This window comes from Pseudomonas sp. FSL L8-0168 (assembly GCF_037976155.1).
Taxonomy (GTDB): Bacteria; Pseudomonadota; Gammaproteobacteria; order Pseudomonadales; family Pseudomonadaceae; genus Aquipseudomonas; species Aquipseudomonas paracarnis.
Genome location: NZ_CP150262.1, coordinates 3,921,067 through 3,976,034 on the forward strand (window position 1 = coordinate 3,921,067; position 54,968 = coordinate 3,976,034).

Consider the following 54,968-nt stretch of genomic DNA (forward strand, 5'->3'; position numbering starts at 1 on the left):
GTGTACGGCAGGAAGAACAACAACACGCCAATGTCGAGGATGAAGGCTTCCAACAGGCTGATCTTCATCAAGGCGGCAATCAACGGCACTGCCAAGAGGATCAGGCCGCCTTCAAACAGCAGCGCATGCAGCACACGGGTCCAACCACCGTTGGCCAGTTGCAGGCGATTTTTAAGGCGGTCGAACAGGCTGTTGAACACCACGTTCCAGCTCAGTGCCAACAGGCTGATGCCCAGGGTCACTGCGCCCATCTCCAGCGCTGGCCGGCCGGTGATCCACACCAACAGCGGCGTGCAAATCAATAAGGCCAACCCCTCGAAACCAAGGGCTTGAAAAACGCGTTCAGTAAGGGATTTGGTAGGGGTCATGGCCCGGCTCCGTGAGTGACGATGGTTGCCATGATCAGGCTTTGTCTCGATACTTCATAACCAATAACCATCGATCAAGGCGATAGTCATGGCCTCCCATGAAGTGCTTCAGGCGTTTGTCCAGGCTGCCACCCAAGGCTCGTTTTCCGCGGCGGCGCGCAAGCTGGGCAAAAGCCAGTCCACCGTGAGCGCGGCAGTGGCCAGCCTTGAGATTGACCTGAACGTGGTGCTGTTTGACCGCAGCAGCCGCAAGCCGACCCTCACACCGGCGGGGCAAGTGTTGCTGCAACGGGCTGAGCAAGTGCTGGAAGCCAGTAGCCGCCTGGAGCTGGCAGCCAGTCAGTTATCGCAAGGCCTGGAGCCGAAGTTGAGTCTCGCCATGTCCGATACTTATCAGTCTGATCGATTCGAGGTCGCTCTCAGCGCCTTCGAACAACGCTACCCAGACCTTGAGCTGGAATGCCTGATCGCGGAATGCGAAGACTTGATCGCACTGGTGCAAAGTGGCCGGGCGCAGATCGCGTTTATCGAGAAACAAGAAGCCTACCCGCCGGACCTGACGTTCTCCCCCGTGGAAGAGCGCACGGAGATCGCGCTGTTCGTCTCGCCCAGACACCCATTGGCAACCCTGGACAAGGTTCACTCGCACACCTTGCAACAACACCGGGAGTTGCGCTTGGCGAGCATCATCAGCCCCAATGAAAACCGCGGCACGCAACGTGTGTGGTCGGCGCCGAGTTACCTGATGCTGATGGAAATGGCACAGCTGGGTTTTGGTTGGGCACCGATACCGCGCTGGCTGGTGGAGCGTTTTGGCGGCAACCAGTTGGTTGAACTCAAGGTGCGCAGTTGGCCGCGTTCGGTGGCGGTGGATGCGCTGTGGTCCCGGCACCAGCCGCCGGGGCCTGCGGGGAGCTGGTTGCTGGGCAAGATGCTGGAGTGAACGCAGTGCAATGTAGAGGGGGCCGTTAGAGAGACGTTGGCTGTCAGGCCATCATCGCAGGCAAGCCAGCGCCCACATTGGATCGCGGGGCGTCATAACATCGTGTTGGCTATTTGAGTTCGGCGAGGCGTCGCGTGATGAAGCGTTTTTCTGGCGCCTGTTGCGTCAGCGACAGCGCTTTTTCGTACGCGCTGCGAGCTTCGTCAAACCGCCCCAACTGCCGGCAAAATTCCCCACGCGCCGAATGCGCCAAGTGATAGTCCTGCAACTCACCGCGCTGCAAAAGGTTGTCTACCAGCGCCAGCCCCGCCAAAGGCCCCTGCTCCATCGCCACCGCTACCGCACGGTTCAACTCGATCACCGGCGACGGCACAGCCCTGAGCAATACATCATAGAGCCCGACAATCTGCCGCCAATCGGTTTCCCCTGCGCTGGGCGCCTCGGCGTGCACGGCGGCAATCGCAGCCTGCAAGCAATACGGCCCGAAGCGTGGCGTCATCAGCGCCTGCTCCACCAATGCGCAGCCTTCAGCGATCAAGGCCCTGTCCCAAAGCGTACGATCCTGAGCGTCCAACAGCACCAGTTCGCCGCTGGCAGAAGTGCGGGCAGGCCGACGCGACTCGTGCAGCAACATTAACGCCAGCAAGCCCATGACTTCCGGCTCGGGCAGCAACTCCAGCAGCAAACGCCCCAGGCGAATGGCCTCCAAGGTCAGGTCCTCGCGGGTGAGGTCGGCACCCGCTGAGGCCGAATAGCCCTCGTTGAACACCAGGTAAATCACCCGCAGCACACTGTCCAATCGTTCGGGCAATTCGGCGCGGGACGGCACTTGATAGGGAATTCTCGCCTCACGGATCTTGCCCTTGGCGCGCACGATGCGTTGGGCAATGGTGGTGGGCGTGGCTAGAAAAGCGTGAGCGATGGCCTCGGTGCTCAGGTCGCAGATCTCGCGCAAGGTCAGCGCAACCTGGGCATCGGCTGCCAACGCTGGGTGGCAGCAAGTGAACATCAGGCGCAGGCGGTCGTCTTCCACGTCTTCATCACTCCAAGGCGCGGCCTCCAACGCCTCGGCCTGCTCTTCCAATAACGGGGTAAAACGCGACTGCCGACGCAGGCGGTCGATGGCTTTGAAGCGACCGGTGGACACCAGCCACGCCCGTGGATTATCCGGCACGCCATCCTCGGGCCAGCGCTGCAGGGCGACGAAAAATGCTTCGTGCAGCGCCTCCTCGGCCAGGTCGAAATCCCCTAGCACACGAATCAACGTCGCGAGCACGCGGCGTGATTCGCGGCGGTAAATAGCGTCGATCTGCTGGGTCAATCGACCATGTCCTCGGTCACCAACTTCACCAGGCGGTCCAGGCTCTGGCCCCAGCCGTCATGAAAGCCCATGGCTTCGTGGGCCTGCTTGTCCTCGGCACTCCAGTGCATGGCGCGGGCGGTGTAGAGCGTCTTGCCGCCGACATCTTCAAAGGTGACTTCGGCGCTCATGAACGGCTTGCCCGAAGGCACCCAACCCGGCATGAACGCGTCGGTAAACACCAGGCGGTTGGGCGCGTCGATCTCCAGGAACACGCCTTGGGTCGGGTACTCGCTGCCATCCGGGGCGCGCATCAAGGTGCGGAACAAGCCGCCGACCCACAGGTTCATCTCGCATTCAGGGGTGGTCATGCCGTGGGGGCCCCACCATTGTTGCAGCAGGGTTGGCTCGGTCCAGGCGCGAAACACCCGGCGGCGCGGCGCATCGATCAAGCGGCTGATGGACAGTTCAAATTCGGCGGGTTGAATGTTCACGGGGCAACCTCCTCAAGTCTTTTGATTATTGTGTTGAGAGATTCAATTGGCGCACGGGGCGCACTTCCACACTGCCGACCCGGGCTGCCGGAATGCCGCCAGCCACCTGGAGCGCTTCATTGAGGTCCTTGGCGTCGATCAGGTAGAACCCGGCGAGCTGCTCCTTGGTTTCGGCAAAAGGCCCGTCGGTGATCGACAGCTTGCCGTTGCGCATGCGCACGGTGGTGGCGGTGGTCACTGACTCCAGCGGCTCGGCGGCCAGCATGCGCCCGCTGGCCTGGATGGACTCGGCGTAGGCCAGACATTCCGAGTCGTGGGGGCTGTCGGGCGAGGTGTGCAACGCCTGTTCGTCGCTGTAGATCAAGCACAGGTATTTCATGGCGTTCTCCGTTTTCGGACTACTGACTATAGTTCGCAGTGCTCAAGGTTTCAGGTCGAACAACGCCGTGCCGCTTTGCATATCAAACGGTGCCGACCAGTGCTCGTGCACCACCTTCCATTGGCCATCGATACGCTGGTAGCCGGCAGTCACGCGCATCCAGCAGGCCTTTACCTCGCCGTCCGGCCCGGCGCCGCCGCAGTGGGCCAGCCAGTGGGCGAATGCGCTGTCTGGCGCATCGACGACATGCAATTCATGAAACTCGAAGATGCCGGGGCCGGGGCAGTGCTCCATGCACGCCTCCCAATGCGCGCGGTAGGCCGCCTTGCCCTTGAATTGCAGAGCGGTTACGGCGTCGAACGAGACGATATCGTCGGCGTAAAAGCTGACAATTTTGTCGATATCGCGACTGACGACGGCGTCTTTCCATTGCTCGATCAGGCGCTTGATTGCAGTGCTCATGGCGATGACTCCTTGGGGTGGAAAATCACGGAAGACACCCTTAGTCGAATGGCCCGAAGGGAAATCGACATCCCCCTGAAAAATAATTTCCCGTAGCCCAAACCCGATAAACTGCCACTTCTCTTGCAGCCGTTCGGACAGCCCCATGCCAACCCGCCTCGTTGCCTATGAGGCGCTGAATGCTGTGCAACAACAGCAAGTCGGCGCCATCGAAGTTCACCCTGAACAACTGCCGTTTTGCGGTGATATGTATTGCGCCCTCAATACCCTGCTCGCCAACCCGAGCCCTGGGGTCAAGGGCTTTGCGCTGTTGGTCGACGACCTTCCTGTGGCGTTCTTGCTGCTCAAGCGACCACCGTGCCTGCCTCATTGGGCCGATGAACACAGCGCCACACTCCACGCGCTACAGGTAGACCAGCATCAACAGGGGCGTGGATACGGCAAGATGTGTTTGCAGGCGTTGCCCGCCGTGGCGCGCGAGGCCTGGCCGCAGATCAAGGGGTTGGAGTTGTCGGTGGATGCCCACAACCTGGCGGCAATGGGGTTGTATCTGGGGGCAGGATGGGTGGATCGCGGTGAGGCGTACAAGGGTCGCGTAGGGTATGAGCGCCGGTTGAGCTTCAGGTTTAATCCATAGCGGCAATGTCACGTAAACATGACTTTTAAGCGTGCATGTCGTGTTTACGTGACATCGGGTGCAGTGTCAGCCCCGCTCCCCGATCGGCAGCCAGATTTCCACCGTCCCCGTGCCCTTCCTGGCATCGAAGTCCGCGCTATAGCGCTCGAAATCCGCGCCCATGACTTTGTAGCCCGAGTGCGGCAGCCATTCGAACATGATGCGCTCGTAGGTTTGCTCAAGCGCCTGCACCGGCCCGTAGTGGGGGAACACGGCATAGTTGAGTGGCGGAATTTCGATCACCTCGAAATTGCTTGGCACGTCTTTCTTGGCCGGGACTTCAACACCTGCCAGGTAATCGAATTCGCCGTGATGCGGGTTATGGCACACCCCGTAGGTCACACCGCCGACGCGCTTCTTGATGTCCTTGATGCAGGTATCGAACAACTCCCACAGCCGTGGGATATCGCCCACGGTGGCCTTCGAATATCGCCCTTGTACCCCGGCGATCACCAGGGCCTTACCGGCTTCCAGGCGTGACTCCAACGGTTGTTTTGTCTGCTGATCCATACGAACAGTCTCCTTCTTATGAGGGAACAAACCCGCATCGAGTATAGGGGCATATCCGCGTTGTACTCCATGTAGAAAAATTTCCTACGCATCTGGACAACTGGCCATCATCGCCCTTATTGTCTGCCCCGCAGGCCACCGCAGTGGCCGACGTCGCTCGGACGGTTCCGGGCGCTTACGTACCTCGAGGCAACAATGGCAGACCAAGGTTCGCCGCGCCGCTTTGCGCGCATAGATCGACTCCCCCCTTACGTTTTCAATATCACTGCCGAGCTGAAGATGGCTGCGCGTCGGCGCGGCGAAGACATCATCGACTTGAGCATGGGTAACCCTGACGGCGCCACGCCTCCTCATATCGTGGAGAAAATGGTCACCGTCGCCCAGCGTGAAGACACCCACGGCTACTCCACCTCCAAAGGCATTCCGCGCCTGCGCCGGGCGATTTCGCGCTGGTACAAGGACCGTTACGCGGTGGATATCGACCCTGAGTCCGAAGCCATCGTGACCATCGGTTCCAAGGAAGGCCTGGCGCACTTGATGCTGGCCACCCTGGACCAGGGCGATACCGTGCTGGTGCCCAACCCCAGCTATCCAATTCATATCTACGGCGCAGTGATTGCAGGTGCCCAGGTACGTTCGGTGCCGCTGATACCGGGCGTGGATTTCTTCGCTGAGCTGGAGCGCGCGATTCGCGGCTCGATCCCCAAGCCGAAGATGATGATCCTCGGCTTCCCGTCCAACCCGACCGCGCAGTGTGTGGAACTGGACTTCTTCGAACGGGTGATCGCCCTGGCCAAGCAGTACGACGTGCTGGTGGTGCACGACCTGGCCTACGCCGACATCGTCTACGACGGCTGGAAAGCCCCCTCGATCATGCAAGTGCCCGGCGCCAAGGACATTGCGGTGGAGTTTTTCACCCTGTCCAAGAGCTACAACATGGCCGGCTGGCGCATCGGCTTCATGGTAGGCAACCCGGAACTGGTCAACGCCCTGGCACGCATCAAGAGCTACCACGACTACGGCACCTTCACCCCGCTGCAAGTGGCGGCGATTGCAGCGCTGGAAGGCGACCAACAGTGCGTGAAGGACATCGCTGAACAGTACCGCCAGCGTCGCAATGTGCTGGTCAAAGGCCTGCATGAGCTGGGCTGGATGGTGGAGAACCCGAAGGCGTCGATGTACGTCTGGGCCAAGATTCCCGAGCAGTATGCCGCCATGGGCTCGCTGGAGTTTGCCAAGAAACTGTTATTGGAAGCGAAGGTGTGTGTGTCGCCGGGGATCGGTTTTGGTGAGTATGGCGATGATCATGTGCGCTTTGCGCTGATCGAAAACCAGGACCGGATTCGCCAGGCCGTGCGCGGGATTCGCGGGATGTTCAGGGCGGATGGGTTGGTGACTAAAGCCTGACCTGATTTACCTGAAGAAACCCAATCAATGTGGGAGCTGGCTTGCCTGCGATGCAGACACCTCGGTGTTTCAGATGTACCGAGGTGATGCTATCGCAGGCAAGCCAGCTCCCACATTTTGATCGAGTTGCCGCCACTGCTTTTGTGGTGTGGCTTACACCACCAACGACAGCAACATGATGAAGATCAGCGCCACGATCGACAGAATGGTCTCCATCGCCGTCCAGGTCTTGAACGTCTCGGCCACGGTCATGTTGAAGTACTGCTTGACCAGCCAGAACCCCGCATCGTTGACGTGAGACAGGATCAACGAACCCGCGCCCGTCGCCAGTACCAGCAACTCGCGGTTAACCCCTGGGATCATGCCCACCACCGGCACCACAATGCCCGCGCCGGTAATGGTCGCAACCGTCGCCGAACCGGTGGCAATCCGAATCACCGCCGCCACCAGCCACGCCAGCAGGATCGGGTTGATCTGCGCGTTCACCGCCATATGGCCGATCACGTCGCCCACGCCGCTGGTCACCAGCATCTGCTTGAAGCCACCACCGGCACCGATGATCAGGATGATCGCGGCGGTCGGCGCAAGGCTGGCGTCGAGCAGCTTGAGGATCTGCTTGGAGTGGATGCCCTGACGATGGCCAAAGGTGTACAGCGACAACAGCAAAGCCAGCAACAGTGCGGTGATCGGGTGGCCGATCATGTCCATCCAGTTACGCACCACGTTGCCTTCAGCGAACGCGATGTCGGCAAAGGTTTTGAGTAGCATCAGGAACACCGGCAGCAGCACGGTGACCAGGGTGATGCTGAAGCTTGGCAGCGACTTGTTATCGGTCTCGCGGGCCAGTTGGTCCACCAGTTCCTGGGACGGGTTGCCCGGGATGTACTTGGCGATGAACGTACCGAAAATCGGGCCGGCGATGATGGCGGTCGGCAGCGCAACGATCAGACCGTACAGGATGGTCTTGCCGATATCGGCACCGAACACGCCGATGGCCAGCAGCGGGCCCGGGTGCGGTGGCACCAGACCGTGCACCGCCGACAAACCGGCCAGCAGCGGGATACCGATCTTGATCAACGACACGCCGGTACGCCGGGCGACAATAAACACCAGCGGGATCAGCAATACAAAGCCGATCTCGAAGAACAGCGGGATGCCCACCAGGAACGCGGCGAACATCATGGCCCACTGGACCTTCTCTTTGCCGAAGGCGCGGATCAGGGTCTGGGCGATCTGATCGGCACCGCCGGACTCGGCCATCATCTTGCCGAGCATCGTGCCCAGCGCGAGGATGATGCCGACAAAGCCGAGCACCCCGCCGAAGCCGTCCTGGAACGCCTTGATGATCTTGTCCACGGGCATACCCGAGGTCAGGCCGAGGAAACCGGCCGCGATGATCAGTGCAATGAACGGGTGCACCTTGAACTTGGTGATCAGTACGATCAACCCGATGATAGTGACTACTGCATCTAGCAGCAGGTAAGACTCGTGGGACATGCCAAACATGGGGGGTCTCTCCTGTTTGTTGTTGTTATTAAAGCGGGTGTTGAACTTCCTGCCGGGGATAGCGCTATCTTTTCCGGCAAAAAATTAATGAGTAGGTTCAAAGCCGTGCTTGCGCCACCAGGTATTGGTCTGCTCGGCCAGCTCCTCGACGCTGTCTTCACTGGCGTTCAAGGCCAGGGTCAGCGGCTCGCCCTTGGGCGATTCAAGGGTGGCGAACTGGCTATCGATCAGGCTTGCCGGCATGAAATGGCCGGGGCGGTGAGACACGCGGTCGGCGGCGACTTCGCGGGTCAGTTCCAGGAAGACAAAACCCAGGCCCGGCGCGGCTTCGCGCAAGTGGTCACGGTATTTTTTCTTCAGGGCCGAACAGGTCAGTACAGGATGCTCGCCCGCTTTCAACGCGCGGCGCAGTTCATCGCACAGGATGTCGAGCCAGCCGGCGCGGTCGTCGTCGTTGAGGGGGTGGCCGGCGCTCATCTTTTCGATGTTCGCGGCGGGGTGAAAGCTGTCGCCTTCAATGGCAGTGGCGCCGTTAAGGACGCACAGGGCTTGGCTGACGCTGGACTTGCCACAGCCGGAAACACCCATGATGACCAGGGCGGTAACAGGTTGACTCATGAAACACCTCAGGACGCAGATAGCGCTACCTTTGCATAGCGTAAGGCTAGTGCAAAAACAGGCTTTTCCCGCGCCGACTTGTCATTTTTATGGAGTGACGCGTGCATCCGTTCCAACAGATTGACTTCAAGAGCTGGACAGGATCAGGCAACCCTTTATCCAAGAATTTGCAGCCCTTTGGAGACAGCGCTACCTTAGTGCCTCGATTTTTGTTTGGCAAGCTGCCTGATGACCTCTAAGAACGATAAAAATACCCGCACGACGGGTCGCCCCACCTTGAACGAAGTCGCCCGCCTGGCTGGCGTCAGTCCGATTACCGCCTCCCGTGCTTTGCGCGGTATCAGCACGGTCGCCACGGAGCTGGTAGAAAAGGTGCAACAGGCCGCCGCCGAACTGAGCTACGTGGTCAACCCCGCCGCCCGCGCCCTGGCCTCGGCGCAGAGCCATTCGGTGGTGGTGCTGGTGCCGTCACTGTCCAACCTGCTGTTTATCGAAACCCTGGAAGCTATTCATCAGGTACTGCGGCCCAAGGGCTTTGAAGTACTGATCGGCAACTCCCATTATTCGCGCGATGAAGAAGAAGACCTGCTGCGCAACTACATGGCCTATCAGCCGCGAGGGTTGCTGCTGACCGGGTTTGACCGCACCGAAAGCGCGCGACGAATGGTCGAGGCCAGCAATGTGCCCTGTGTGTACATGATGGATCTGGACCCTAATGCCGGGGTGAACTGCGTGGGCTTCTCGCAACTGGCCGCTGGCGAGACCGCGGCGGCGCACTTGCTGTCCCGGGGGCGCAAGCGCCTGGCCTATATCGGCGCGCAGTTGGATCAGCGCACGTTGTTGCGCGGCGAAGGTTTCCGCCGCGCCTTGCAGCAGGCGGGCATGTACGACCCGGCGCTGGAGCTTTTGACACCACGCCCCTCCTCCGTGGGCCTGGGCGGCGAACTGTTCCTGCAATTGCTGGCAGCGCATCCGGATGTGGATGCGATCTTCTTCGGCAACGACGACCTGGCCCAGGGCGCCCTGCTCGAAGCCCTGCGCCATGGCATCAAGGTGCCTGAACGTGTGGCGGTGCTGGGCTTCAACGACCTGCCCGCTTCCTCATTCATGGTGCCGCGCCTGAGTAGCATCAGCACGCCACGGGAAGCCATCGGACGTCGGGCGGCGGAGCATTTGCTGACGATCATGGCGGGCAACAAGGTGGCCAAGCCAGTGGTGGATATGGGGTTTGAGTTGCAGGTGCGCGAGAGCACCTGAACGTCGAGCTGAACGCACACAATGTGGGAGCAGGCAAGCCAGCTCCCACCTTTTTCTACCGTGCCCACTTGATAGGTAGGACAGCCGTAGGAAGCGGCTTACATTGCAGTAAGCGCCTTGCTCCGCTGCCTACGCTTACGTCAGAATCCGCCGGCTTGTGCGCCTCGGTGGCGGTCTCTAAGGTTTGCCGGTCGCTGAATTTCTCGGTGATCGGGTTTAGTAGCCCGAGTTTGGTCACTCTAAGTGCATAAGCCTGCCCGCGTTAATGGCGGCTGTGCGTAGGGCACTTTCGGGTGCGCCGGCTTTGAGTGTCCACCGGTCTACTAACCTGCGTACAGCTGCCACCCTCGTTTAGTAGCGATACGGCGGCAGCCCATTCCAGGATGCTCTGATGATCAAAAAAATCGATCCGCCGCTAACCACCCTCTTCACGCTCATCCCCGATGTTTCCACTGAAACCCTGCTGGCCAACAGCTACGAAACCGTCTGCTCCGTCAGCACCTTACTGCTCGACCTGTCCGATGACCTCACCGGCAAACACCGTGATGTGGCCCTGGCCATTCATCAATTGAGCGAGCTGAGCGTATTGCTGGTGGGCAAGGCCATGGACCAGCACACACCACGCTGCTGAGGCAATCCACGATCCCTGTGGGAGCTGGCTTGCCTGCGATAGCGGCGTATCAGGCAGTACCTTCATTGACTGACACAGCGCTATCGCAGGCAAGCCAGCTCCCACATTTTCGACCGTGCCCGCTTCACACCCTCGCCGCTGTGCCCGGCGCCTGCTAGATTGGTCATTCTCCAAATGCCAGGGAAGCACCATGGGCCATTCACTGAAAATTTTGGGTCGCACCTCCTCCATCAACGTGCGCAAAGTACTCTGGACCTGCCAGGAACTGGGCATCGACTACGTGCGTGAGGACTGGGGCATCGGCTTCAAGCCCACCCAGTCCCCCGAGTTCCTCGCCTTGAACCCCAACGCGCAGGTGCCGGTGCTGATCGACGACCATGGCGTGCTGTGGGAGTCCAATACCATCTGTCGCTACCTTGTCGGCCTTTATCAGCGCCATGACTTGCTACCCGTTGAGCCTGCCTTGCGTGCACGGGTTGAACAGTGGATGGACTGGCAGGCCACCGAACTCAATCCTTCATGGGGCTATGTGTTCAACGCACTGGTGCGTAAGAACCCGGACTATCAGGACCCGCAACGCATCCAGGCGGGCGTGCAGGCCTGGAATGACAAGATGGCCTTGCTGGAACAACAGTTGACCCAGACCGGCGCCTACGTCGCGGGCGAAGAGTTCACCCTCGCTGACATTTTGATAGGTCTTTCGGTGCATCGGTGGCAGATGACACCCATGGAGCGGCCACCCTACCCCGCCATCGAGGCGTATTACCAACGCCTCAGCCAGCATGCCGGCTTCAAGACCTTCGCCCTCGACGGCCATGACTAAGCGAGCTATTGGGCCTCAGGCATGGTCATCACCATTGGTCTGAAAACCACTACCACCTGTCATATTTGACAGTAGACCTGTTTTTCATCTTCACCTATTCATAAGCCAGAGCAAGGCAATGCCTCGCTCATCCCTGAATATGGAGAAGCAGCCATGAGCGAGAAGATCGGTGAGTACGACAAAATTTCCGGCGTAATCGATGGGTGGGATACCACCTTTGTCACGTCCTTTGTCGCCCATTTGAACGGAGAGTCAGGTTTCAATTCGACAGTAGGAATCATGTCCGGATCTGGCTTGATAAAAATGAGCATCGACCAAAATATCAAGGCAGGTGAGACCTACGACATCGATGCAACGGGGAGTGATAAAAAAGTAAGGCTTGAGTTTGACGACACGCGACAAGGCGAGTCCGGCAACTATATGGCAACCAGTGGCAAATTCACCGTATTGAAACTGCAAGGCAATATGCTGTCAGCGTCCCTCCACTTTGAGGCGCAAACCGCGCAAGCCCCTCAAAAGAAGATGAGCTTCACCCAAGGCGTTTATGAGGTTGAGGACTTCAAGCACGTCTAGAACATCCACGCAGCGGGAGGGCCCCACTCCCGCCAGAAGCTGCCTGCCGATAGCAACCTTCGGCAGGACAGCCTTCGCGCCCTCGCGCGATAAACCTCTGAAACAGAGGCGCCGCGCGCAATTAATCGGCGAATGTACGGGCTACCGTCCGCAACTTAACAAACACCGCTTTCCGTTAGCCAGCTAAGATTCCAGGTGACCGCATATGGAATTTCCTCATGTCCACACTCCCCGCCTCAGCTACGGACACCCTCGCCCCCCACCGAGCCGCCCACATCAGCGCCCGCATCGACCGCCTGCCCGCCGTCGCCACTATTTGGCGCCTGGTGGCGTTGCTCTCCATCGGCGGCTTTTTCGAGCTGTATGACTTGTTCCAAACCGCCTATATCAGCCCTGGCCTGATCAGCGACGGGATTTTTCATACCGGCAGCGAAGGTGTTTTCGGCTTCTCGGACCAGGCCGCTTTCGCCTCGGCCACATTCCTGGGCCTGTTCCTCGGCGCCAGCCTGCTCAGCCCCATCGCCGACCGCTTCGGGCGACGCGCGATCTTCACCTTTGCGCTGGTCTGGTACACGGTGGCAACGGTGCTGATGGGCATTCAGACCTCGGCCGTGGGCATTATCTGCATGCGCTTTCTGGTGGGCATTGGCCTTGGCATCGAACTGGTGACCATCGATGCCTATCTGTCGGAACTGGTACCTAAGCGCATGCGCAGTTCGGCGTTTGCCTTTGCATTTTTTATCCAGTTTCTGTCGGTACCGGCTGTGGCCTTGATGTCGTGGTGGCTGGTGCCACAGGCGCCGTTCGGTATCGCGGGCTGGCGCTGGGTGGTGCTCTCAAGTGCAGTGTTTGCGCTGTTTATCTGGCAACTGCGCAAGCGCCTGCCGGAGTCACCGCGCTGGCTTGCACAAAAGGGACGCTTCGAAGAGGCCGACACGATCCTGAACAACCTGGAGGCACGCTGCCAAAAGGATCATGGCAAGCCGCTGGACGAACCGGACCCCGAAGCCATCAGCGTGCAGGGCAATGGCCGTTTCGCCGATATCTGGCAGCCGCCCTACCGGCGCCGCGCCTTGATGCTGATCGTGTTCCATGTATTCCAGGCCATCGGCTTCTTCGGCTTTGGCAACTGGCTGCCGGCCTTGCTCTCGGGCCAGGGTGTCAGCGTGACCCACAGCCTGCTCTACGCCTTTATCATCACCCTCGCCTACCCGCTGGGCCCGCTGTTGTTCGTCAAGGTGGCCAACCGCTTTGAGAACAAATGGCAAATTGTCGGCTCGGCCATGGGTGCAGTGATCTTCGGCAGCCTGTTTGCCCTGCAAACCACAGCGTTAGGGCTGATTTTCTGCGGGGTGATGATCACCTTCTGCAATGCCTGGCTGAGCTTCGGTTATCACTCCTATCAGAGCGAATTGTTCCCCACCAATATCCGTGCGCGAGCGGTCGGGTTCTGTTATTCATTCAGCCGTTTGTCCACGGTGTTCAGTAGCCTGTTGATCGGCTTTATCCTCGAGCACCTTGGCACGCCGGGGGTGTTGGCGTTTATCGCCAGCAGCATGTTGATCGTGATGATTACCATCAGTTGGTTCGGGCCGCGTACGCGCAACCTGGCGCTGGAGAACATCGCTCACTGACGGCAACGGTTGGCCGCACAAGGAGAAGGCTTGCCGCGCCGACGACTCCCGCCCCAGTAAACACTGGGGTACGGCACCCGGCACAGTATTTGCTCCAGCTGTCGCACCGTCTGTTTTCATAGGTGACCGATCATGCTGGTTAACAACACTCAAGCGGCGTCGAACGTGCAACAGATCACGCGACCCGACATGGACCCCGCCAACGCCGCCGCCAGTGCGCTGTACAGCGGCGCTTTGCAGGCTGCGCAACACAGCGTCACAGTGCCGGCCGCGCAGAGGGAATTGGACAAGGCCAGCGATCGCATCGACGAAGCCTTCGCCAAGACCCGCGTGCAGTTACAGGCCACGACTAACGGGGCACGTACCGAGTTCACCGAATACATGAGCAGATCCCCGGCCGAACGTATTCGTGAACAGCTGCTCAAGGAACAAGGGCTGACCGAAGAGCAAGTGCAGGCGCTGCCCCAGGAAAAACAAGACGCCATCGCCAAACAAGTGGCCGAGCGCTTGAAAGAGCAGCAACAGCAGCAGGTTGCGGCGAAGGCCACTGCTTCGCCAGCCGAGACAGTGAAAGAAACCCTGGCCGCGATCTGAACCTGTGGGAGCTGGCTTGCCTGCGATAGCATCACCTCGGTTCATCTGATACACCGAGGTGTCTGTATCGCAGGCAAGCCAGCTCCCACACTGATCGGTCTAGCGGTCTGGCTCATGGAAGGTCAAGGGGCTTGAAGACAGCCTGCTGCACGTCGACTTTTTTCGGGATCAGGCCGTTGGCAAAAAACAGGTCGGCGGTGCGTTGCTGGTTGGCAATGTCGATGGCCGCCAAGGGGCGGATCGGCTCAGGCGAGCGATGTTCGAAGTAGCTTTTGACCACCGCCGGTTGCAGGCCCAGGGTGCCGGCCATCAGCGTGATGCTCGCGGCAGGCTCATCAAGCGACAGGCGCTGCGCCTTGCCAAGCGTCTGGATAATCGTGGCGATGGCCTCTGGGTGCTGCTTGGCAAACGGGTGGTTGACCACGAAGAAACTGCCCGCAGGGTTCAACCCTTGCCCGTCCCGCAGCACGCGTGCCGAGCCGTCGATCACGGCGGCCGAGTAGTACGGGTCCCACACTACCCATGCGTCCACCTTGCCTTGTTCGAACGCGGCGCGGCCGTCGGAAGGCGACAGGTACACCACATTCACATCCTTCCACTGCAACCCGGCGTGCAGCAGGCTTTTGAGGAACAGGTTGTGTGCACTGGAGCCCTTGAGCAATGCCACGCGCTTGCCCTTGAGTTCGGCCACGTTCTGCACGGTGCTGGCCTTGGGCACCAGCACTGCTTCGGCCTTGCCCTCGTTGGGCTCGACGGCAAAATACTGCAAGTCGATCCCGGCCGCCTGGGCGAAGATCGGCGGGATATCGCCAATATTGCCGATGTCCAGGCTCCCGGCGTTGAGCGCTTCGATCAGCGGCGGGCCACCGAGGAATTCGGTCCACTGCACCTGTGTACCGGGCAGTGCGGCTTCGAAGAGCTTGTGCTCACGGGCGAGCACCATGCTGACCGAGCTTTTCTGGTAGCCGATGCGCAGCGTGGAAGGTTCGGCCGCCGAGGTGGGTTGCGCCAGTACCGCCAATGCCAGCAGCGAACTGCCCAGCAGGTGTTTGATTGCTTTCATAAGTTGCCTCTTGGTGGTTCGATCAGATTCAAAGTGAGCACAGGAAGTGTGGGAGCTGGCTTGCCTGCGATGGCGGCCTGTCATGGCCAGAGGTGTTGGCTGGCTCACCGCTATCGCAGGCAAGCCAGCTCCCACATTTGATCGGGGTGGGATTCAAGTCCGGTAACAGCGCGGGCCATGTAGTCACTGACCGAGCGCTGGGAAATCCCCAGTTCGGCGGCGATCTGGGGGTACGTCAGGCCGTTGACGCGGGACAGCAGGAACGTCGCCTTGACCTTGGCCGGCAAGCGGTCGAGCGTCTGCTCGACGGCCTGCAGCGCTTCGAGCACTCGGGCCCTGCCCTCCGCGCAGGCCGCATCGTTATCCAGCGCAGCGAGGTAGGCACGCTCCAGGTCACGTCGACGCCACACCTGGTACACCAGGCGCTGGGCAATGGTGGTAAGCAATGCGCGGGGCTGTCGTATCGGCGCTACCTGAGGTGCACTCAAGAGCTGGACAAACGCGTCGACGGCGATGTCTTCGGCGTGGGCACGGGAGTTGAGGTAGCGGTGCAAGCGGCTGCACAGCCAAGGGTAATGAATGCGAAACAGGGAGCCCACATAGTCGCTGTGAGCACGATCGGCGCCGGACATAGGGGCTCCTTCTGAGTAGGTTGCGCGGTATGTCCGGTGTTCCGGTGAAGCAATCCTATCAAGGCTCCTTATGCTTTAATAATACTTAAAACGCATTCTTATATAACCTTATTGAAGTACCGAATAGCCGATGCTGGCGGCTTTGCGCTGGTAATCCAACACCACCTGATAGTCATCTTCGCTGGCAGGAAGCACAGCTCGCACACCGAGGGTTTGCGCCACCTGCGGCAGGTCCTGCAACGCCAGGTTCATCGCCTCACGAATCTGCGCCACCTGCCCATCGCTCAAGCCCAGCGCGCCTATGTAAGGCAAAGTCGGGCTCGGCGCGCTGCGGGTGATGACGCGCAGGCCCGCGACCTCTTCGGGAGCGAATCGGGCGAGGTAGTCGTAGGTGACGCTATCGATGGCGGCGAGGTCGGCGCGGCCTTCACGCAGCCAGCGCAAGCTCTCGCGGTGGGCGCCGCTGATGCCGACGCTGGCGAAGAACCGCCCGTCGCGCTGCAACGGCGCCAGACAGTGACGCAGCAGGTTCATGCCGCTGTTGGAGTCGTGGCCGTTGATCACGCCGCGGCTCTGGTAGAACTGCGTCAGGCGGGTACGCGGGTTGTCCGCGCGGGTCAACAGCAGGCTGCAATGTTCGCCGTGGCTGCTGTGGGCCAACTCGTAACGGGGGCGCCCAATGATGCGCACCTGGCCGCGCAGTTGGGTCATCAGCGGGTAGCCGCAGGTTTGGCTGACGAGCAATTGTGGCGCCAGCCACAGGCCGCGCAAGTCGAGGTGGTCGGCGTTAAGACGATGCAGCTTCAAGCGCTCAAGGATGCGCGCCAGCCAGTGTTGATTGGCCTGCTGGATGGGTTCGGGCGCAACGTACATGCGCAGGTCGGCGTAGTACTCACTCATGGTCGCCTCTCAGGCAAACGGGTGCCGGGGACTGTCGATGGCCTTGAGGCCGTGACGGCTGATCAACTGGCCGTAGCCTTGCACCAGGAAGCCACCGCTGCGCACCAGCCACTGCTCGCGCCGGGCACGGTACACCCTGGGCAGCAGGTACCACGGCAACTTTGGCAGATCGTGGTGCACCAGGTGCAGATTGTTGTTGAGAAACAGCCAGGCCCAGGGCCAGGACGCTTCGTTGAGCACTGTGCGGTGTTCCGGCCGGAGATGGGGGCGGTGCTCATAGTAGGAGCGGATCGAAGCCAGGGACAACGCTGGCACGCTGACCAGCAGCAGGTAATGCCACACCGCAAGCGCGCTGTAGGAGGCAATGAAACTCAGCATCAGCACAGTAACGGCGCCGTGAGCCAGCCACATCGGCCATACCTGGGGCAGGCGTTGAAACTCGTGACGGGCCAACCGGCCAATGGCCAACGGCGCAGCCAGCAGTAAGCGGCCAAGCACGGTCTTGGTCAGCCAATGCACGCCACGTTCGAACAGCGAGCTGTCGTCCCATTGCTGCTGATTGAGGTAGCGGCTTTCCGGGTCGATGCCCGGTAGGGTCAGGTTGTCGTCGTTGTGGTGCAACAGGTGGCTGTCGCGGTACAGCGTATAGGGATACCACACCGCGAAAGGCGCATAGCCGAGGAGTTTATTGAGCAACAACGAACGGGTCGGGTGGCCGTGGAGCAATTCGTGCTGCACCGATAGCCACAGGGTCACCAGCGGAATCAGCAGCAACATGCTCAGCCACAGGCCCAGCCACCGGCTGCCAAGGATCACCGCGAACCAGCCGGCATATACGCCGATCAACAGTAGCCAGGTCGGCCATTCGGTTCTTGCCACGAAGGTCGTCGCCAGGGCTTCGATTTCCCGGCGTTGGGTCGGATCAAGGTAATTGGCCATCGGCAGCTCAGAGCAGGTGTTTCCTGCTCTGTGCAATGAGGCGGGAAAATCTTGCAGATCGTTTAGTTCTAAGCGTGTAACTCAGTGACCGAACAGGCCTGCTTCGGATTTTTTGGTCTTCTTGTCCGCGCGTTTTTCATCGGCGGTCTTTGCCGGTTTTTTCTTGGCGGCTTTCTTTGAATCCATACCTTTGGCCATGATGCATGCTCCACTAACAGGGGATGTAGCACTGGGTATACCACCTATTGCCCGGCAGAAGGCGCTTATAATCCCCGGCCCTGGATAATGCTTGTCTGAACCCCATGCCCCCATTGCACATCGAACCGCTGGCAGAGCCTCTGTGGCCACTGCTGAACAAGTTTTACCGCAACCACAATTCGTCGATGAAGGCACTCAAGGGCGGCCGCTTGTGGGTGGCGCGCGATAGCGACATCGTGGCGGGCTTGTGCTTGAGCCCGGTGGTGGGTGGGCAGTGGCTGACGGGGGTGTTTGTGGCGCCGACTTATCGTGGCCAGGGGCTCGCGGCGCGACTGGTTGAAGAGGCCGTGGCGGGTTGTGAGGGGACGGTCTGGTTGCTGTGCCATCCGGACCTGGAAGGGTTGTATCGGGGCATGGGGTTCAGCCAGGACACGGTTTTGCCGCAATCGCTGAGTGAACGGCTGGTGCGTTACAAGCGCAATAAGCCGATGATTGCGATGGGGCTCAATGCCCCAGTCCTGAATAAACACTGATCCCACAGTTGAACTGTGGGCTATTCGTCAGCCGTTGGGTCCAGCTCCGGGAACATCACTTCAATAAACCCGAATTTGCTGAAATCGGTAATCCGCGATGGGTACAACCGGCCGATCAAATGGTCGCACTCATGCTGCACCACCCGCGCATGGAAGCCGTCGGCAAAACGCACAATCGGCTCCCCCTTGGGGTCGAAACCTTCGTAGCGGATCTGCTGGTAACGGTTCACGGCGCCGCGCAGGCCGGGCACTGACAGGCAACCTTCATAGCCCTCTTCCAGTACCGGGCTAAGCGGTGTGATCAGCGGGTTGATCAGAATGGTCTGGGGTACCGGCGGCGCCTCCGGGTAGCGTTCGCTGGCCTCGAAACCAAAGATCACCAGTTGCAGGTCGACACCAATCTGCGGTGCAGCCAGGCCAACACCGCCTACGTGTTCCATGGTCTGGAACATATCGTCGATCAGTTGCCACAACTCGGGGCTGTCGAACATCTCCGGCGGTACCGGCGGGGCGATACGCAGCAGGCGCTCGTCGCCCATTTTCAGGATTTCACGGATCATTGTTCAGGCTCGGTAATGGGCTTGGAGTGGTCCCGGCCTAAGCCAGAGACGTGCTGTTTTTCAGTCGGGGCCGGTTCGCCGATTTCCTTCTGCCCGGGGTCCTTGCCTTCGGCAGACATGTGTTCGATCACGGCATTCATCTCCGCGCCGAGCAACAGCACGGCAGCGGAGATATAGAAATACAGGAGCAGGACAATAATCGCACCGATACTGCCATACATGGCGTTGTAGTCGGCGAAGGTTTTGACGTAGTAGCCAAAGCCGAGGGAGGCGACGATCCACACCACCACCGCCAATACCGAACCTGGGGTGATAAAGCGAAACTCCTGCTCGACATCCGGCATCACGTAATACATGAGTGCCACGGCGAACATCAGCAGGATCACGATCAATGGCCAGCGCAGGATAGTCCACAGGGTGACGACGAATTCCTGCATGCCGATCTGCCCGGCCAGCCACTCCATGACCTGCGGGCCGAGCACCATCAGCGCGGCAGCAGCCAGCAGCATGCCGGCGATGCCGACGGTGTAGAAAATCGACAGTGGAAAACGCTTCCAGATCGGCCGGCCCTCAACCACGTCGTAGGCGGCGTTCATGGCGCTCATCATAAGGCGCACGCCCGCGGAGGCCGTCCACAAGGCAATCACGATACCGACCGAGAGCAGCCCCCCCTTGGACTGCTGCAGTTGGTCGATCACCGGGTTGACTTGCTCTAGCGCCTGGGGCGGCAACACCAGTTCCGACTGCAGGCGCAGCCAGGTGAAGAAGTCAGGCAGGTGCAGGAAACCGATCAGGGCGATCAGGAACAGCAGAAAGGGGAACAACGAGAACAGCATCTGGTAGGCCAGTGCCGAGGCGTAAGTCGGCATCTCGTCATCGAGAAATTCAGTGACGGTGCGCATCAGCACCTTGTGCAGCTTGAGACCATCGAGTACCGGAAAAATCATAGCGTCTCCTTTCGCCGCAAAGAGATTGAGTTCATGGGCGACTCAGGGGCCGTTTTCTACATCAAAGTAGCCCATTTGGCGACTTTGAAACAATTTCGAAAGTTTAGTTGCAACACCGGATACAAAAACGGCCATCCGTGGATGGCCGTCGGGCTGCTGGGGGCTGCCCGCCAGGACGTGTTACTCAGTGGCTTTTTTCACTGCGTCCTTGGTCTTGCCCACTGCTTGCTGAGCTTCGCCTTTTTTCTCTTGGATCACGCCTTCAGCACGCAGTTTGTCATTGTCTGTGACTTTACCGACGCCTTGCTTAATGTTACCGACAGCTTCGTTCGCCAAGCCCTTTACCTTATCGGAAGTGCTGCTCATGGTATTACTCCTGATAACAATCAAATGGTTTTTGGTCACTACGTAGCGGTTGACCTGAAGCGCAACGGCAGAGTTTCAATTATTTTTGTACGAGCATTTCATCGAAAGCGGCAGGTTTGGCTTTATGTTTTATGTCCAACCCACGAGAATGCCCGGCACATTCAGGCTGCAACGCTGAATAACAGATCCCGTAGGAAGGTTATGAAACTCAATAAAGCACAGGCCATTGCCCGCAGAAACCAGGAACTGGGCGGTGCCGTACTCGGCGTCAACAACTGCCACTTCACCGACCTGGACCGCAAACGCAACATCTGGTGGTTCGACCTGCCGGTGGGGCGTATTGCCGTGGGCCAGTACGAGTGGATCCATCTGTTGATGCACAACGCCGACACCGACCAGTTGCTGCACCTTAAGGTGCCGACCGTGTTCCTGCGTGAAAAACTCGAGGGGCTGGTGGTGCGCAATGCGGGCAAGCGCAGGCCGGAGATTACCCTGGAGCTAAGCGCGGATAAGGACTCGTTCTTGAAGGACGTACGCCCCGCCGGTGCGGGTGTGAGCTTCGCGCAGTTCGCGCTGTAAGCCCGGTAACCCTGTGGGAGCGGGCTTGCCCGCGATGGCAGTGAGTCAGGCGATACAGCAGTGGCTGGTGTAGCGCTGTCGCAGGCAAGCCCGCTCCCACAGGAGGTAAGTGTTTGGCCAGCGCCCTCATAAAAAACCCCGCATCAGCGGGGTTTTTTATGGGTTACTTTTTAAGACCGAGTTTCTTCAGTTCTTCATCACGCAATTCACGCCGCAGGATCTTGCCCACGTTGGTGGTCGGCAACGCATCACGGAACTCCACGGCCTTGGGCACCTTGTAGCCGGTGACGTTGGCGCGCATGTGTTCCATCACCTGGTCCTTGGTCAGGGTGGCCCCTGGCTTGACCACGATGAACAATTTGATGTGCTCGCCGGATTTTTCATCCGGTACGCCGATGGCCGCACACTGCAGCACGCCCGGCAGGCCCGCCAGCACGTCTTCGAGCTCGTTGGGGTAGACGTTGAAGCCGGAGACCAGAATCATGTCCTTCTTGCGGTCGACGATACGCATGTAGCCGTCTGGCTGGATGATCGCGATGTCGCCGGTCTTCAGCCAGCCGTCGCTGTCGAGCATCTCGTCGGTGGCATCCTGGCGCTGCCAGTAGCCCTTCATCACTTGCGGACCTTTTACACACAGCTCGCCGGTTTCGCCCAGCGCCAGCTCGGTACCGTCGTCGGCGATGACTTTACACGCGGTGGAAGGCACCGGAATGCCAATGGTGCCGATCTGGATGTTCTGGATCGGGTTGACCGTGGCCACCGGGCTGGTTTCAGTCATGCCGTAGCCTTCGCAGATCGCGCAGCCGGTCACGGCCTTCCAACGCTCCGCCGCAGCCAGTTGCAACGCCATGCCGCCCGATAGGGTGACCTTCAGCGCAGAGAAGTCCAGCTTGCGGAAACCTTCGTTGTTGCACAGTGCCACGAACAGGGTGTTGAGGCCGACGAAGCCGCTGAACTTCCACTTCGACAGTTCCTTGACCATCGCCGGCAGGTCGCGCGGGTTGCTGATCAGGATGTTGTGGTTGCCGATCAGCATCATCGCCATGCAATGAAAGGTGAAGGCATAGATGTGGTAGAGCGGCAGCGGTGTGATCAGGATCTCGCAGCCTTCATTGAGGTTGGAGCCCATCAGCGCCTTGCATTGCAACATGTTGGCGACGAGGTTGCGGTGGGTCAGCATCGCGCCCTTGGCCACGCCGGTGGTACCGCCGGTGTATTGCAACACGGCCACATCGCCGCTGGCCGGGCTGGCATCGTTGACCGGCTGGCCATGGCCCTTGGCGAGTACGTCGTTGAACTTGATGGCCTGGGGCAGATGATAGGCCGGGACCATTTTCTTCACGTACTTGATCACGCTGTTGATCAGCACGCGCTTGAACGGCGAGAGCAGGTCGGCAACTTCGGTGACGATCACGTGCTTGACGGCGGTCTTGGGCACGACTTTTTCAGCCAGGTGCGCCATGTTGGCCAGGCAAACCAGGGCCTTGGCCCCCGAATCATTGAATTGGTGTTCCATCTCCCGCGCGGTGTACAGCGGGTTGGTGTTGACCACGATCAGGCCGGCGCGGATGGCACCGAATACAGCGACGGGGTATTGCAGAACGTTGGGCAGTTGCACAGCGATTCGATCGCCAGGCTTCAAGTCGGTATGCTGTTGCAGATACGCGGCGAATGCGCCGGACAATTCGTACAGTTCACCGTAGGTGATTGTCTTGCCCAGGTTGCTGAAAGCCGGTTTGTTGGCGAAGCGCTGGCAGGACTGCTTCAGTACCGCCTGAATATTCGGATACTCGTCTGGATTGATCTGTGCAGCAATCCCGGCGGGGTACTTATCCTTCCAAAAGTCTTCATTCATGGAAGCCCACTCCTCAGCGACGCGAATTCATCATCGCATTTGATGCGATTATTATTGGTGTATGTTTTTAGGTGAGTCTGGCGCTTTCAAGCAGGCCTAGAAGTCACAAAGCGCGCCGAGAGTAGCAGCTTTGCCAAGGGCCGCCTAGAGCCAAAAGAGGGCCCTACAGTCATAAACATGACTCAAGAATATCCAATGGTCACTTTTAGAGCAAAAATTCTATAACGCCAAAAATGGCTCTAGAACAAGCTCTCAAGGGTGCTATATGACAATGTGGGAGCTGGCTTGCCTGCGATAGCGGTGGATCAGTCAATTCAACAGGTGACTGAAACACCGCTATCGCCGGCAAGCCAGCTCCCACATTTTTTGTACCCGGTTTCAACTCAAGCGATGTCGCGCAGCTCGCGGCGCAAAATTTTGCCCACAGGCGTCATCGGCAACGACTCCCTCAACACAATATGCTTGGGCACCTTGTAGCCGGTGAAGTTGGCCTTGCAGTACGCCTTCAGTTCCTCAAGGCTCACCCCCTGGGCCCGTGCCACCACGAACAGCTTCACCGCCTCCCCCGTGCGCTCGTCCGGTACGCCGATCACGGCGCAGTTGGCCACGGCCGGATGGGCCATGATCACGTCTTCGATTTCGTTGGGGTACACGTTGAAACCCGAGACGATGATCAAATCCTTCTTGCGATCCACAATACTGATGTAGCCATCGGTGTCGATCACCGCAATGTCACCGGTCTTCAACCAGCCATCGGCGTCCAAGGTTTCGGCGGTGGCGGCCGGTTGCTGCCAGTAGCCCTTCATCACTTGTGGGCCCTGGATGCACAGCTCGCCGCGCTCGCCCAAAGGCAGTTCTTGCCCCAGGTCATCGACGACTTTCATCGCCGTACCCGGCACCGGGATGCCCACGGTACCCAGGCGCGACAGGCCGCCGTAGGGGTTGGTACTGGCCACTGGCGAGGTTTCGGTGAGGCCGTAGCCTTCGCCGATGGCGCAACCGGTCAGCGCCTTCCAGCGTTCCGCCGTGGCCTTGACCAGGGCGGTGCCGCCGGAGTTGGTGATCTTGAGGTGGGAGAAGTCCAGGCTCTTGAAATCCGGGTGGTCCATCAGCGCCACAAACAGCGTGTTCAGCCCCAACAGGCCGGAGAACTGCCACTGCTTGAGCTCCTTGATAAACCCGCCGATGTCCCGTGGGTTGGTGATCAGCACGTTGTGGTTGCCGGAGACCATCATGCACATGCAATTGGCCGTGAATGCATAGATGTGGTACAGCGGCAGCGGTGCAATCATCACCTCCTGCCCTTCCTTGATCAGCGGATGGCCGTCGTCGCCCAGTTGCGACATGCACGCCCGCACCTGCTGCATATTCGCCACCAGGTTGCCGTGGGTGAGCATCGCGCCCTTGGCCAGGCCGGTGGTGCCGCCGGTGTATTGCAGCACGGCGACGTCGTCCAGGGTCACCGGATGGCGCGTCACCCCAAGGCCCGCGCCCATGCGCAGGGCGCGCTTGAACGACACTGCTCGCGGCAGGTGGTAGGCCGGAACCATCTTCTTCACCTTGTCGACCACGGTGTTGACCAGCCAGCCTTTGGCGGCGGGCATGAAATCGCCCATCCTGGCTTCGATCAGGTAGTCGATCTCGGTGTCGGTGCATACCTCCTGCACCCGCGAACCGAACAGGTTGAGGTAGACCAGCGCGCGCACACCGGCGTCCTTGAACTGGTGGCGCATCTCGCGCGGGGTATACAGCGGGTTGGTGTTGACCACGATCAGCCCGGCGCGCAGTGCGCCGAACACCGCCACCGGGTAATGCAGCACGTTGGGCAGCTGCACCGCGATGCGCTCGCCGGGCTTGAGGTCGGTGTGCTGCTGCAGGTAACCGGCAAACGCCGCACTCTGGCGTTCAAGTTCTGCGTAGGTGAGGGTAATGCCCATGCTGCTGAATGCCGGACGGTCGGCAAAGGTCTTGCAGGAACGCTCGAACACCTCGATCACCGACTTGTAGGTGCTGAGGTCGATGGCATTGGGGACTCCCGCCGCGCGTTTGTCATTCCAGAAATCAGGTTGCATTATTCTTGTCCTCTTTACCTGAGTGTGTCCGGCCGCTGCCATGCAGATGTGCAGCAATAAGAAGCGGAGCTTTGGGGAAGTTAGCAGCTATGGCCAAACAGGCAAGACGCTGAACTGTGTCATTGATTGTATGAATCTTGTACCTAAGGCGTAGGCAGATACCCCGCCCCACGCCGGATGAGCTATACAATGCAACCACCCTGAGCAAAGGAAGCCGCCATGAACCACAGCACCTTCTGGCTGACCGCGAACGACCACACCCGTCTGTACGTCAACCAATGGCTGCCCGACGGGCCACCCAGGGCCGTGGTGATGATCTCCCATGGCATGGCCGAGCATGGCGGCCGCTATGCGCGCCTGGCGCAGGCATTGTGTGCAGCAGGCCTGGGTGTGTATGCGCTGGACCAGCGCGGGCATGGCCGCACTGCAGAGGCCGGCACTATTGGGCTATATGCTGAAACGGATGGCTGGAACAAAGTAGTGGGCGATCTGGCCAGCCTCAATCAGCACATCGGCCAACAGCATCCCGGGCTGCCGATCATCCTGCTGGGCCACAGCATGGGCAGCTATATCTCCCAGGCGTACTTGCTGCATCACAGTGCCAGCTTGCATGGCGCAATACTCAGCGGCTCGAATTTCCAGCCGGTGGCCCTCTACCGTGCAGCGCAAATCATCGCGCGCATCGAGCGAGCGCGCCAAGGCCTGCGAGGGCGCAGTGCGTTGATCGACTTCCTGTCGTTCGGCTCATTCAACAAAGCCTTCAAGCCCAACCGCACCAAATTCGACTGGCTCAGCCGCGACCCGGTTGAAGTGGATAACTACATCAACGACCCACTCTGTGGCTTTCGTTGCACCAATCAACTGTGGATCGACCTGCTGGGCGGCTTGCAGCAGATCAGCAAAGTCTCCAACCTGGCGCAGATCGATCCTGGCCTGCCGATCCTGGTGATGGGCGGCGATTGTGATCCGGTGAGTGAAGGCAAGCGTCTCAAGGACCTGGCCCACGCCCTGCGTGAAGCCGGTTGCCAGGACGTGCAATTGACGCTCTACCCGCAGGCGCGCCATGAAGTGTTCAACGAAACCAACCGCGATGAAGTCACCGCCGACCTGCTGGCCTGGCTCGACCAGGCGCTGGCGTTGCGCAGGCCCACCCGCTGCGAATAGTTTTTGCTTTAAAATCAGCCGATTAATTACCGTTAAGCCACAGGATGCACCTTGAGATGACCCAGGTAACCAACACCCCGTACGAAGCGCTTGAAGTGGGCCAGACTGCCAGCTTCAGCAAAACCGTCGAAGAGCGCGATATCCAGCTGTTCGCCGCCATGTCGGGTGACCACAACCCGGTGCACCTGGACGCTGAATACGCCAAGGCGACCATGTTCAAGGAGCGGATTGCCCACGGCATGTTCAGCGGTGCACTGATCAGCGCCGCGGTGGCCTGCGAGCTGCCTGGGCCGGGCACGATTTACATCGGCCAGCAGATGACCTTTCAGAAGCCGGTGAAGATCGGCGACACCCTGACCGTGCGCTTGGAAATCCTCGAGAAACTGCCGAAGTTTCGCGTGCGCATTGCCACTCGGGTGTTCAACCAGCGTGATGAGTTGGTCGTCGATGGCGAGGCGGAAATTCTGGCGCCACGTAAGCAGCAAGTGGTGACCTTGACCGAGCTACCGCCGATCAGTATTGGCTGATCTACATTCCAGCCTTTGCGTAAAACAAATGTGGGAGCGGGCTTGCCTGCGAATGCGGTGTGTCAGTCAATACAACCGTGACTGATCCACCGCTTTCGCGGGCAAGCCCGCTCCCACACTAAGCCCAGCGTAGGTCTTACGACTGGGCGCGGGCCTGGTTACGCAGGGCTTTTACCTGGTCGTGATTGCGCTGTACACCGTGGTACTGACGCTCAACCAAGTCACGAATGCCCACCAGGTTGTGTTTGTTGATCTTCTCGATCGCTTCACGGTAAGCCTTCAATGCGTGGTCTTCACCGCGCTCGGCTTCGTTCAATACGGCCTCTTCGTCCTTGCCAGTGACCATCGACTTCACGTCGACCCAGCCACGGTGCAGGGCGCCGGCCATGCTGCCGGAATCTTCAGGATCGCCACCCAAGGCACGCACAGCAGTTTTCAGTTCAGCAGCGGCTGTCGCGCAATCAGCGGAGCGTTTGGCAAACAGGGCCTTGAGTTCTGGATGCTTGATGTCTTCAGCGCATTCCTTGAAACCCTTTTGGCCGTCGATGCTGGTCTCGATCAGGTCGTTCAGTACGGAGATCGATTCTTTGTTGATATCAGTCATTTTTCAATTCCTTGTACGGGTTAGAAGGTTGCCTTGGTTATTGCAGCGCCCGTGCCAGGTTTTCAAAAATTATTTTTATGTTTTATTTCAATAAGTTACGAATTATTGAACCATCTGTATCTTGGTTATTTGCATGATCTGTCATTTGGCCTTCATGCAGAATGCCTGTATTTTCGAAAGCCTGGCCTGAATCCTGCGACGCTCATGAATCCCGAAAAACTCGAACTGCTCATCACCCGCCAAATGCCCTTCGGCAAATACAAAGGCCGGATCATTGCCGACTTGCCTGGGCCCTACCTGAATTGGTTCGCCCGCGAAGGTTTCCCCCACGGGGAGCTGGGCGGTTTGCTGGCCTTGATGCAGGAAATCGACCACAACGGTCTGTCCGAATTGCTTGAGCCACTGCGCGCCAAACACGGCAGACCCGCCCCCCGCCACTAGGAGACCCACCATGCCAAGGAATGCCGATAACGAAGCGCACTGGCAGGCCATCGCTCAGCGTTACGAGTGCGAGCCCGGCCCGATCAACCTGGAAAACGGCTACTTCGGGCGCATGAGCCGGGCGGTGCAGGCCCAATACCTTGAGCACATCAGCTTTATCAACCGCAGCAACTCTGTGCATGTGCGCCAGCGTTTTGAACAGGGTGAAAACAACGAGATACGCCGCCAGTTGGCCGGGTTGATTGCTGTCGACCCCGAGTCGGTCGCTTTCACCCGTAACGCCACCGAAGCCTTGCAGTCGCTGATCCGCAACTACAACCGCCTGCAACCGGGCGACCAAGTGCTGATCAGCGATCTGGAATACGACACGGTCAAAGGCGCCATGCGCTGGCTGGCAGCGACTCGCGGCGTGGAAGTGATAGAGGTGGCCCACACCCACCCGGCCAGTTTCGACAGCCTGGTGCACACTTACCACGAGGCCTTCGCGCAGTACCCGCGCCTGAAGCTCATGGCCTTGACCCATGTAACCCATCGCACCGGGCTGGTCATGCCGGTTGCGGCCATTGCCAAGGCCGCACGCGAACGCGCAATCGACGTGATCCTCGACGGCGCCCACGCCTTGGGCCAGGTCGAATTCAACCTGGCCGAACTGGGCATTCAGTTCGCAGGCTTCAACCTGCATAAATGGATCGGCGCACCGCTGACCCTGGGCTTTTTGTACATCGCACCGGAGCGCCTGGCCGATATCGACCCGGACATGGGTGAGTTCCACTACCCGACCACGGATGTACGAGCGCGTACGTCCTACAGCACGCCGAACTTCCCAGCACTAATGACCTTGCCCCTGGTGTTTGAAGAGCATCGGCAATTGGGTGGCGCCGCGGCCAAGGGCGCACGCGTCAATCACCTGCGCAACCTGTGGGTGAACCAGGTGCGGCCGTTGGCGGGGATCGAAGTGCTGACTTCGGATGACCCGCGACTGTATTGCGGGATCACCGCCTTCAAGTTCATCGGGCGTGATCAGCAGGCGATGGTGGACAGGTTGCTCAAGGAGCACGGCCTGTTCACCACTACGCGCACGGGGGCAGCGTTTGGCACCTGTATTCGGGTGACGCCCGGGTTGGTGACGTCAGCGGCGGACATCAATGCGCTGGTCCACGCAATCACCAGACTAAACACCGATTAAAATTGTGGGAGCTGGCTTGCCTGCGATAACGGTGTATCAGCCAAAGATGGGCTAACTGATAAATAGCTATCGCAGGCAAGCCAGCTCCCACCTTCAGAGCGGCGATGTGCTTGAGGTTTTTCTACAGGCAAAAAAAAGCGGCACACCGACCAAGTGCGCCGCAAAAATGCCGTTAAGCACAGCAACAACGATTCGATAAATCCGTTCAGTCCAGCAGCGCCAGCGCCTGGGCAGTGACTTCCTGGATACGCGCCCAGTCGCCGTTCTTGACCCACTCCGGATCCAGCATCCAGCTGCCCCCCACGCACATCACGTTTTTCAACGCCATGTAGCTCTTGATGTTGGCTGGGCCAACACCGCCAGTCGGGCAGAATTTGACTTCGCCGAATGGGCCGCCGAGCGCCTTGATGGCAGCAACACCACCGCTGACTTCAGCCGGGAACAGTTTGAAGCGGCGATAACCCAGGCCGTAGCCTTCCATGATGCCGGAGGCGTTGCTGATGCCCGGCAGCAGCGGGATCGGGCTGTGCACCGAGGCTTCCAGCAGGTCGCGGGTGATGCCAGGGGTGACGATAAATTGCGAGCCCGCCACTTCCGCCGCTTCGAGCATGTGACGATCGAGCACGGTACCGGCACCGGTGCACAGCTCAGGACGTTGCTCGCGCAAGACCTGAATGGCCTTGAGGCCGAACTCGGAACGCAGGGTCACTTCCAGCGCGGTCAAACCGCCAGCGGCTAGGGCGTCGGCCAACGGCAGGATGTCCTGTTCGCGGGCGATGGTGATCACCGGCAGGATCCGCGCCTTGGCGCAGAGGCTGTCGATCAAGGCAACTTTATCCGCCATGGACACGGTCGATTGGGGGCTTTTCATAGCGGCTGATCCTTGGCTCATGGGCACCAGTAAATCTCTAGAGTAGGTTGCAAAAACGCGCGAATCGGCATGGCAGCAACATCGTTGCTGGCCAGGGCGGCGCTCAAGGTGGTCAATTTCGAACTGCCGGAAATCGACAGCACGGTGTAGTTGGCCGTCGCCAACAGCGCGCGACTCATGGTCAGGCGCTGGTGCGGCACGGTCGGTGCCAGCATCGGCCAGCAACGGCGGGTACCGTCGGGCTTCAGGGCTTCAGCCAGGTTGGGACTGTTGGGGAACAGCGAGGCAGTGTGACCGTCATCGCCCATGCCCAGCACCAGCACATCAATGGCAGGCAGCTCGGCCAGCAGGCGATCGGCCTGCTCGGCAGCGTCTTCAAGGTTGGCGGCAGGGCTGTACAGGCTCAAGAACTTCGCCTTGGCCGCCGGGCCTTGCAGCAAGTGTTGCTTCAACAGGCCGGCATTGCTGTCCGCGTGTTCGACCGGCACCCAGCGCTCATCGGCCAGGGTGATGGTGACCTTGGACCAGTCCAGGCCCTGCTTGGCCAGGTTCTGGAAAAACGCCACGGGGCTGCGGCCACCGGACACCACCAACGTCGCCTCGCCACGGGCACTGATGGCCGCGCGCAGTTGTTCGGCCACGTCATTGGCCAGGCCATCGGCCAGCAGCGCAGGCGTACGGTACTCATGGGCAGTGACGCCCTGAGGCAGTTTCAATTCAGATATCGCCATACCACGACCTCCCATCCCGCGTAATCAGTGCAATGGAGCTCATCGGCCCCCAGGACCCCGCCGCATACGGCTTAGGCGCATCACCGGATTTTTTCCACCCGGCGATCAACTGGTCACACCACTTCCACGCGGCTTCGATTTCATCTTTGCGAACAAACAGGTTCTGATTGCCGCGCATCACTTCCAGCAACAATCGCTCGTAGGCATCGGGGATGCGTGCGCTGCGATAGGTGTCGGAAAAATTCAATTGCAGTGGCCCGCTGCGCAGTTGCATGCCTTTGTCCAGGCCCTGTTCCTTGGTCATCACACGCAGGGAAATACCTTCGTCCGGCTGCAGGCGGATGATCAGCTTGTTGCTGATCTGCAAGCGCTGCTCGGGGGCGAAGATATAGTGGGATGGTTCCTTGAAATGGATGACGATCTGCGACAGCTTTTGCGGCATGCGCTTGCCGGTACGCAGGTAGAACGGCACCCCGGCCCAACGCCAGTTGCGGATATCGGCACGCAGGGCGACGAAGGTTTCGGTGTCGCTCTGGGTGTTGGAATTGTCTTCTTCCAGGTAACCCGGCACGGCTTTACCAGCGCTGTAGCCGGCGATGTACTGGCCACGGACTACTTGGGTGGTCAGGCCTTCGGGGCTGATCGGCGCCAGGGCCTTGAGCACCTTGACCTTCTCGTCACGGATGCTGTCGGCGGACAGGTCGGCCGGCGGGTCCATGGCAATCAGGCACAGCAGCTGCAACAGGTGGTTCTGGATCATGTCGCGCAGCTGGCCGGCCTTGTCGAAGTAACCCCAACGGCCTTCGATGCCGACCTGCTCGGCCACGGTGATTTCCACGTGGGAGATGTAGTTCTGGTTCCACTGGGTTTCGAACAGGCTGTTGGCGAAACGCAGGGCAATCAGGTTCTGCACCGTCTCTTTGCCCAGGTAGTGGTCGATGCGGTAGGTGCGGTTTTCCGGGAAAAACTGCGCCACGGCGTCGTTGACCTTGCGCGATGACTCCAGGTCCGAACCGATGGGTTTTTCCAGCACTACGCGGGTATTTTCCGCCAGGCCAACCTTGGACAGGTTTTCGCAGATCGCGCCGTACACCGCCGCCGGGGTGGCGAAGTAGGCAATCAGGCGTTGATCGCTGCCGGCTTTTTCGGCCAGGGCAACGTAGTCGTCAGCCTTCATGAAGTCGACATGCACATACGAAAGGCGCGCGAGGAAACGCTGGGCCACGGCCTCGTCGAGTTCCTTGCCGACGTATTTACGCAATTCTTTTTCGATATGGGCCAGGTGTTGCTGCTCGGAGCCGGCTTCACGGGCCAGGGCCAGGATGCGTGTGTCGTCGTGCAGCAACCCGGCGCCATCGAGTTGATAAAGGGCAGGAAATAACTTGCGCAGCGCCAGATCACCCAAGGCGCCAAACAGGGCAAAGGTGCAGGGTTCCACGGTTATCGAAGGCATGATGTTTGTTCTTTTATCAAGTTAAGCTACAAATACCTTTTTTCAAGGCATCACTCAAGGAAAAATGTAGTAATAACCACAACATTTTCCCGAAATACGCATTGCGAGTGGTGGTGTTCAGCTACCCTCAGTAGGATAGGCCACCGCGAAAAGCCACTCATCGATTGGTTACCGCCTTTTTATTTGCATCGTCGCCCGAAGGAAAGACTGAATGGACCGCGTGCGAAATCTTCTGGAACAGATCCGGAACCGCCTCGAAGAATTGAACAAGGCCGAGCGCAAAGTCGCTGAAGTGATCCTGCTCAACCCGCAGCAGGCCACACGCTTCTCGATCGCCGCCCTCGCCCAGGCCGCCTCGGTCAGTGAACCGACGGTCAACCGCTTCTGCCGTTCGTTCGGTGTCAGCGGTTACCCTGAACTCAAATTGCAGTTGGCGCAAAGCCTGGCCAGTGGCGCCGCGTATGTCAGCCGCGCCGTGGAGGCCGATGATAACCCCGAGGCCTACACCCAGAAGATCTTTGGCAGCGCCATTGCCTCCTTGGACAGTGCCTGCCAGGCCCTGGACCCGGCGCTGATCAGCAAGGCCGTGGACTTGTTGATCCAGGCACGGCAGATCCACTTCTTTGGCCTCGGCGCTTCAGCCCCGGTGGCCATGGATGCGTTGCACAAGTTCTTCCGCTTCAACCTGGCAGTGACCGCCCACGCCGACGTGCTGATGCAACGCATGATCGCCTCGGTGGCGCACACCGGTGAGTTGTTCGTGATCATTTCCTACACCGGCCGTACCCGCGAACTGGTGGAAGTGGCGCGTATCGCTCGGGAAAACGGTGCGTCGGTGCTGGGCGTGACCGCCGAAAACTCGCCGCTGGCCAAAGCCAGTACGGTGAGCCTGAACATCCCGCTGCCGGAAGACACGGATATCTACATGCCGATGACTTCTCGGATTATCCAATTGACGGTATTGGACGTGTTGGCAACGGGTATGACCCTGCGTCGCGGAGTGGATTTCCAGCCGCATTTGCGCAAGATCAAAGAGAGCTTGAATGACAGCCGATATCCGGTGGGGGATGAATTCAACTAAATCCGTGTCAACTGATCGTTCCCACGCTCCGCGTGGGAATGCCTCACTGGACGCTCTGCGTCTGCCTTTAGCGTCGTGACGCGGAGCGTCATAGGCTGCATTTCCACGCGGAGCGTGGGAACGATCATGAAAAGAGAGCTTGAATGACAGCCGATATCCGGTGGGGGATGAGTTCAACTAGCAGGCAGCTCTACCAGCAGTACCGGCGCTATCGCAGGCAAGCCAGCTCCCACATTTGGAATGCATTCCCCTGTGGGAGCTGGCTTGCCTGCGATAGCGCCATCAGCCACACCGCTAAACCCCTGCCCTGGCCTGCAAACTCAAATGCGCCCTCTCCCCCGGCGCCAGGCTCGCCGCCGCCATCGCCGCCTCCACACACACAAACCCCGACGCTTCGTTAAAGCTCACGCCCAACAGCGGCCGGCTGCCCGGGTGCCACACCACCGTGTCGGCGCTGTCGCCGGTGTCGATGCACAGTTCACGCTGCCAGGCGTGGTCCTTGAGCTGCAGTTCGCCCTCATGCTGGAACACCCGCTGGCATCCGCCATCGACCCGCAATTCGCCTTCCTGCTGGCAAACCTGGCGATTGAGCTGGTCATAACCCTGCGCCCCTTCGAGCCCAGACAGCGCTACCTCGTCAACGTGACCAATACGCCAGTAAGCGTGCAATGCATGGCTCAACTGGCACGGCAGCTCGTCGTGATGCTCGGTGCTCAGGCGCAGTTCCAGGGTTTCGCCCAAGTGTGCGTGCAAGTCCACCTGCCAGTCGCACAGTTGCAATTGCCAGTGCAGGCGCACGCCGTCATCGTCAGTGCTGCTGTCGAGCAGTTTCCAGTCGATCAAGCGGGCCCAACCGTGGGAAGGCCAGGCATTTTCGCTGGGGTGACGGCCATACCACGGCCAGCACACCGGTACGCCACCACGGATAGCCCCGACTTGCGGCCATTTGGCGGCACACCACAGCCACGGCTTTTGGCCGGTGGGTTGAAAGTGCAGCAATTGCGCACCCTGGCGACTGAACACCGCCTGGCACAGCGGATGGTCGATCACCAACACATCGCGCATCTGAAAGCGCTCCCAGGCGAACACCGGACGCTCGCGCAGGGATTTGAAAAAGCGTTGCAGCGGTTGCTCGTGCATGTGCCAGGTCCCGAATATCACAGTGCCACGCAAAAAAAAGCGGATAGCCATGGCTACCCGCAAATGCGCACAGAGAGAGGAGCTTATCGCAACAGCGTTAGAACGTAGACTGAATTTTCAGGCCCGCTACCAGCGCGTTGTCGACTTTATCCACGCCGCCAGGCTGGACAACGTACTGCAGGTTCGGACGCACAGTCAGCCAGTTGGTGACGTGGAAACCGTAGTTGAGTTCGACGTTGTACTCAGTCTCACGAATCGGCGTGTACAGCGGATTGTCGTAGTCGCTCACGCCCCTGGCGTCGTTGAGCAGCTCCGAGTTTTTCTTCACATCATTGTTGACATGCAGGCGAGCGACGCCAATGCCGACGTCATCTTTTGGACGCGCGTCGAATGGGCCTTTGTACACGAGCATCAACGACTGGTAGTTGTCGACCAGGTTGGTTTCCTTGTCATGGAAGGTCGCGTTGGCGGCAATGTTCAAACCACGGGAAGCGTCGCCGTTATGGGTGGTGAGTTGCTGTTGCGCAACGAACCAGTAGCCTTTCTTGCTGCTGCGGGTACGGAAGTCGGCGCCGCTGAGGACCGCATCGTTACCGTTGACGTCTTCACGTACATCCGGAGCATCGGCCGCACTTTTATAGAAACCCACACGGTATTCGCCCGGCAGGTTATTAACCTTCGGCGACCAGACCAATTCCACCGGAATCACGGTGCCCTTGGTACCACTGCCGCTGAGTTTGAAGCCGTTGCCGTGCTCCAGCTGCGACGGGTTCTGGTTGTAGGCACCGATTTGCGCATACAGCTCAGGCGTGATGTTGTATTTCACGCGGATAGCGGCCTGGGCGACCGGCCAGTTGTACCAGGTATTGACGTAGTTACCGACCTGGGAGCCGCAGAACGACAGGTTCTGGAAGTCGCAAGGGAAGGTGTTGAAGTCTTCGCCTTCACCGAAGTAACCGAGCTTCACGTCCAGCTTGTTGTCGAACATCTGGTGCTGAATCCAGAACTGGGTCAAACGCACCATGTGGCCACGGCCATACACTTCTTGCGAGGAACTCAAGGTGCCGGCACGCGGGTCGCCAATGCGGTCATTGGAGATGTTCTGGCCATTACGGTTGGTCAACTGGATCTTGGCCTGGGTGTTATCCCAGCCCCACAGTTTTTGCAGGTCCAGTGCCACGCCCAGACCGAACTGGTCGGAGTAACGACCGGTCTTGTCGTCGTTGTAGCCGCCGTGGGCGTTGTAGCCCATCTCGCCCACGTAGTCGGCCTTGATGTCGATACCTTGCTCGATCAGCTTGGTACGCTCGCCGCCCCAATCGCCGGTCATCCACTTGGAATCAGCGCTGAATGCATCGGCCGCCATCGCATTGGCGGACAATACAAGGGCTGCTGCCGCTGACAGTTGGCAGATCAGCCGGGTGTTGTTGTGTTGCTTTTTCATCCCTACATCCTCGTCTTTATTGTTATTAAACTGTTTTTATCTAACGCGGGTTACATTTTTTAATTAAAACAATCACTTATCTTGCTTAACGGCCCTTGAACTGGGTCACATTGTCGGCATGCCCCTGTGCCGGCAATGAAGCCACTGCGCCCAACCGCTCACCGGTCTTGGCGTCAAACAGCAATACCTTGGCCGGGTCGAACTGCAAGGTCAGGGTCTCGCCCACTTGCGGTGCCACGTCCGGCGCCAAACGGCAGCAGACCTTGGTGTCGTTGAGCTGCACAAACACCAGGGTGTCCGGGCCGGTCGGCTCGGTGACCTGGACTTCGGCACGAATGCTCGACGAGCCATTACCCTCGCCCGCTGCCAGCACGATCTGCTCCGGACGCAGGCCCAGGATCACATCGCGGTCTTCCAGCCCGGCGTCATTCATGCCCAACGCCAACTCGCAACGGGCCTGGCCGCTGTCGAGCACCGCCACCAGATCACCGTTCTGGCGTTTTAGGCGCATGGGAACGAAGTTCATCGGTGGTGAACCGATAAAGCTTGCCACAAACAGGTTGGCAGGGTCGTTGTAAATTTCTTTTGGCGTGCCGAATTGCTGGATGATCCCGTCCTTCATCACCGCCACTTTGTCGCCCAGGGTCATCGCTTCGATCTGGTCGTGGGTCACGTAGACGGTGGTGGTTTTCAGACGCTGGTGCATCAGCTTCATTTCGGTACGCATCTCGACGCGCAGCTTGGCGTCGAGGTTAGACAGCGGTTCGTCGAACAGGTAGATCTTCGGCCGGCGCGCCAGGGCACGGCCCATGGCCACGCGCTGTTGCTGGCCACCGGACAACTGGCCCGGCTTGCGGTTGAGCAGGTGTTCGATCTGCAGCAACTTGGCCACGCGCGCCACTTCGGCGTCGATGTCGGCTTGCGGCATCTTGCGGATCTTGAGGCCGAACTCGATGTTCTCGCGCACGCTCATGGTCGGGTACAGCGCGTAGGACTGGAACACCATGGCGATGTCACGGTCCTTGGGGCTCATGCCGCTCACGTCTTGATCACCGATCATGATCGCGCCGCCGGTGATGGTCTCAAGGCCAGCGATGCAGTTCATCAGCGTGGATTTACCACAGCCCGACGGGCCGACCAGGATGAGGAACTCGCCTTCCTTGATCGACAGTTCGATGTTCTTCAAGGTGTCGGGCAGGCCGGCGCCATAAGTCTTGTTTACATTGCGAAGTTCAAGCGTAGCCATGATTACCCCTTGACCGCGCCAGCCGTAAGGCCGCGCACGAAATACTTGCCTGCGATCACATAGACCAGCAGGGTCGGCAGCCCGGCGATCATCGCCGCCGCCATATCCACGTTATATTCCTTGGCCCCGGTACTGGTGTTGACCAGGTTGTTCAGCGCCACCGTGATGGGCTGGGAGTCGCCACTGGAGAACACCACGCCGAACAGGAAGTCGTTCCAGATCTGGGTGAACTGCCAGATCAGGCAGACCATGATGATCGGCGTCGACATCGGCAGGATGATCCGGCGGAAGATGGTGAAGAACCCCGCTCCGTCCAGGCGTGCGGCCTTGATCAGCGCATCCGGGATGCTCACGTAGTAGTTACGGAAGAACAGCGTGGTGAACGCCAGGCCGTAGACCACGTGGATAAACACCAGGCCGGTGGTGGTGCTGGCCAGGCCCATCTTGCCGAGGGTGAACGACGCGGGCAGCAACACGGTCTGGAACGGCAGGAAGCAGCCGAACAGCAACAGGCCAAAGAACAGCTGCGAACCGCGGAAGCGCCAGAACGACAGCACGTAGCCGTTCAAGGCGCCGATAGCGGTAGAGATCAGCACAGCAGGAACGGTGATCTTGATCGAGTTCCAGAAGTAGCCATCCACGGTGGCCCAGGCTTTCACCCAGCCGATGCCGCTGACCACGGTGGGCCAGCTCAGCAGGTTACCGGTGCTGATGTCTTCCGGGGTCTTGAAGCTGGTGAGCAGCATCACCACCAGCGGCACCAGGTACAGCAGCACCGCCAGGATCAGCACCGCGTAGATCGCGATGCGGCTCAGGCTGATGGCAGGTTTGGCGGCGAGACTAGTCATTACGCTTGGTCCTCAGCTCGGAATACAGGTACGGCACGATGATCGCGAGGATCGCACCGAGCATCAGGATTGCACTGGCCGAGCCCATGCCCATCTGGCCGCGACTGAAGGTGAACGAGTACATGAACATCGCCGGCAGGTCGGACGAGTAGCCCGGGCCGCCTGCGGTCATCGCCGCCACCAGGTCGAAGCTCTTGATCGCAATGTGCGCCAGGATCATCACCGCACTGAAGAACACCGGACGCAGGCTGGGCAGCACCACGCTCCAGTAGATACGCGGCAGGCTCGCGCCGTCGATCTGCGCAGCGCGGATGATCGACTGATCAACACCGCGCAGGCCGGCGAGGAACATCGCCATGATAAAGCCGGAGGCTTGCCACACAGCGGCAATCACCAGGCAGTAGACCACGCGGTCCGGGTCGATCAGCCAATCGAGACGGAAGCCTTCCCAGCCCCAGTCCCGCAGGAGTTTGTCCAGGCCCATGCCCGGGTTGAGCAACCATTTCCAGGCGGTACCGGTGACGATCATGGAGAGCGCCATCGGGTACAGGTAAATGGTGCGGATAAAGCCTTCGCGGCGGATTTTCTGGTCGAGGAAAATCGCCAGCAGCACGCCGATCACCAGGGTGATACCGATGAACATGCCGCCGAACACGGCCAGGTTCTTGCTCGCCACCCACCAGCGGTCGTTGTCGAACAGCCGCTGATACTGCGCCAGGCCCGCCCATTTGTAGCTGGGCAGGAAGGTCGAGGTGGTGAACGACAGCACGAACGTCCACAGGATGTAGCCATAAAAGCCCACCAGCACGATGAACATGCTCGGCGCCAGCACCAGTTTAGGGAGCCAGCGCTGCAGCACATCGAATGGCGAGGCCTTGCTGAACACAGCAACAGAACTCATGGGAAAATCCAGTACAGGGAAAAAGGACTACAAGGTGAGTCTCTTGTCGAACGCGGTTTGTGTGGGAGCTGGCTTGTCGAATCGTCGCACCGCTGCGATGGCATCACCTCGGTGTAACCGGCACACCAAGTTGCCTGCATCGCGGGCAAGCCCGGCTCCCACAAAAATCCGCTACCAAGTCTTACTTGGCTGACTTGATCGCAGCACCCAGCTTCTTGGCGGTATCGGCCGGGTCGGCTTTCGGGTCGTTGATGAAGTTGGTCACGACATCAAAGAACGCACCCTGTACCGCCAGGGTCGTGGCCATGTTGTGCGCCATGCTTGGCTGCAGGCCGCCAGTCTTTGCGTCGGCCAGGAAGTCCTTGGCGGCGGTCTGGGCGCAGGAATCAAAGCCGTAGGATTCCATCTTGGTCAGCATGTCGTTACGCACAGGGATCGAGCCCTTGTTGATGCTGAACACCTTCTGGAAGTTTTCACCCAGCACCACTTTGGCGATGTCCTGCTGGCCCGCGGCAGTGCCTTTGTCTTTCTGCTTGAACACCGCCAGGGAGTCGATGTTGTAGGTGAAGGCTTTGTCGGTGCCCGGGAACGCTACGCACTCATAATCCTTGCCGGCGACTTTCTTGGCCGCAGTCCATTCGGACTTGGCCCAGTCACCCATGATCTGCATGCCGGCCTTGCCGTTGATGACCTTGCCAGCTTCCAGGTTCCAGTCCTGGCCCTTGCCGTCGACGTCCATGTAGGTCGCGACTTTCTTCAGCTCGGTGAGGGCCTTGACCATCTCTGGGCCAGTCAGGGCGCCGTTATCAAGGTCGACCAGGGCTTTCTTGTAACCATCAGCACCCATGACCGAGAGCACCACTGCTTCGAACACGGTGCTGTCCTGCCAAGGCTGGCCGCCGTGGGCGAGCGCAATGAAGCCTGCGGCCTTGAGCTTGTCGCCCGCTGCGTAGAATTCTTCGAGGGTGGTTGGGTTCTTGGTGATGCCGGCTTTCTTGAAGACTTCCGGGTTGATCCACAGCCAGTTTACGCGGTGGATGTTCACCGGCACGGCGACGTAGTCACCGTCGTATTTCACGGTGTCGGAGACTTTCTTGTCGAGCAGCGAGTCCCACTTTTCTTCTTTGGCGACGTCTTTGAGCACGTCGGTGTCGAGCAGGCCAGTCGACGCCCATTCCTGTATGTCGGGGCCTTTGATCTGGGCAACGCCTGGCGGGTTGCCAGCGACCGCGCGGCTTTTGAGCACGGTCATGGCAGTGGCGCCACCGCCACCGGCTACAGCACCGTCTTTCCAGGTGAAGCCGTCTTTCTCAACTTGGGCCTTCAGGACATCCACAGCCGCTTTTTCACCGCCGGAGGTCCACCAATGCACCACTTCCACCGTACCTTTGGAGTCGGCGGCAAATGCACTTAGGGGGAACAACGAGGCAATGGAAATAGCGACGGCGAGGCGATTAATCGCGTTCATCTGAGTACCTTTTCTTGTTGTTATGCATGCAAGTCTAGAGCTTGCGCTGCACGGAGTTTAAACATGGATTTTCAGGGTGCAGGTAACAAAGGGACGCACAAATGTCACCACTTGGTGACATAGCATCCGCTGCCCAATGCACTGGCCAAGCTGGGTGCCAAGGGCAGTGCAGGCAGCACGACCGCTTGCCAGGCATGGTACAGGTCAGGTTTGCCGCCCCAGATTTTACTGCTGGGTTGGTTGTGCGGGCTGAGCTCGTGGTGCCAGCTGCCCTGGAGCCGGTCGATGAAGTGGGCTTCGCAAAACTCCCAGAAGCGTCGGTACCAGGTTTCGTAATGCAGTTCGCCGCTACGTTTGAGCAGCGCCTGAGCGGCGGCGCTGGCTTCAGCATGGGTCCAGTGCAGGCGCTCGCGTACCACCGGGCGCTGGTTCCAATCCAAAGTGTAGACAAGGCCCGGCGCACCATCCACCGCCCAGGCGTACTCGCAGGCACTGGCGAACAGGCCTTTGGCGTCGCTCACCAGCCAGTCTGGCGTGGCCAGCTTGGCCTTGAGGCGCGCAGCTTCCAGGTGCAGCAGCAACCGCGCCCATTCAAAACCATGGCCGGGCGTAATGCCGTAAGGACGAAAGCCATCGGCGGGGTTGTCTTGGTTGTAACCGAGCAAGGGCTTCCACTGCGCGTCGAAATGCTCGATGACCATGAACTGGTTGCCGGCGGCATGGGTGTGGATCACTCGCTCGACAATGCGCAGCGCGCGGTCCAGCCAGCGTGTATCGCCGCTGACATCGGCCAGCGCCAGGAAGGCTTCGGTGGCGTGCATGTTGCTGTTGGCGCCACGATAGGCTTCGACGCCGCTCCAGTCCCGGGCAAAAGATTCGAGCATGACGCCCTCCTCTTCGCTCCAGAAGAACTGGTCGATGATATGGATGGCGTCGTTCATCAATGTTTGTGCACCCGGCGCGCCGGCCACTACGGCAGAGCTGGCCGCGAGGGCCACGAAGGCGTGCAGGTAGGCGGCCTTGCCGGTGTTGCCGTCAGCCCCCTGGGGCGCGGCGAACCAGCCACCGTGCTCGCTGTCGCGCAGCGGGCCGCTGAGCGCCGCCACACCGTGCGCCACCAACTCGGCATAACCCGGCAACCCCATGGCATGGGCCATGGCAAAGCTGTGGGTCATGCGCGCAGTGTTCATGGTTTCGGCGCGGGCGTTGGCCGGCAATTGGCCTTTATCGTCAAGGTTGCCGAAACCGTCCGGCAGGCGCGATGCCTTGGCGAACGCCAGCAGGCGCTGGCCTTCGGCGGCGAGCCAGGCGTGATGGGCAGGTGCATTCAGCCAACTGCTGGCAGGCAGTGGATGGGTGGTCATGGGTGGCCCTTATTGTTTTTTTGGGATGACCGGAGTCTAAACAAGGGCGTGGGATGGGCAAGTAACGAAAGGGATGGCAAATGTCACCAAATGGTGACAATCAACACCCTAATCCTAATGTAGGAGCGAGCTTGCTCGCGAAAAGCCAACAAGCGCCGCGCTTATCCAGGAAACCCGCGTGATCGTTAACGTTTTTCGCGAGCAAGCTCGCTCCTACACAAGGCGATTTTCGGTCATTGGCCCAGTGGGGTGGCCGCAGCCGGCGCATTGAGACGCTGATTCAAGTTCTGCACCTGGCTCTGCAAGGTGGTGATATTGCGCGTGGTCTGGATACGGAACACGTCGAATTCCTTGTTGGTCGGTGCGTCGACGTTGGCCGGCTGGTTTTCCTGGGCGCTCTTGAGTACCAGCAGGTCCTGCTCGAGACGGGCGATGGCCGCGCTTGGGTTGCCTTGCTTCTTCAAGGCAGCCACATCGGTGGCCAGGCCCTTGACCTCGGCCTGCGCTGCCGTGAGGCTGGCGACTGCGTCGGTAAGGGCCTGCACCTGGCCTTGCAGCTTGGTGTTGGCCGCTGTCAGTTCGGTGGTGCTGGCACTCATCTGCGCCAGGCGGCTGTCCAGTTCGGTGGCCTGCCCCGCGACGCCCAACTGTTGCTTGCCCTGCTCCTGCAACTGGGCTTCCAGCTGCTTGATCTGCAGTTTCAAGGCTTCGCTGCCGTTGTTCACATTGGCTTCGCTGGCCACGACCTTGCCGGAAATCGCCTGCAGGCGCCCCGCCGCTTCCTCGCTGATGCGGGCAAAGCTTTCCTGGGTGGCGACCAACTGCTGGCCCATCAGGGAGATCTGCTGAAAGCTCCACCAGGCCAGGCCCGCGAAGGCGATCAACAGCGCGCCAACCAATGCCCACAACGGCCCAGTGCTGGCGCTCTTGACCTTGACCACGGGCGTCGTTCGCGAACGCACCGACGTCGCGGCGGTCGGCACGAAATCATCGTCATCCCCACTATCGGCCCGCAGGCTGGGAACGTTGTCGAAGTCGTCTTTAGCATCGTTACGCATGAATCTACCCTGAATCAATGAGATGGCTGGCTGCAAGGCCGAGCGGCAGGAGTATAAACCGCACTCCCGGCGCATGGATCGACTCGGAACCTGGAATTGGGTTCCCGAAGTGTTGCTGCTTATGAGCTTATTGGCGGCCCGGGTCCTGGGCTTTCCACCAGCTGCAGAACTCGTCGAGCGCGGCCCACAGGCTGACCTTGGGCTCGTAGTCGAGATAATGCCTGGCGCGACTGATGTCGAGGGTGAAATCTTTGTTCATCACCTGCATGCCCAGGCGCGACAATGCCGGTTCCGGCCGCCCCGGCCACATCGCGCAGAAGGCTTCATTCAAGGCTGCCACGCTGTAGGCCACACCGTAGGAGCGGTAACGGGTCACCTGGGGCAGCTCCATTTGCCGCATCACGTAGTTCACCACATCCCAGATCGGCACCGGTGCGCCGTTGCTGATGTTGTAGGCTTTGCCCAGCGCCGAGCCGGTGGCGAGCAAACTGCTGAGCAGCGCCTCGTTAAGGTTGTGCACACTGGTGAAGTCGACTTTGTTCAAGCCGTCGCCGATGATCGCCAGGTGGTTCTTGCGCTGCATTTTCAGCAGGCGCGGGAAGATGCTCATATCGCCGGCCCCGGTAACAAACCGTGGGCGCAGGGCTATCACTTCCAAGCCGAATTCCTGGGCGCCGAACACCTTCTGCTCGGCCAGGTACTTGGTGGCGGCATAGGGATGCTTGAAACGCTTGGGCACTTGTTCTTCGGTGAGCCCCAGGTGGTCCCTGCCATCGAAGTAGATCGACGGTGACGATAGGTGCACCAGGCGCCCGACGCGCTGTTTCAGGCAGGCTTCGACGACGTTTTCGGTGACCAGCACGTTGTTCTGGTGGAAGCCCTGATACTTGCCCCACAGCCCGACGGCGCCGGCGCAATGCACCACGGCTTCGACATCGCGGCACAGGTCGCGCACCAGGTCGGCGTCATTCAAGTCACCCTGGATAAACTCGGCACCACGCCGTACCAGGTGTTCCACACCCTCGGCGCGCCGCCCGTTGACCCGCACGTCCAGGCCCTGCTCAAGGGCGAAGCGCGCAAAGCGCCCGCCGATGAAGCCGCTTGCGCCGGTGACCAGAATTTTCATGTAGTACTCCGTGTTCTTTCGTTTTTCATCGCTGTTGCCTTGACGCGCGCCATCACTCCAACGGCACCAACCAATGACCACACACATCGGCCAGATGGTCGGTCAACAAGCCCAACAGTTGTCCGCCACTGCGCCAATGATGCCAGTACAGCGGCACATCGATGGGCTTATCTGGCAATAACTCGACCAATACGCCGGTTTCCAACTGGTCGCGCACCTGCAATTCAGGCACCAAGCCCCAGCCCAGGCCGGCTTCTGTCAGGCGGATAAAGCCTTCGGATGACGGGCATAGATGGTGTTCGAAACCACCGTCCACTCCCAGGGACGCCAGGTAGCGGTGCTGCAGGAAATCATCCGGGCCGAACACCAGCGCAGGCGTGCGCGCCAATTGGTCGGCCCGCACGCCCCCAGGAAAATGCCGCGCCAGAAAGGCCGGGCTGGCCAGCGCCCGATAACGCATGGCGCCCAGCAACAGGCTGCGGGCACCGGCCACGGGGCGCTCGCTGGCGCAAATGCAGGCCGCCACTTCACCGGCGCGCATGCGTTTGAGGCCCACGGTCTGGTCTTCGACCACCAGGTCCAGCAGCAAATGCTGTTCGGCGCAGAAGTCGCTGACCGCCTCGGCCCACCAAGTGGCGAGGCTGTCGGCATTCAGGGCAATGCGCAGACGCTCGGGCATGCCCTCCTCGTCCAGGGCCGGCACCTGGCTTTGCAGGTCACGCTCCAGCAAGCGCACCTGTTGCACATGGTTGAGCAAGCGCCGGCCGATATCGGTGGGCGTCGGCGGCGAGGCGCGTATCAACACCGGCTGGCCAATACGCGCTTCCAATAGCTTGATGCGTTGAGAGATGGCTGACTGCGACAGCCCCAGCACCTGGGCACCGCGCTCAAAGCCGGCTTGTTCCACCACCGCCGCCAGGGCAGAAAGCAATTTATAGTCGAACATCAGTTTCTCTAATGAGCGATCAGCAATATTGGTTTTTCTTATACAGGCTCTCCCGTGAAAATGACCAGCATTGCTTCCCCACTTAAGGAAACCTCACATGGCTGGCGAAACCGCCCTGACCACTTTATTGCGCAGCATGAGCCCGCAGTTGAATGACGGCGACTATGTGTTCTGCACCCTTCCCGACAACCGTATCCCTGCGGGCTGCGAGGTCATCGGCAGTTTTCGTGAACAGGAAGGGCTGACGGTGATTGTCGAACGACAACAGGCCGAACAGGCTGGGTTGAGCTTCGACTATCTCGCCGCCTGGATCACCCTGAATGTGCATTCCGCCCTTGAAGCCGTGGGCCTGACCGCCGCCTTCGCCAGCGCGCTGGGCCAAGCCGGTATCAGTTGCAACGTGATCGCCGGCTACTACCACGACCACCTGTTCGTCGGCCGCGCCGATGCCCAGCGGGCCATGGACGTATTACGGCAATTGGCAGCGAACGCGGAGTAAACCCTATGTGGCAAAGCTATGTGAACGGATTGCTGGTCGCTCTCGGCCTGATCATGGCGATCGGCACCCAAAATGCCTTTGTATTGGCACAAAGCCTGCGCCGCGAACATCATTTACCGGTGGCGGCGCTGTGCATCGTGTGCGATGCGATTTTAGTAGCCGCCGGGGTATTCGGGCTGGCCACCGTGCTGGCGCAAAGCCCGATACTGCTGGCGGTGGCACGCTGGGGCGGCGCAGCGTTCTTGCTTTGGTACGGCGCATGCGCGCTACGCAGGGCCTGCTCGAAACAGAGCCTGGACCAAAGCGACAGCCTCAAGACACGCTCAATGCGCGCCGTGCTGCTGAGCGCCTTGGCGGTCACCTTGCTCAACCCCCATGTCTACCTGGACACCGTCCTGCTGATCGGCTCCCTGGGCGCGCAACAAACCGAACCGGGTGCTTATGTAGCCGGAGCAGCCAGTGCCTCGTTCCTGTGGTTCTCCACCCTGGCGCTGGGCGCGGCATGGCTGGCACCCTGGTTGGCACGCCCGGCCACCTGGCGCCTGCTGGACCTGCTGGTCGCGGTAATGATGTTCTGGGTGGCCTATCAACTGATCAGCGCCTGAGCAATATTCCAAAACGCTCTGGAACCTCTATCCCACACAGTTGTTGCGTGGTTATGCCGCACCCCCGGTGCTATGATCGGACCCCTGCGCCGCAAAGAGTACAAACTCCCCGGCGCATGTTTGGCCGCCCGTGATCGGCCTTGCGCTCACCGCAACTGACCTGATTAGGAGAATCATCATGGCTTTCGAATTGCCGCCGCTGCCCTACGCACACGATGCCCTGCAGCCGCACATCTCCAAGGAAACCTTGGAGTACCACCACGACAAGCACCACAACACCTATGTCGTGAACCTGAACAACCTGGTGCCTGGCACCGAGTTCGAAGGCAAGACCCTGGAAGAGATCGTCAAGTCTTCCTCGGGCGGTATCTTCAACAACGCCGCTCAGGTCTGGAACCACACCTTCTACTGGAACTGCCTGGCGCCAAACGCCTGCGGTCAACCAACCGGCGCGCTGGCTGAAGCCATCAACGCTGCGTTCGGTTCGTTCGACAAGTTCAAGGAAGAGTTCACCAAGACTTCGGTTGGCACCTTCGGTTCCGGTTGGGGCTGGCTGGTGAAAAAGGCTGACGGTTCCCTGGCCCTGGCCAGCACCATCGGCGCCGGCAACCCGCTGACCAACGGCGACACCCCGCTGCTGACCTGCGACGTGTGGGAACACGCCTACTACATCGACTACCGCAACGTGCGTCCAAAGTATGTGGAAGCGTTCTGGAACCTGGTCAACTGGAAGTTCGTGGCTGAGCAGTTCGAAGGCAAGGCCTTCACTGCCTAAGCGATGCTTGCAGTAGGAAAAGCCCGGCGATTGCCGGGCTTTTTTTTGGGCGACGAGTGTGGATCGGCCGAAAAAATGGAACTCATTGAGACGAACCGGCCACGTAGTCGATGAGAGGAATACACCTCTCATCCAACGCAGGAGAGTCAACTATGGAACCAGTTTCGATGATGGCCGCCGCCGGCGCCGCCGCCTCGGTGGCACTGCCCATTGCAGGAAAAGCGGCCGAGATGGGAATGGATCTACTCAAGGACGTGATTGACCGTGTCACGGACGGAGCCCAAGGCGGCCAACTGGGCGCGGATCCACAGTCATCTGCCCCACCACAGATTAATTTTTAATCAAGCAACCACTTGCCCCCCCGCAAGGCAACATTCACGGCGGATTCCATCCGCCGTTTTCCTGCCCACCGTCGCTGCAAAGCGCCACCTCCCTTCCCACAGTAATGTCCCTTTGACTGCCCTCCCCAGATTGCCAATACTCATGGCATATTGACGGCCACCCGCATGAGACAAGGAATGCCCCTTTGAAGCTGGAACTCAAGAACAGCTTGTCGGTGAAGTTGCTACGGGTTGTGCTGCGGTCGGCCTTGATCGTGGGTGTGGCGCTGAGCGTGGCGCAGATCGTTTTTGATGCCTACAAGACACGCCAGGCCGTGGCGGGCGATGCCCAGCGCATCCTCGACATGTTTCGCGACCCCTCGACCCAGGCCGTGTACAGCCTGGATCGCGAGATGGGCATGCAGGTGATCGAAGGTCTGTTCCAGGACGATGCTGTGCGCATGGCCTCTATCGGCCATCCCAACGAGACCATGTTGGCGGAAAAAAGCCGCCCTTTACAGCGGTCCCCCAGCCGCTGGCTGACCGACCTGATTCTTGGCCAGGAACGATCCTTTACTACCGCGTTAGTCGGCAAGGGCCCCTACAGCGAATATTACGGCGACCTGAGCATCACCCTCGACACCGCCACCTATGGCCGAAGTTTCCTGGTCAGCTCGGTCATCATCTTTATCTCGGGCGTATTGCGCGCCCTGGTCATGGGGCTGGTGCTGTACCTGGTGTATCACTGGATGCTGACCAAACCGCTGTCGCGGATGCTCCAACACCTGACCTCGATCAACCCGGACCGCCCCAGCGAGCACAAGATCCCTCAGCTCAAGGGTCATGAACGCAACGAACTGGGACAGTGGATAAACACCGCCAACCAATTGCTCGAATCCATTGAGCGCAATACCCACCTGCGGCACGAGGCCGAGTCCAGCCTGTTGCGCATGGCCCAGTACGACTTCCTGACCGGCCTGCCGAACCGCCAGAAGTTGCAGGCGCAACTGGACAAGATCCTAACGGACGCTGGCCGCCGGCAACGCCGTGTCGCGGTGTTATGCGTGGGGCTGGATGACTTCAAGAGCGTCAACGAGCAATTCACCTACCAGGCCGGCGACAAACTCTTGCTGGCCCTGGCCGACCGCCTGCGCGCCCATAGTGGCCGCCTGGGCACGCTCGCCCGCCTGGGCGGCGACCAGTTCGCCTTGGTGCAAGCCGATATCGACCAGCCCTACGAGGCCGCCGAACTGGCACAAAGCATCCTCGATGACCTGGAGGCTGAATTCGCCCTCGACCACGACCTGATCCGCCTGCGCGCCACCATCGGCATCACGCTGTTTCCGGAAGATGGCGACAGCACCGAGAAGTTGCTGCAAAAAGCCGAGCAGACCATGACCCTGGCCAAGAGCCGCTCGCGCAACCGCTATCAGTTTTATATCGCCAGCGTCGACAGCGAAATGCGCCGGCGCCGTGAACTGGAGAAAGACCTGCGCGATGCCCTGAGCCGCGAGCAGTTCCACCTGGTGTACCAACCGCAAATCAGCTATCGCGACCATCAGGTGGTCGGCGTGGAGGCCCTGCTGCGCTGGCAACACCCGGAACATGGGCTGGTACCGCCGGACTTGTTTATCCCGCTGGCGGAACAGAACGGCACCATCATTCCCATTGGCGAATGGGTGCTGGACCAAGCGTGCCGGCAATTGCGCGAATGGCATGACCAGGGTTTCACGGCGCTGCGCATGGCCGTCAACCTGTCCACGGTGCAACTGCACCACACCGAATTGCCGAGGGTGGTCAACAACCTGATGCAGATCTATCGCCTGCCGCCACGCAGCCTGGAGCTGGAAGTCACCGAGACCGGCCTGATGGAAGACATTAGCACCGCCGCCCAGCATCTGCTGAGCCTGCGTCGCTCCGGGGCGCTGATCGCCATTGATGACTTCGGCACCGGCTATTCCTCCCTGAGTTACCTCAAAAGCCTGCCACTGGACAAGATCAAGATCGACAAGAGCTTCGTCCAGGACCTGCAGGACGACGACGATGACGCAACCATCGTGCGCGCCATTATCCAATTGGGTAAAAGCCTGGGCATGCAGGTGATTGCCGAAGGGGTGGAGACCGCCGAACAGGAGGCCTACATCATCTCCGAGGGGTGCCATGAAGGGCAGGGTTATCACTACAGCAAACCGCTGCAGGCCCGGGAGTTGACGGCTTATCTGAAGCAGTCCGAACGTAATAACGCCGTGAGTCTTTGAATTTACACTTCGATACTCAATATTTCCCGCGTATAAGCCTTTACACAAAATGCAAATCTTTCGCATTATGTCGCAGCGTTTGCGCTCCCCGCGCGCCCTTTCAACAACCGAAGCAGGATGTTCGCCATGATTCGTATGCCCCTGGCCACCGCCAGTCTGCTGGCCATTGCCATTTCTCTCGCCGGTTGCGGCGAAGGTAAAGACAAGGCCGCCGCGCCCCAGGCACCCGCTGCCGCCAGCACTACCGCACCGGCGGCTGCCCCGGCAGGCCAGGTCGACGAAGCAGCCGCCAAGGCCGTGGTCGCGCACTACGCAGACATGGTGTTTGCGGTGTACAGCGATGCCGAATCCACCGCAAAAACCCTGCAGACCGCAATCGATACTTTCCTCGCCAACCCGAACGACGAAACCCTGAAAGCGGCCCGTACCGCCTGGATCGCCGCACGCGTACCCTACCTGCAGAGCGAAGTATTCCGCTTCGGCAACACCATCATCGACGACTGGGAAGGCCAAGTGAACGCCTGGCCCCTGGACGAAGGCCTGATCGACTACGTCGACAAGTCCTACGAGCACGCGCTGGGCAACCCAGGTGCCAACGCCAATATCATCGCCAACAACGAGATTCAGGTGGGCGAAGACAAGGTCGACGTCAAGGAGATCACCCCGGAAAAACTCGCCAGCCTCAATGAGCTGGGCGGTTCCGAAGCGAACGTCGCCACCGGCTACCACGCCATCGAATTCCTGCTGTGGGGCCAGGACCTTAACGGCACCGGCCCAGGCGCGGGCAACCGCCCGGCGTCGGACTACATGACCGGTGACGGTGCAACCGGCGGTCACAACGAGCGTCGCCGCACTTACCTGCGTGCTGTCACCCAACTGCTGGTCAGCGACCTGCAGGAAATGGTCGACAACTGGAAGCCCAACGTCGAAGACAACTACCGCGCCACCCTGGAGTCGGAACCGGGCACCGACGGTTTGCGTAAAATGCTGTTCGGCATGGGCAGCCTGTCCCTGGGCGAACTCGCCGGGGAGCGCATGAAAGTGTCCCTGGAAGCCAACTCGCCGGAAGACGAGCAGGACTGCTTCAGCGACAACACCCATTACTCGCATTTCTACGACGCCAAGGGCATCCGTAACGTCTACCTGGGCGAATACACCCGTGTTGACGGCACCAAGCTGACCGGCGCCAGCCTGTCGTCTCTGGTGGCCAAGGTCGACCCGGCAGCCGACGCAGCCCTCAAGGCTGACCTGGCAGCCACCGAAGCGAAGATCCAGGTGATGGTTGACCACGCCAACAACGGCGAGCACTACGACCAGTTGATCGCCGCTGACAATGAAAAGGGCAACCAGATCGTGCGTGACTCGATTGCCGCCCTGGTCAAGCAGACCGGTTCGATCGAAGCCGCTGCTGGCAAGCTGGGTATCAGTGACCTGAACCCGGACAGCGCTGATCACGAGTTCTGATCAAGCGCAATTGAAGAGGCGACCTGCGGGTCGCCTTTTTCATGCGCGCAATAACTGCCGCGTCTATCCCTGTAGGCGCTGGCTTGCCTGCGATGGCGGTGGTTCAGTCGACTAATCTGTAACTGACACACCGCCATCGCAGGCAAGCCAGCTCCCACATTGGATTGCGAGGCGTCAGGTGAATATACGCCGGCTGGCAGGCCAGCTCCCACAGGGGTTCTCCATCAACCCGCAGCCCTCGGTTTACAAGACCTGCACCGCGGGTAGAATGGCGCCTCTGCCCAATCACCCGAGCGAACTTCATGGCGTTGCCGACCCTGCGCATCATCGGTTTCATCATCGGCATCTTCCTGATCACCCTTGCGGTCGCCATGGTAATCCCGATGGCGACCCTGGTGATCTTCGAACGCACCAGCGACCTGCCCTCGTTCCTGTGGGCCAGCCTGATCACCTTTATCGCCGGGTTGGCGTTGGTCATTCCTGGCCGCCCCGAGCACGTGCACCTGCGCCCCAGGGACATGTACCTGCTGACGGTCAGCAGTTGGGTGGTGGTGTGCATCTTCGCCGCCCTGCCCTTTTTGCTGACCCAGCACATCAGCTACACCGACTCGTTCTTTGAAAGCATGTCCGGCATCACCGCCACCGGTTCCACCGTGTTGAGCGGCCTGGACAGCATGTCGCCGGGCATTTTGATGTGGCGTTCGTTGCTGCACTGGCTTGGCGGTATCGGCTTTATCGGCATGGCGGTGGCGATCCTCCCGCTGCTGCGCATTGGTGGCATGCGTCTGTTCCAGACCGAATCCTCGGACCGCTCTGAAAAGGTCATGCCTCGCTCACACATGGTGGCGCGCTTGATCGTGGCCGCCTATGTGGGCATCACCATCTTCGGCAGCCTGGCCTTCTGGTGGGCCGGGATGGGCGTGTTCGATGCGATCAACCATGCAATGTCGGCGATCTCCACCGGTGGGTTTTCCACCTCGGACGAGTCCCTGGCCCATTGGAAACAACCGGCGGTGCACTGGGTCGCGGTGGTGGTAATGATCCTTGGCAGCTTGCCGTTCGCCCTGTACGTGGCCACCTTGCGCGGCAACCGTCGGGCGCTGATCAAGGACCAGCAAGTGCAAGGCTTGCTCGGCCTGTTGCTGGTGACCTGGCTGGTACTCGGCACCTGGTACTGGTGGACCACCAACCTGCATTGGCTCGATGCCTTGCGCCATGTGGCGCTGAACGTGACGTCTGTGGTGACCACCACCGGCTTTGCACTGGGGGACTACAGCCTGTGGGGCAACTTCTCACTGATGCTGTTCTTCTACCTGGGCTTTATCGGCGGCTGCTCAGGCTCCACCGCAGGCGGTATCAAGATCTTCCGTTTCCAGGTGGCCTACATCCTGCTCAAAGCCAACTTGAATCAGTTGATCCATCCCCGCGCGGTGATCAAGCAGAAGTACAACGGCCATCGCCTCGATGAGGAGATCGTGCGCTCGATTCTGACTTTTTCGTTTTTCTTCGCCATCACCATCTGCATGATCGCCCTGGCGCTGTCACTGCTGGGCGTGGACTGGATGACCGCATTGACCGGCGCCGCCAGTACCGTTTCCGGCGTCGGCCCCGGCCTGGGCGAAACCATCGGCCCGGCCGGCAACTTCGCCACCCTGCCGGATGCCGCCAAGTGGATCCTGTCCCTGGGCATGTTGCTGGGGCGCCTGGAGATCATCACCGTGTTTGTGTTGTGCATTCCGGCGTTCTGGCGTCACTGACCGACGACATTTGCTGCAAGCGCGCCCGGTATTCGCCGGGCGTGGCATCGAACCAGCGGCGAAACGCGCGGAAAAAGTTGCTCGGGTCGGCAAACCCCAGCAGGTAGGCGATTTCCAGCAAGGTCATATTGGGTTGTGCCAGGTACTGCTCGGCCAGTTCGCGCCGGGTGTCATCAAGCAAGGCCTGGAAACTGGTGCCCTCCTCCTGCAAACGCCGCTGCAAGGTGCGCTGGGACAGGTGCAGCGTCTGGGCCACCGCTTCGCGCTTGGGCTCGCCCTGAGGCAACAGGCGGCACAGCACCTGACGCGCCTTATGGGTCACGCGGCTTTCGGAAAAACGCGCCAGGTATTCACCGGCAAAGCGATCATGCAACAGCGCCATGGCTTCGTTGGCCGTGGGCAGCGGCGCCTCCATGTCAGCCTGCTCGAAAATCAGCGCGTCATAGGGTGCATTGAATTGCAAAGGCGCATGGAAGGCGCGTTGGTAGGGCGCCAGGTCCGCTGGCTGCTCGCCTTGCAGCAGCACTTTGCGGGGCTGCAGGGTGCGCCCGGTGAGCCAGCCACACAGGGCCAGGGCGCTGGCCAGCGAGGCTTCGGCGCTTTGACGGGTGGGCGGCAGGTGATCGCCATGCACCGTCAGAATCAACGCATAGCCTTCGGGTAACAGTCGAAAACTCAAATCAGCGCTTTCGGCGATGATGCGCTGGTAGCGCACCAATCGCATAAAGCCTTCGGCCAGGGTGTTGCTGGACATCAACGCATAACCGGCAACGTGAAACGAGGCCGGGCGCACCACCTTGCCCATGTTCAGGCCAATCGCCGGGTTACCCGACACCTCTACCGCGCGTTGCCACAGGCGGGTCATGGCGTCTTGCGGGAAGCGCGCATCGGGATCACTGAGGGCCGCATAATCCAGGCCCAGTTGCTTGAACAAGGCACGGCAATCCAGGCCATCCATTTCCAGCGCCTTGACGATGCCCATCGCCCAGCTTGCAGAAGTTGTTCGTTCGCTCATGGCGTCTTCTTGTTGAAAGCAGGCTCAAACGGCAGCCAGGAAGCCAAGGATACTAAAGTGGCATCTATTGTCACTGGCTGTTACCACTGATCACTCTAGACTCAAATAAGCTCCCCGCCGCACACCCGTTGGCGGCACAACAACCAGAGGGCCGGTGACCGTGGAAAACATCAAGAAATACAACAGTTTTGCCGAGTTCTACCCGTACTACTTGGCCGAGCATGGCAACAGTACCTGCCGACGCCTGCACTTTATCGGCACCACCCTGGTGATCGGCATTCTTGCGTACGCCATCGGCAGAGGTTCATGGGTCCTGCTGCTGGCCTTGCCGCTCGCGGGCTACAGCTTTGCCTGGATTGGTCACTTCTTCTTCGAAAAGAACCGTCCCGCCACCTTTCAACACCCGTTCTACAGCTTGCTGGGAGATTTTGTGATGTACCGCGACATGATTCTGGGCAAGGTGCCGTTCTAGAGGTGTGACCTCATGTCACTTGCGTCTGAACCATTAAAAATTGTGCATACGTCGAGATAAAAGTCTTTTTGTCATTTACGGTGCTGTATCCTGCCAAGGCTTTTTGAGAGCGCGGAATCACCTGCGATTGAAAAAACAGACCTTGCGAGGAGCGACCACGATGCACGAGATACCTAATCTCCCCTTCCCAAGCCTGCACCCAACTGAGCAGCCAACACCGCAGCAGGCCAGCGACAAGCAGCCTGAGGCCAAAGAAGCAAAACCAGTCGAGCGCGAAAGCCGGGACTGACGCCGTACCAGACCGTGTGGAAAGCGCGCCTTTGAGCGCTTTCCACACTGCCTGAATCATCCGAGACCTTCACTATGACCACCTCCCCTTCCGACACGCCGGACGCCGCTGTACTCGACGCTGCCTTGCAGATGGTCGAAGTCTGGAACCGCCTCAGTGCCGACAAGCAAGCAGCACTGCTCAAGCGCTTTGGCACCCAGGAAAACGCTTTGGCTGCCCTGGTGACCACTCAATTGCTGGCCCCCACCCAAGCTTGATCGGCTTTAGAGCTGACGTTTTACATTTTTGCCGCCCTGCCCGGCCTGCGCGCCGGTATCATTAGCAGCCTATCTTTACCTGCTGCGACAGTGGATCTCTCCCATGCCAGATACCCAGCGCCCCATGGCGGTCACGCTGCAAGTTGTTTCCATCGTGCTGTTTACCTTCATCGGCTATTTGAATATCGGCATCCCCCTGGCCGTATTGCCGGGCTATGTCCATAGCCAGCTGGGCTATGGCGCCGTCATTGCCGGGCTGGTGATCAGCGTGCAATACCTGGCAACCCTGCTGAGCCGCCCCTATGCCGGCAAGATCATCGACAACCTGGGCAGCAAGCGCGCCGTGGTGATCGGCCTGGTGGGCTGCGGCTTGAGTGGCGTGTTCATGTTGTTTGCGGCGTGGTTTTCCAGCCTGCCGGCTCTGAGCCTCGGCTGCCTGCTGGTCGGTCGGCTAGTGCTGGGCAGCGCTGAAAGCCTGGTGGGTTCGGGGGCGATTGGCTGGGGCATTGGCCGTGTCGGCGCCGCGAACACGGCCAAGGTTATTTCCTGGAACGGCATCGCCAGCTACGGCGCGCTGGCGGTCGGCGCGCCGTTGGGGGTGCTGCTGGTCAGCCAGTTGGGGCTGTGGAGCATGGGCGTCAGCATCATTCTGTTGGCCGTACTGGGTGTGGTGTTGGCCTGGAAAAAACAAGCCGCGCCGATTGTGCCCGGCATCCGTTTGCCGTTCATGAATGTACTGGGCCGCGTGCTCCCCCATGGTTGCGCGCTGGCATTGGGCTCTATCGGCTTTGGCACCATCGCCACCTTTATCACGTTGTATTACAGCACCCAGCACTGGG

Annotated in this window: 59 protein-coding genes (2 of these 59 only partly in view); 26 read left to right on the top strand and 33 right to left on the bottom strand. The window is 59.9% G+C overall.

Annotated features, from left to right (window positions below; all coding sequences use genetic code 11):
• On the bottom strand, nt 1-368 hold the 5' portion of the coding sequence (locus MHH62_RS17915; protein WP_014719631.1) for a multidrug/biocide efflux PACE transporter. 70 nt of this gene lie to the left of the window's left edge; only the first 368 of its 438 coding nucleotides appear in the window; the start codon lies at nt 366-368; the stop codon falls past the left edge of the window.
• Between the two features lie 88 nt (nt 369-456).
• Here MHH62_RS17915 and MHH62_RS17920 point away from each other — a divergent pair, with 88 nt between their 5' ends.
• The gene (locus MHH62_RS17920; RefSeq protein WP_019819309.1) at nt 457-1,311 is read left to right on the top strand and encodes a LysR family transcriptional regulator; all 855 of its coding nucleotides are present in this window, start codon (nt 457-459) and stop codon (nt 1,309-1,311) included.
• Nucleotides 1,312-1,420: 109 nt separating this feature from the next.
• On the opposite strand, the gene MHH62_RS17925 is transcribed toward MHH62_RS17920, so the two are convergent.
• Genes MHH62_RS17925 through MHH62_RS17940 form a run of 4 tightly spaced genes read right to left on the bottom strand, consistent with a single transcriptional unit; the run spans nt 1,421 to nt 3,946 of the window.
• Nucleotides 1,421-2,632: an RNA polymerase sigma factor gene (locus MHH62_RS17925; RefSeq protein WP_103452392.1), complete on the bottom strand. Its 1,212-nt coding sequence runs from the start codon at nt 2,630-2,632 to the stop codon at nt 1,421-1,423.
• Nucleotides 2,629-3,105 (bottom strand): SRPBCC family protein, encoded by a 477-nt coding sequence (locus MHH62_RS17930; RefSeq protein WP_020303118.1) that lies wholly within the window; start codon nt 3,103-3,105, stop codon nt 2,629-2,631. Before MHH62_RS17930 ends, MHH62_RS17925 begins: the two co-directional genes overlap by 4 nt.
• 25 nt (nt 3,106-3,130) lie before the next feature.
• Complete coding sequence (locus tag MHH62_RS17935; RefSeq protein ID WP_014719635.1) at nt 3,131-3,484, bottom strand: YciI family protein; 354 nt, start codon at nt 3,482-3,484, stop codon at nt 3,131-3,133.
• Between the two features lie 42 nt (nt 3,485-3,526).
• The gene (locus tag MHH62_RS17940; RefSeq protein WP_019819316.1) at nt 3,527-3,946 is read right to left on the bottom strand and encodes a nuclear transport factor 2 family protein; all 420 of its coding nucleotides are present in this window, start codon (nt 3,944-3,946) and stop codon (nt 3,527-3,529) included.
• A gap of 145 nt (nt 3,947-4,091) precedes the next feature.
• On the opposite strand from MHH62_RS17940, the gene MHH62_RS17945 reads away from it, so the two are divergent.
• Entirely contained in the window at nt 4,092-4,583 is a 492-nt protein-coding gene (locus MHH62_RS17945) for a GNAT family N-acetyltransferase (protein WP_339231548.1), read from the top strand.
• A 66-nt stretch (nt 4,584-4,649) separates the two neighbouring features.
• On the opposite strand, the gene MHH62_RS17950 is transcribed toward MHH62_RS17945, so the two are convergent.
• Entirely contained in the window at nt 4,650-5,132 is a 483-nt protein-coding gene (locus MHH62_RS17950) for a GyrI-like domain-containing protein (RefSeq protein WP_122300716.1), read from the bottom strand.
• A gap of 195 nt (nt 5,133-5,327) precedes the next feature.
• Here MHH62_RS17950 and alaC point away from each other — a divergent pair, with 195 nt between their 5' ends.
• Nucleotides 5,328-6,539, top strand: coding sequence for an alanine transaminase (gene alaC / locus MHH62_RS17955; protein ID WP_019819319.1), 1,212 nt, complete (start codon nt 5,328-5,330; stop codon nt 6,537-6,539).
• Between the two features lie 153 nt (nt 6,540-6,692).
• On the opposite strand, the gene MHH62_RS17960 is transcribed toward alaC, so the two are convergent.
• Nucleotides 6,693-8,045, bottom strand: coding sequence for a GntP family permease (locus tag MHH62_RS17960; RefSeq protein WP_014719640.1), 1,353 nt, complete (start codon nt 8,043-8,045; stop codon nt 6,693-6,695).
• 84 nt (nt 8,046-8,129) lie between these two features.
• Nucleotides 8,130-8,663, bottom strand: coding sequence for a gluconokinase (locus MHH62_RS17965; RefSeq protein ID WP_103452534.1), 534 nt, complete (start codon nt 8,661-8,663; stop codon nt 8,130-8,132).
• 225 nt (nt 8,664-8,888) lie between these two features.
• On the opposite strand from MHH62_RS17965, the gene MHH62_RS17970 reads away from it, so the two are divergent.
• The 6 genes from MHH62_RS17970 (at nt 8,889) to MHH62_RS17995 (ending at nt 14,175) form a co-directional block, all read left to right on the top strand.
• Nucleotides 8,889-9,920 (top strand): LacI family DNA-binding transcriptional regulator, encoded by a 1,032-nt coding sequence (locus MHH62_RS17970; RefSeq protein WP_161793224.1) that lies wholly within the window; start codon nt 8,889-8,891, stop codon nt 9,918-9,920.
• Between the two features lie 391 nt (nt 9,921-10,311).
• The gene (locus tag MHH62_RS17975) at nt 10,312-10,551 is read left to right on the top strand and encodes a DUF6124 family protein (RefSeq protein ID WP_014719643.1); all 240 of its coding nucleotides are present in this window, start codon (nt 10,312-10,314) and stop codon (nt 10,549-10,551) included.
• A gap of 190 nt (nt 10,552-10,741) precedes the next feature.
• On the top strand, nt 10,742-11,374 hold the full coding sequence (locus MHH62_RS17980) for a glutathione S-transferase (RefSeq protein ID WP_020303121.1): 633 nt from the start codon (nt 10,742-10,744) through the stop codon (nt 11,372-11,374).
• 153 nt (nt 11,375-11,527) lie between these two features.
• Nucleotides 11,528-11,947, top strand: a complete 420-nt coding sequence (locus tag MHH62_RS17985; protein WP_020303122.1) for a hypothetical protein — start codon at nt 11,528-11,530, stop codon at nt 11,945-11,947.
• Between the two features lie 218 nt (nt 11,948-12,165).
• Nucleotides 12,166-13,581: an MFS transporter gene (locus tag MHH62_RS17990; protein WP_339231553.1), complete on the top strand. Its 1,416-nt coding sequence runs from the start codon at nt 12,166-12,168 to the stop codon at nt 13,579-13,581.
• 132 nt (nt 13,582-13,713) lie between these two features.
• Nucleotides 13,714-14,175, top strand: coding sequence for a hypothetical protein (locus MHH62_RS17995; RefSeq protein WP_020303124.1), 462 nt, complete (start codon nt 13,714-13,716; stop codon nt 14,173-14,175).
• A 112-nt stretch (nt 14,176-14,287) separates the two neighbouring features.
• Here MHH62_RS17995 and MHH62_RS18000 read toward each other — a convergent pair whose 3' ends face one another.
• From MHH62_RS18000 to MHH62_RS18015, 4 genes are all read right to left on the bottom strand, one after another.
• Nucleotides 14,288-15,238, bottom strand: coding sequence for an aliphatic sulfonate ABC transporter substrate-binding protein (locus MHH62_RS18000; protein WP_020303125.1), 951 nt, complete (start codon nt 15,236-15,238; stop codon nt 14,288-14,290).
• 110 nt (nt 15,239-15,348) lie between these two features.
• Nucleotides 15,349-15,870 carry a sigma-70 family RNA polymerase sigma factor gene (locus MHH62_RS18005; RefSeq protein ID WP_019819328.1) on the bottom strand — a complete coding sequence of 174 codons (522 nt, stop codon included), beginning with the start codon at nt 15,868-15,870 and terminating at the stop codon, nt 15,349-15,351.
• 108 nt (nt 15,871-15,978) lie between these two features.
• Nucleotides 15,979-16,770, bottom strand: coding sequence for a PhnD/SsuA/transferrin family substrate-binding protein (locus MHH62_RS18010; protein ID WP_014719651.1), 792 nt, complete (start codon nt 16,768-16,770; stop codon nt 15,979-15,981).
• 9 nt (nt 16,771-16,779) lie between these two features.
• Nucleotides 16,780-17,709 carry a fatty acid desaturase gene (locus tag MHH62_RS18015; RefSeq protein WP_130175411.1) on the bottom strand — a complete coding sequence of 310 codons (930 nt, stop codon included), beginning with the start codon at nt 17,707-17,709 and terminating at the stop codon, nt 16,780-16,782.
• A gap of 302 nt (nt 17,710-18,011) precedes the next feature.
• On the opposite strand from MHH62_RS18015, the gene MHH62_RS18020 reads away from it, so the two are divergent.
• Nucleotides 18,012-18,440 carry a GNAT family N-acetyltransferase gene (locus tag MHH62_RS18020; protein ID WP_019819336.1) on the top strand — a complete coding sequence of 143 codons (429 nt, stop codon included), beginning with the start codon at nt 18,012-18,014 and terminating at the stop codon, nt 18,438-18,440.
• Nucleotides 18,441-18,460: 20 nt separating this feature from the next.
• Here the strand turns inward: MHH62_RS18020 and def are convergent, their stop codons facing one another.
• From def to MHH62_RS18035, 3 genes are all read right to left on the bottom strand, one after another.
• On the bottom strand, nt 18,461-19,000 hold the full coding sequence (gene def, locus MHH62_RS18025) for a peptide deformylase (RefSeq protein ID WP_014719654.1): 540 nt from the start codon (nt 18,998-19,000) through the stop codon (nt 18,461-18,463).
• On the bottom strand, nt 18,997-19,947 hold the full coding sequence (locus tag MHH62_RS18030) for a YihY/virulence factor BrkB family protein (protein WP_014719655.1): 951 nt from the start codon (nt 19,945-19,947) through the stop codon (nt 18,997-18,999). The genes def and MHH62_RS18030 overlap by 4 nt, the downstream gene beginning before the upstream one ends.
• A 180-nt stretch (nt 19,948-20,127) precedes the next feature.
• Nucleotides 20,128-20,313, bottom strand: coding sequence for a CsbD family protein (locus MHH62_RS18035; RefSeq protein WP_003193737.1), 186 nt, complete (start codon nt 20,311-20,313; stop codon nt 20,128-20,130).
• Between the two features lie 201 nt (nt 20,314-20,514).
• Between MHH62_RS18035 and MHH62_RS18040 the strand changes: the two genes are divergently transcribed.
• Complete coding sequence (locus MHH62_RS18040) at nt 20,515-20,892, top strand: hypothetical protein (RefSeq protein WP_020303128.1); 378 nt, start codon at nt 20,515-20,517, stop codon at nt 20,890-20,892.
• A gap of 163 nt (nt 20,893-21,055) precedes the next feature.
• On the opposite strand, the gene fadD1 is transcribed toward MHH62_RS18040, so the two are convergent.
• Both fadD1 and fadD2 read right to left on the bottom strand, forming a co-directional pair.
• A complete protein-coding gene (gene fadD1 / locus MHH62_RS18045; protein WP_191948887.1) occupies nt 21,056-22,747 on the bottom strand; it encodes a long-chain-fatty-acid--CoA ligase FadD1 in 1,692 nt (563 codons plus the stop codon).
• 383 nt (nt 22,748-23,130) lie between these two features.
• A complete protein-coding gene (fadD2, locus tag MHH62_RS18050) occupies nt 23,131-24,819 on the bottom strand; it encodes a long-chain-fatty-acid--CoA ligase FadD2 (protein ID WP_339231557.1) in 1,689 nt (562 codons plus the stop codon).
• Between the two features lie 219 nt (nt 24,820-25,038).
• On the opposite strand from fadD2, the gene MHH62_RS18055 reads away from it, so the two are divergent.
• Together MHH62_RS18055 and MHH62_RS18060 are read left to right on the top strand one after the other, a co-directional pair.
• Nucleotides 25,039-25,983, top strand: coding sequence for an alpha/beta hydrolase (locus MHH62_RS18055; RefSeq protein WP_032902770.1), 945 nt, complete (start codon nt 25,039-25,041; stop codon nt 25,981-25,983).
• Between the two features lie 56 nt (nt 25,984-26,039).
• Nucleotides 26,040-26,510: a MaoC family dehydratase gene (locus tag MHH62_RS18060; RefSeq protein ID WP_003193747.1), complete on the top strand. Its 471-nt coding sequence runs from the start codon at nt 26,040-26,042 to the stop codon at nt 26,508-26,510.
• Between the two features lie 136 nt (nt 26,511-26,646).
• Here MHH62_RS18060 and MHH62_RS18065 read toward each other — a convergent pair whose 3' ends face one another.
• Entirely contained in the window at nt 26,647-27,114 is a 468-nt protein-coding gene (locus MHH62_RS18065; protein WP_014719659.1) for a PA2169 family four-helix-bundle protein, read from the bottom strand.
• Nucleotides 27,115-27,318: 204 nt separating this feature from the next.
• On the opposite strand from MHH62_RS18065, the gene MHH62_RS18070 reads away from it, so the two are divergent.
• Together MHH62_RS18070 and MHH62_RS18075 are read left to right on the top strand one after the other, a co-directional pair.
• On the top strand, nt 27,319-27,555 hold the full coding sequence (locus tag MHH62_RS18070; protein WP_003193750.1) for a DUF3820 family protein: 237 nt from the start codon (nt 27,319-27,321) through the stop codon (nt 27,553-27,555).
• Nucleotides 27,556-27,565: 10 nt separating this feature from the next.
• Nucleotides 27,566-28,741, top strand: a complete 1,176-nt coding sequence (locus MHH62_RS18075; RefSeq protein WP_339231561.1) for an aminotransferase class V-fold PLP-dependent enzyme — start codon at nt 27,566-27,568, stop codon at nt 28,739-28,741.
• Between the two features lie 205 nt (nt 28,742-28,946).
• Here the strand turns inward: MHH62_RS18075 and MHH62_RS18080 are convergent, their stop codons facing one another.
• Genes MHH62_RS18080 through zwf form a run of 3 tightly spaced genes read right to left on the bottom strand, consistent with a single transcriptional unit; the run spans nt 28,947 to nt 31,796 of the window.
• Nucleotides 28,947-29,612 (bottom strand): bifunctional 4-hydroxy-2-oxoglutarate aldolase/2-dehydro-3-deoxy-phosphogluconate aldolase, encoded by a 666-nt coding sequence (locus MHH62_RS18080; protein ID WP_019819350.1) that lies wholly within the window; start codon nt 29,610-29,612, stop codon nt 28,947-28,949.
• Between the two features lie 17 nt (nt 29,613-29,629).
• The gene (pgl, locus tag MHH62_RS18085) at nt 29,630-30,343 is read right to left on the bottom strand and encodes a 6-phosphogluconolactonase (protein ID WP_019819352.1); all 714 of its coding nucleotides are present in this window, start codon (nt 30,341-30,343) and stop codon (nt 29,630-29,632) included.
• Nucleotides 30,330-31,796, bottom strand: coding sequence for a glucose-6-phosphate dehydrogenase (gene zwf, locus MHH62_RS18090; RefSeq protein WP_014719663.1), 1,467 nt, complete (start codon nt 31,794-31,796; stop codon nt 30,330-30,332). Before zwf ends, pgl begins: the two co-directional genes overlap by 14 nt.
• Before the next feature lie 220 nt (nt 31,797-32,016).
• Between zwf and MHH62_RS18095 the strand changes: the two genes are divergently transcribed.
• On the top strand, nt 32,017-32,877 hold the full coding sequence (locus MHH62_RS18095; RefSeq protein ID WP_169856377.1) for a MurR/RpiR family transcriptional regulator: 861 nt from the start codon (nt 32,017-32,019) through the stop codon (nt 32,875-32,877).
• 294 nt (nt 32,878-33,171) lie between these two features.
• Here the strand turns inward: MHH62_RS18095 and MHH62_RS18100 are convergent, their stop codons facing one another.
• The 10 genes from MHH62_RS18100 to MHH62_RS18145 all read right to left on the bottom strand — a co-directional run bounded on the left by MHH62_RS18100 (nt 33,172) and on the right by MHH62_RS18145 (nt 44,418).
• Nucleotides 33,172-34,017, bottom strand: a complete 846-nt coding sequence (locus MHH62_RS18100; RefSeq protein WP_014719664.1) for a D-hexose-6-phosphate mutarotase — start codon at nt 34,015-34,017, stop codon at nt 33,172-33,174.
• A 97-nt stretch (nt 34,018-34,114) separates the two neighbouring features.
• Nucleotides 34,115-35,461, bottom strand: a complete 1,347-nt coding sequence (locus MHH62_RS18105; RefSeq protein ID WP_003193760.1) for a carbohydrate porin — start codon at nt 35,459-35,461, stop codon at nt 34,115-34,117.
• 85 nt (nt 35,462-35,546) lie between these two features.
• Nucleotides 35,547-36,707 carry a sn-glycerol-3-phosphate ABC transporter ATP-binding protein UgpC gene (ugpC, locus tag MHH62_RS18110; protein WP_014719666.1) on the bottom strand — a complete coding sequence of 387 codons (1,161 nt, stop codon included), beginning with the start codon at nt 36,705-36,707 and terminating at the stop codon, nt 35,547-35,549.
• Between the two features lie 2 nt (nt 36,708-36,709).
• Nucleotides 36,710-37,555: a carbohydrate ABC transporter permease gene (locus MHH62_RS18115; RefSeq protein WP_003193763.1), complete on the bottom strand. Its 846-nt coding sequence runs from the start codon at nt 37,553-37,555 to the stop codon at nt 36,710-36,712.
• Entirely contained in the window at nt 37,548-38,456 is a 909-nt protein-coding gene (locus MHH62_RS18120; RefSeq protein WP_003193765.1) for a sugar ABC transporter permease, read from the bottom strand. The genes MHH62_RS18115 and MHH62_RS18120 overlap by 8 nt, the downstream gene beginning before the upstream one ends.
• Before the next feature lie 181 nt (nt 38,457-38,637).
• A complete protein-coding gene (locus MHH62_RS18125) occupies nt 38,638-39,924 on the bottom strand; it encodes an ABC transporter substrate-binding protein (protein WP_003193767.1) in 1,287 nt (428 codons plus the stop codon).
• 104 nt (nt 39,925-40,028) lie between these two features.
• A complete protein-coding gene (locus MHH62_RS18130) occupies nt 40,029-41,288 on the bottom strand; it encodes an AGE family epimerase/isomerase (protein ID WP_339231566.1) in 1,260 nt (419 codons plus the stop codon).
• Nucleotides 41,289-41,521: 233 nt separating this feature from the next.
• A complete protein-coding gene (locus MHH62_RS18135) occupies nt 41,522-42,346 on the bottom strand; it encodes an ATPase (protein ID WP_044267739.1) in 825 nt (274 codons plus the stop codon).
• A gap of 127 nt (nt 42,347-42,473) precedes the next feature.
• Complete coding sequence (locus MHH62_RS18140) at nt 42,474-43,472, bottom strand: NAD-dependent epimerase/dehydratase family protein (protein WP_339231569.1); 999 nt, start codon at nt 43,470-43,472, stop codon at nt 42,474-42,476.
• A 52-nt stretch (nt 43,473-43,524) separates the two neighbouring features.
• Nucleotides 43,525-44,418: a LysR family transcriptional regulator ArgP gene (locus MHH62_RS18145; RefSeq protein WP_003193773.1), complete on the bottom strand. Its 894-nt coding sequence runs from the start codon at nt 44,416-44,418 to the stop codon at nt 43,525-43,527.
• A gap of 97 nt (nt 44,419-44,515) precedes the next feature.
• On the opposite strand from MHH62_RS18145, the gene MHH62_RS18150 reads away from it, so the two are divergent.
• The 7 genes from MHH62_RS18150 to MHH62_RS18180 all read left to right on the top strand — a co-directional run bounded on the left by MHH62_RS18150 (nt 44,516) and on the right by MHH62_RS18180 (nt 52,096).
• Entirely contained in the window at nt 44,516-44,917 is a 402-nt protein-coding gene (locus MHH62_RS18150) for an ACT domain-containing protein (RefSeq protein WP_014719670.1), read from the top strand.
• A 5-nt stretch (nt 44,918-44,922) separates the two neighbouring features.
• Nucleotides 44,923-45,522 carry a LysE family transporter gene (locus MHH62_RS18155; RefSeq protein ID WP_014719671.1) on the top strand — a complete coding sequence of 200 codons (600 nt, stop codon included), beginning with the start codon at nt 44,923-44,925 and terminating at the stop codon, nt 45,520-45,522.
• A gap of 178 nt (nt 45,523-45,700) precedes the next feature.
• Nucleotides 45,701-46,297, top strand: a complete 597-nt coding sequence (locus tag MHH62_RS18160) for a Fe-Mn family superoxide dismutase (RefSeq protein WP_339231570.1) — start codon at nt 45,701-45,703, stop codon at nt 46,295-46,297.
• Nucleotides 46,298-46,449: 152 nt separating this feature from the next.
• A complete protein-coding gene (locus MHH62_RS18165) occupies nt 46,450-46,638 on the top strand; it encodes a hypothetical protein (RefSeq protein ID WP_020303136.1) in 189 nt (62 codons plus the stop codon).
• Nucleotides 46,639-46,823: 185 nt separating this feature from the next.
• Nucleotides 46,824-48,875 carry an EAL domain-containing protein gene (locus MHH62_RS18170; RefSeq protein WP_339231573.1) on the top strand — a complete coding sequence of 684 codons (2,052 nt, stop codon included), beginning with the start codon at nt 46,824-46,826 and terminating at the stop codon, nt 48,873-48,875.
• Nucleotides 48,876-49,001: 126 nt separating this feature from the next.
• Nucleotides 49,002-50,339, top strand: coding sequence for an imelysin family protein (locus MHH62_RS18175; protein WP_014719674.1), 1,338 nt, complete (start codon nt 49,002-49,004; stop codon nt 50,337-50,339).
• A 302-nt stretch (nt 50,340-50,641) separates the two neighbouring features.
• Nucleotides 50,642-52,096: a TrkH family potassium uptake protein gene (locus MHH62_RS18180; RefSeq protein ID WP_003193780.1), complete on the top strand. Its 1,455-nt coding sequence runs from the start codon at nt 50,642-50,644 to the stop codon at nt 52,094-52,096.
• On the opposite strand, the gene MHH62_RS18185 is transcribed toward MHH62_RS18180, so the two are convergent.
• Nucleotides 52,053-53,111, bottom strand: coding sequence for an AraC family transcriptional regulator (locus MHH62_RS18185; RefSeq protein WP_014719675.1), 1,059 nt, complete (start codon nt 53,109-53,111; stop codon nt 52,053-52,055). The genes MHH62_RS18180 and MHH62_RS18185 overlap by 44 nt on opposite strands.
• Before the next feature lie 160 nt (nt 53,112-53,271).
• Here MHH62_RS18185 and MHH62_RS18190 point away from each other — a divergent pair, with 160 nt between their 5' ends.
• Nucleotides 53,272-53,583, top strand: coding sequence for a DUF962 domain-containing protein (locus tag MHH62_RS18190; RefSeq protein WP_014719676.1), 312 nt, complete (start codon nt 53,272-53,274; stop codon nt 53,581-53,583).
• Between the two features lie 10 nt (nt 53,584-53,593).
• On the opposite strand, the gene MHH62_RS18195 is transcribed toward MHH62_RS18190, so the two are convergent.
• Nucleotides 53,594-53,932 (bottom strand): hypothetical protein, encoded by a 339-nt coding sequence (locus MHH62_RS18195; protein ID WP_019819373.1) that lies wholly within the window; start codon nt 53,930-53,932, stop codon nt 53,594-53,596.
• A gap of 14 nt (nt 53,933-53,946) precedes the next feature.
• Between MHH62_RS18195 and MHH62_RS18200 the strand changes: the two genes are divergently transcribed.
• Both MHH62_RS18200 and MHH62_RS18205 read left to right on the top strand, forming a co-directional pair.
• On the top strand, nt 53,947-54,129 hold the full coding sequence (locus MHH62_RS18200) for a hypothetical protein (protein ID WP_014719677.1): 183 nt from the start codon (nt 53,947-53,949) through the stop codon (nt 54,127-54,129).
• A gap of 103 nt (nt 54,130-54,232) precedes the next feature.
• Nucleotides 54,233-54,968 carry the 5' portion of an MFS transporter gene (locus MHH62_RS18205; protein WP_014719678.1) on the top strand. 461 nt of this gene lie beyond the right edge of the window, so the window shows 736 of its 1,197 coding nt (coding positions 1-736); its start codon is at nt 54,233-54,235; its stop codon lies beyond the right edge, outside the window.

Excerpts from the sequence above, each read along its gene's own strand:
- MHH62_RS17920 (WP_019819309.1), top strand. The coding sequence starts at position 457 with ATGGCCTCCCATGAAGTGCTTCAGGCGTTTGTCCAGGCTGCCACCCAA.
- MHH62_RS17935 (WP_014719635.1), bottom strand. The coding sequence starts at position 3,484 with ATGAAATACCTGTGCTTGATCTACAGCGACGAACAGGCGTTGCACACC.
- MHH62_RS17940 (WP_019819316.1), bottom strand. The coding sequence starts at position 3,946 with ATGAGCACTGCAATCAAGCGCCTGATCGAGCAATGGAAAGACGCCGTC.
- MHH62_RS17945 (WP_339231548.1), top strand. The coding sequence starts at position 4,092 with ATGCCAACCCGCCTCGTTGCCTATGAGGCGCTGAATGCTGTGCAACAA.
- MHH62_RS17950 (WP_122300716.1), bottom strand. The coding sequence starts at position 5,132 with ATGGATCAGCAGACAAAACAACCGTTGGAGTCACGCCTGGAAGCCGGT.
- alaC (WP_019819319.1), top strand. The coding sequence starts at position 5,328 with ATGGCAGACCAAGGTTCGCCGCGCCGCTTTGCGCGCATAGATCGACTC.
- MHH62_RS17960 (WP_014719640.1), bottom strand. The coding sequence starts at position 8,045 with ATGTTTGGCATGTCCCACGAGTCTTACCTGCTGCTAGATGCAGTAGTC.
- MHH62_RS17965 (WP_103452534.1), bottom strand. The coding sequence starts at position 8,663 with ATGAGTCAACCTGTTACCGCCCTGGTCATCATGGGTGTTTCCGGCTGT.
- MHH62_RS17975 (WP_014719643.1), top strand. The coding sequence starts at position 10,312 with ATGATCAAAAAAATCGATCCGCCGCTAACCACCCTCTTCACGCTCATC.
- MHH62_RS17980 (WP_020303121.1), top strand. The coding sequence starts at position 10,742 with ATGGGCCATTCACTGAAAATTTTGGGTCGCACCTCCTCCATCAACGTG.
- MHH62_RS17985 (WP_020303122.1), top strand. The coding sequence starts at position 11,528 with ATGAGCGAGAAGATCGGTGAGTACGACAAAATTTCCGGCGTAATCGAT.
- MHH62_RS17990 (WP_339231553.1), top strand. The coding sequence starts at position 12,166 with ATGTCCACACTCCCCGCCTCAGCTACGGACACCCTCGCCCCCCACCGA.
- MHH62_RS17995 (WP_020303124.1), top strand. The coding sequence starts at position 13,714 with ATGCTGGTTAACAACACTCAAGCGGCGTCGAACGTGCAACAGATCACG.
- MHH62_RS18000 (WP_020303125.1), bottom strand. The coding sequence starts at position 15,238 with ATGAAAGCAATCAAACACCTGCTGGGCAGTTCGCTGCTGGCATTGGCG.
- MHH62_RS18005 (WP_019819328.1), bottom strand. The coding sequence starts at position 15,870 with ATGTCCGGCGCCGATCGTGCTCACAGCGACTATGTGGGCTCCCTGTTT.
- MHH62_RS18010 (WP_014719651.1), bottom strand. The coding sequence starts at position 16,770 with ATGAGTGAGTACTACGCCGACCTGCGCATGTACGTTGCGCCCGAACCC.
- MHH62_RS18015 (WP_130175411.1), bottom strand. The coding sequence starts at position 17,709 with ATGGCCAATTACCTTGATCCGACCCAACGCCGGGAAATCGAAGCCCTG.
- MHH62_RS18020 (WP_019819336.1), top strand. The coding sequence starts at position 18,012 with ATGCCCCCATTGCACATCGAACCGCTGGCAGAGCCTCTGTGGCCACTG.
- def (WP_014719654.1), bottom strand. The coding sequence starts at position 19,000 with ATGATCCGTGAAATCCTGAAAATGGGCGACGAGCGCCTGCTGCGTATC.
- MHH62_RS18030 (WP_014719655.1), bottom strand. The coding sequence starts at position 19,947 with ATGATTTTTCCGGTACTCGATGGTCTCAAGCTGCACAAGGTGCTGATG.
- MHH62_RS18035 (WP_003193737.1), bottom strand. The coding sequence starts at position 20,313 with ATGAGCAGCACTTCCGATAAGGTAAAGGGCTTGGCGAACGAAGCTGTC.
- MHH62_RS18040 (WP_020303128.1), top strand. The coding sequence starts at position 20,515 with ATGAAACTCAATAAAGCACAGGCCATTGCCCGCAGAAACCAGGAACTG.
- fadD1 (WP_191948887.1), bottom strand. The coding sequence starts at position 22,747 with ATGAATGAAGACTTTTGGAAGGATAAGTACCCCGCCGGGATTGCTGCA.
- fadD2 (WP_339231557.1), bottom strand. The coding sequence starts at position 24,819 with ATGCAACCTGATTTCTGGAATGACAAACGCGCGGCGGGAGTCCCCAAT.
- MHH62_RS18055 (WP_032902770.1), top strand. The coding sequence starts at position 25,039 with ATGAACCACAGCACCTTCTGGCTGACCGCGAACGACCACACCCGTCTG.
- MHH62_RS18060 (WP_003193747.1), top strand. The coding sequence starts at position 26,040 with ATGACCCAGGTAACCAACACCCCGTACGAAGCGCTTGAAGTGGGCCAG.
- MHH62_RS18065 (WP_014719659.1), bottom strand. The coding sequence starts at position 27,114 with ATGACTGATATCAACAAAGAATCGATCTCCGTACTGAACGACCTGATC.
- MHH62_RS18070 (WP_003193750.1), top strand. The coding sequence starts at position 27,319 with ATGAATCCCGAAAAACTCGAACTGCTCATCACCCGCCAAATGCCCTTC.
- MHH62_RS18075 (WP_339231561.1), top strand. The coding sequence starts at position 27,566 with ATGCCAAGGAATGCCGATAACGAAGCGCACTGGCAGGCCATCGCTCAG.
- MHH62_RS18080 (WP_019819350.1), bottom strand. The coding sequence starts at position 29,612 with ATGAAAAGCCCCCAATCGACCGTGTCCATGGCGGATAAAGTTGCCTTG.
- pgl (WP_019819352.1), bottom strand. The coding sequence starts at position 30,343 with ATGGCGATATCTGAATTGAAACTGCCTCAGGGCGTCACTGCCCATGAG.
- zwf (WP_014719663.1), bottom strand. The coding sequence starts at position 31,796 with ATGCCTTCGATAACCGTGGAACCCTGCACCTTTGCCCTGTTTGGCGCC.
- MHH62_RS18100 (WP_014719664.1), bottom strand. The coding sequence starts at position 34,017 with ATGCACGAGCAACCGCTGCAACGCTTTTTCAAATCCCTGCGCGAGCGT.
- MHH62_RS18105 (WP_003193760.1), bottom strand. The coding sequence starts at position 35,461 with ATGAAAAAGCAACACAACAACACCCGGCTGATCTGCCAACTGTCAGCG.
- ugpC (WP_014719666.1), bottom strand. The coding sequence starts at position 36,707 with ATGGCTACGCTTGAACTTCGCAATGTAAACAAGACTTATGGCGCCGGC.
- MHH62_RS18115 (WP_003193763.1), bottom strand. The coding sequence starts at position 37,555 with ATGACTAGTCTCGCCGCCAAACCTGCCATCAGCCTGAGCCGCATCGCG.
- MHH62_RS18120 (WP_003193765.1), bottom strand. The coding sequence starts at position 38,456 with ATGAGTTCTGTTGCTGTGTTCAGCAAGGCCTCGCCATTCGATGTGCTG.
- MHH62_RS18125 (WP_003193767.1), bottom strand. The coding sequence starts at position 39,924 with ATGAACGCGATTAATCGCCTCGCCGTCGCTATTTCCATTGCCTCGTTG.
- MHH62_RS18130 (WP_339231566.1), bottom strand. The coding sequence starts at position 41,288 with ATGACCACCCATCCACTGCCTGCCAGCAGTTGGCTGAATGCACCTGCC.
- MHH62_RS18135 (WP_044267739.1), bottom strand. The coding sequence starts at position 42,346 with ATGCGTAACGATGCTAAAGACGACTTCGACAACGTTCCCAGCCTGCGG.
- MHH62_RS18140 (WP_339231569.1), bottom strand. The coding sequence starts at position 43,472 with ATGAAAATTCTGGTCACCGGCGCAAGCGGCTTCATCGGCGGGCGCTTT.
- MHH62_RS18145 (WP_003193773.1), bottom strand. The coding sequence starts at position 44,418 with ATGTTCGACTATAAATTGCTTTCTGCCCTGGCGGCGGTGGTGGAACAA.
- MHH62_RS18150 (WP_014719670.1), top strand. The coding sequence starts at position 44,516 with ATGGCTGGCGAAACCGCCCTGACCACTTTATTGCGCAGCATGAGCCCG.
- MHH62_RS18155 (WP_014719671.1), top strand. The coding sequence starts at position 44,923 with ATGTGGCAAAGCTATGTGAACGGATTGCTGGTCGCTCTCGGCCTGATC.
- MHH62_RS18160 (WP_339231570.1), top strand. The coding sequence starts at position 45,701 with ATGGCTTTCGAATTGCCGCCGCTGCCCTACGCACACGATGCCCTGCAG.
- MHH62_RS18165 (WP_020303136.1), top strand. The coding sequence starts at position 46,450 with ATGGAACCAGTTTCGATGATGGCCGCCGCCGGCGCCGCCGCCTCGGTG.
- MHH62_RS18175 (WP_014719674.1), top strand. The coding sequence starts at position 49,002 with ATGATTCGTATGCCCCTGGCCACCGCCAGTCTGCTGGCCATTGCCATT.
- MHH62_RS18180 (WP_003193780.1), top strand. The coding sequence starts at position 50,642 with ATGGCGTTGCCGACCCTGCGCATCATCGGTTTCATCATCGGCATCTTC.
- MHH62_RS18185 (WP_014719675.1), bottom strand. The coding sequence starts at position 53,111 with ATGAGCGAACGAACAACTTCTGCAAGCTGGGCGATGGGCATCGTCAAG.
- MHH62_RS18195 (WP_019819373.1), bottom strand. The coding sequence starts at position 53,932 with ATGATTCAGGCAGTGTGGAAAGCGCTCAAAGGCGCGCTTTCCACACGG.
- MHH62_RS18200 (WP_014719677.1), top strand. The coding sequence starts at position 53,947 with ATGACCACCTCCCCTTCCGACACGCCGGACGCCGCTGTACTCGACGCT.